Here is a 57,671-nt window from a genome sequence, read left to right on the forward strand (position 1 = left end):
GCCAATGGCCGCGCCAAAGTGACCAGAGGTGGCAGTGGTGCCCTGAAGCTCAGCATTAGAGGGTTAGCGTCTCTCTACACAGGCAGCTTTAACGCATATCAACTGCGGCTGGCCGGATTGTTAGACGGAACAGACGCGGCTCTCGCGGCTGCGACCCAAATCTTTGCCGGGGCTGCTCCCTGGATGCCTGACTTCTTCTAAAAATCGCTGTAAGTTTCGATCGCCAATCGCTCCAGCTTTGCCATACACTAAAAATCTGGCTCAAATTTCGCATCGGCTTTCACGCCTGAATCCAGGCTTGGCTGGCCGCTGACGTTGGGAGTTTGCGCCAGGGTGTATTACAGAACAACGCATCAGAACCGCACCCCCCACAGGATATTTATATCCGGAGGGGCTGTTTTCTCATCTACCAATCTAGTTCAAAGGGTGTTCTATGAATCTGTTTTCGCAAACCAAACCCAAGATCGACCCAGCCAAAGTTCAGGAAATCAAGGCGCTAATCTATCAACGCTTTAACTTATCTCCAGAAGTGCATGTTTCCATTAGCCAGTCAAGCTGCACTGAAGCAAACTGCCCGCCCATTGAAACCGCAATTGTGATTATGAGCCATCCGGCACGGACTTACAAAATCCAAAAGCCGGTCGCCGAAATTGAGTCTGCCGATATTTCACGGCTCTTACTGGCAAAGCTGTAATTGAGTCTTTTGGGGCGATCGCCCCTCTCCTCCTGTAGCGGCAGGATTAATCGCATTCTTTGCTAAAGCGGTTAATTCTGTCTTTTTCCACTGTGATGAACCACGTCCTCTGAACTCGTTGCTGGTGACTGTCGCTCTTGGAGCAGATAACAATGACAATCTGGCTTTTCAATCAGGGAATCCATTAGCGCATTGAGAGCAACTGCCGCCAGCAAGCCGCCGCCCAAAGCTCCCTGTACCGTGATAGAAGGAATGGACGATCGCGCCAATCGTCGCTTGGCCGCAGGGGCATGGCTAAATCCAATGGGTAATCCAATTACCAGTGCCGGGTGCAATGCCTGAGCATCAATCTGGTCACAGATCGAAAGCAAGACAGACGGCGCATAGCCAACCACCAGAATGGCTCCGTCTATCATGGGTAATCCTGGTTGCCGTTGCCAAAATGCCTGTTCTGCTTCGAGTGCAGTAGTAATGTGGGGATTGTCGATTAAAGTAGTTACGGTGCATCCCAGGTGAGCCAGACGAGTCTGGTCTAACGCCGCCGCAATTGCTGGCACATCCACCACCACCGGACACCCTGCTTTGAGAGCAGCACGAGCAGCGGCGATCGCGCTTTGACTAATCTGCACCAGCGGAATCAGCCCCACATCCCCACAGGCCAGCACCAGCTTTGACAACAGATCCACTTCAATTTCAGATCGATCCGACAGATCCGGCAGCAGGTGTTGCAGCGATTCTGAAAAGGCTTCTGGATGGTTAGCCGTCGCGGCATCAAATTGATCCCACACGGTTTCCAGGGTAGATAAACTGTCTTTAGCTTCCAGTTCAAGACATTGCAGTTGGGCGATCGCAGCAGTTCGCTGATCATGGCATTCCGAATCGTGTCCCAGGACCCGCTCCAGGGCAGACGCGGTTTGACGCAACTGGTTCAACTGCTGCATCACAGTGCGATAGTGCTGCTGGAGCTTCGAGAGTAAGGCATCATCGTTTGCCCCAGGATTCGAGCTAAGCAAGTGCTGAATGTGCGACAGTTGAAACCCCTGCTGCCTCAGCGCCACAATGCGATTCAACCGCTGCACGTCTTTTTCGGTGTAAAGGCGATAGTTTCCGGGCGATCGCTCCGGGGGTGGCAACAAACCAATATCGTGATAGTGACGCACCATGCGGGGAGTGACATGTCCGCCAGCGGCATCGGTCAACTCTTTAATGGTGAGGCGTTTTGCCGTCATATCAGACTGGCGCAAGGCAGAGGTTGGGGATAAGTGGGTTGGTTTATACTTCGCTATCTCCATTGTCGCGTTTAAGGCCCCATTAGAGCAGAAACCAGTCTCGTTTAAGAAACGGTGCTGATGAATGTGATAGGAATTCGCCCGCCATCCCTCGATTCCAGGAAATGTCTTAACCGTCAACGTCTCCCAATTTTACAGCAGTTCTCAATCGAGTCAGCCACAGTCTCGCCAAGATGGGTGTTGGGGTGTACGGTTTGGAGTGTGGTGAAGGCAAATGAAAATGGCTGTAAGTGCGGAACAGCCTCATCTAAAGCAGTTCATTGAAACAAACTTGCAGGACGCTGCAACCGACTGATGATCATCCTGTTACTGAATCCTGTTACTGAATTGCGATGGTTTGGTCTCACTGAGAAAATGCAATGGATCGCGTTTCCAGCCCATGAGACGAGTGACTGGCTGGCGGCTGCACTGAACTGAGCAATTCCTGAGTGAGGACTTTTGCCTGATCGCGGATTTCACGAACTGCGGTGGTTTCCCACAATTCTCCCTTGCGAGGAGAGCCAAGAGTATAAAGGTGTTGAGAGACTGTACCCACCGCATCCACAATTGCCCCATTCGATGCAACCCTTAAACCCAATGAGAGTTCGTCCGGGCAAATTAGCTTGGCATCCAACAAGCTAGCAATCAATTGCTGCGATGCCTTACGGTAGTCTCCTGTGGCTCCAGTGCAGTTAATCACAACACTGCCTCGCAATGTGGTTTGTTCGTGACAACATCGCTGACGCATCACCACGTTCACGCCATCACGGTCTTCGTCATAGGCCAAAATGCGTCCGGCATGAACCTTTAGCTGGTTTATTTGCTGTAGGTGGGCGATCGCATCTGCAACACCAGGAGCAATCCGATGGCGATGATTATCCCAATATACGCGAACATGTCGCAGAAAGCGCCGCTGTTCCGTGACGGAGAGCGATTGCCACAGCCGTTGAGTGTGGGGGCGAATTGCATCAATCACGCTTCGCCAATCGTGACCTTGGGCAACAGCAGACTCTACAGCCTGACGAACCTGGCGCATCACATGGCGAACGGTAATAGGTTGCTTCGTTGATGCTACATGGCTGAGGACGCTGCTATCCCAACCGACTGATAGTGGTGGCACTGTCGCATCTATCTGTTTGTGCGCGTGGGGCAACAAGCCGTGACGGGAAACCAGATGAATCGTGCCCTGGTGCTTCTGTTGCCGCAACGCCAGGACGGTATCGATCGCCGTTAAGCTGGAACCCATCAAAATTACTGGCGCGTCTGACGCAACCGCATTGGGTTGAAACGTCCAGGCTGAATCAATGTATCGATCGCTGCTATAAAACGTTGGATCGGCCACCGGCGGCGGCACGGGCGGCAAATTTCCCAGCGCTAAGACAACCCGATCGGCTCGGATGGGGCTGCCATACCGCAGATGAATCGTCATACCACCTGGCACTGGCTGAAGTGCGATCGCCTCATCGCTTATCCGGTGTAGCTGTACCTGGCTAGACGCATAGATTTCTGCTTGATCCAATGTGGCCTGGATATATTGCCCGTAGATTTTGCGGGGAATAAAGGACTGAGCCAAAGTGGGCTGGTTCCATTTCCCTTGAGATTGCAACCAGTGCAAGAAGTGATCGGGCTGATCTGCAAATAAACTCATTTTGCCCGCCGGAACGTTGAGCAAATGGCAATCGAAGGAGGTGCTGTAGGCTGTGCCCTGCCCCAGGTGATGACGGTCAATGAGGGTAATGCTCAGGGGGTGCCGTGCTGTTTTTAACAGATGGATTGCGACCAATGCACCACTTAGCCCACCGCCAAGGATGGCGATCGCTCTGGGTTTTGGTGAGGCGATCGCCCCGTGTTGCCGTGTGGGAATAGCAGAACTTGCCATAGATAACAGCTCACCTGAAATCAAATTTGTTCCGAATCGTAACACATGTGAATTTCAGTTGTATTTCAATTCAATTCAAATTTAAGTGAGCTGCGATACAAAGTTGTAGCGATCGCCCCTGGGTGAGATGATGGATCTACACTGATGACGTGCTGAGAGGGTGCTCTAAAAACCCGATTTGCAGCCCAACACTCGTAGGGGCGTAGCATTCGGGCAATACGTCTGGGTCTACAGCAAGATCTATCTGCCGAATGCTACGCCCCCACCGTCTGCCTTTCGCCCGGTTGTTGTAACTATGGCCTCCGCCAAATCGTCTGAGCCGGATCTAATTGATATGCTTATCCAGACGAATTTTTTGTTTAAGGATCTGGATGCCAATTGGCTTGCCAACTGTTTGCCGCTGAACGAGCTGAAACAGGAAAAGCTCTATTCCAATCGGGCAATTTACACCGCGTTTCGCCCCGAAACATGGCTTGATGTGCTTTATGTGGTGGTGAGCGGCGGCCCCGTCATCATTCGCAGTACACCCCTCGATCGCATCATTGCCATCAACTATCCAGGAAGCTGCTTCGGGATGCGAAATTTGCCCTTCGGCTATGGTCTGGTGGGGCGGGCGTTTCCCAGTCTGGTTGAGGCGTACAAAACCACTGACATCATCAAAATTCCGCTGTCGTCTATTCAAACGCTGTATCAAGAGCCATCGTTTCGCGATCGCTACAATTTATTGTTTGAACTGCGCGAAAAGTTTCAGTATCACCTGCTCAATTGCAGCACTTACCCTCCTCAGGCGGTTGCTGCTGTGTTAAGGGCGATCGTTTATCAAGAGCGATCGTTGGGCAATCAGCCCGATGCTGAGGGGGTTTATGTTTTAGATTTGCCCATTGACCTGATTGCACGGGCAAGCCAGCTCAATCACCGCACAGTGGAGCAGGTGATTAAGGGAATGCAAAAGGTGGGATTGTTGGAGACAGCCAAAGCAGGCGACGATGCGGATGATGTAATTCGGGTGGTGGATGCGGAAGGCTTAAAGGAAGCCTACAGCGCAACACGCGGCAAGGTGTCGTGGTGGCCGCTGCGCTAATTCAAAAATTGTGTTCTAGATAACATGGTCAATCCAACGAAACCTGCTACGTACCTAATACCTACCGAAACAGAGTCAAAAAAGTATCTTTGGGGAGCAAGGGGATGTCGCAGGAAATGGGCGAGGTTCAGCCCGGTGAAGCCTCAATACCGTTTACCATGCTGGATGCTCGGCAACGCCAGCAGCGCTTAAATGAACTGGCGCAGGTATTTCTCAAACTGGGTGCGATCGCCTTTGGTGGGCCTGCCGCCCACATTGCCATGATGGATGATGAAATTATCAAGCGTCGCCAGTGGATGAGCCGAGAAAAACTGCTGGATTTGTTGGGTGTAACCAACCTGATTCCAGGACCCAACTCCACTGAGCTAGCGATTCACATCGGCTACGAGCGGGCGGGCTGGCAAGGGTTGCTTGTTGCTGGCACTTGCTTCATTTTGCCCGCCATGACAATGGTGTGGATTTTGGCGGCTCTGTATGCTCGCTATCAAACCCTGCCGCAGATGGGCTGGCTGCTCTATGGCATTAAACCCGTCATCATTGCTATTGTTGTCCAGGCATTGTGGAAGTTAGGCAAAAAAGCGGTTAGCGATGTTCCCACTGGTATTGCTGGTGTAGCGGTTATTGTTTTCTTCTTTTTACGAATTAATGAAATTTTGCTGCTGCTGTTGGGTGGGTTAGGCGTGATGTTGGTTAAAAACTGGCAGCGCAGCCGTCGCATTGTCCCGGTTTTAATGCCAGCGACCGGGGTGCTGGCGCAAGCTGGAACGGCTTCAGCCGAGGCACAGCAGCCAGTGACCTGGGTCAGCACGTTCCTATTTTTCCTCAAAATTGGCTCTGTTCTGTACGGTAGCGGCTATGTGCTGCTGGCGTTCCTCCAGCGAGATTTGGTGGAACGAATGCAGTGGCTCACATCGGAACAATTGCTGGATGCGGTTGCGATCGGGCAATTTACCCCCGGGCCTGTTTTCACTACTGCCACCTTTATAGGTTATTTACTAGCCGGAAATGCGGGAGCGATCGCGGCAACTGTCGGCATTTTTCTACCCGCCTTCGCCCTGGTACTCCTTATCAACCCCTGGGTACCCAAATTGCGTCAGTCTCCGTGGGCTGGCGGTTTTTTAGACGGTGTGAATGCTGCTTCGGTTGGTTTAATGGCGGTTGTTACCTGGGAATTGGGTGTTACGGCCATTATCGACTGGCCAACCCTGGTGCTTGCAGTGTTAGCCGCGATCGCTGTATTCCGCTTCAAAATCAACTCGGCATGGCTCGTCGCCGCTGGCGGAATTGCTGGGTTTGCCCTTCAGCCATTACTGTAAGAAGGAGTGGAGCGATCGGGGTTAGAACCCAACCCTCAACACTCAAAATCCAAACTCTGCCGTCCCCCTGATTCAGCCGGTTAATGATTACCGTTTACAGTCACGATCACCGCTATCAAAACGCCACCGTCGAATTAATTGACGGCAAATTAATGCCACCCGTTGAAAACCCAAAACGGGCTGAAATGCTGCTGTCGCGGGTGCATGAAACAGGGCTGGGTGATGTCATTGCGCCTCACGATTTTGGCCTTGAGCCTGTGTTGCGAATCCATGATTCGGGCTTTGTTTCCTTTTTGCAAACCGCCTGGGATACCTGGATCATTGAACATGGTGATTATGATGCGCTGCCGCTGAATTGGGCAACCCGCACCATGCGGCACGATCGCATTCCAGAGACGATCGACGGTAAGTTGAGCTACTATTCCTTTGATGCAGGCACGCCGATTACGGCTGGAACCTGGAAAGCCGCTATATCTTCAGCCAATGTGGCTCTTACCGGGCAATCCTTGCTCCAACGGGGCGAACGAGTTGCATTTTCCCTGTGCCGCCCCCCCGGACACCATGCCGCTGCTGATTTTTATGGCGGATACTGCTTCTTAAACAATGCGGCGATCGCCGCTCAAGCGTTGCGAGATGCAGGAGCCGCACGAGTCGCCATTCTGGATGTCGATTATCATCATGGCAACGGCACCCAGGCAATTTTCTACGATCGCGCCGATATTTTGTTCACCTCCATTCATGCCAATCCAAAACAGGAGTATCCCTATTTCCTCGGCTATGACGATGAAACTGGAGCCGGAGAAGGTGAAGGATACAACCGCAATTACCCTATGCCGTGGGGCATTCAGTGGGATGACTACTATCCTGTTTTGACGGATGCGCTCCAATTCATTGGCGACTATGCGCCAGATGCGCTCGTCATTTCGCTGGGGGTCGATACCTTTGAAACCGATCCAATTTCCAAATTTCGGCTGGTGAGTGAGGATTTTCTGCGGATGGGTGAGGCGATCGCCCGTGTTGCCAAACCCACTCTGTTTGTGATGGAAGGCGGCTATGCCGTTGAAGCGCTGGGAATTAATGCGGTAAATGTTTTATTGGGGTTCGAGAACGCTTAGAGGGTGTTTTAGGGTTGGTCAGTCCAGGATTCCGGTCAATGCGGCGCGATTGGTTCAAGCTGGTATCTAACCAAGCTGGCATCGTTGCCAGGTTTCTAGAGAGTTAGCCGCTTAGATATCGTGGGAATTTTATAAACACATGAAGTTGGCATAAAGCTCTCCCCACAATGAAAACCCCGCAGTTCTCTAGAGGTAAGGCGTTTCCATTACAGCTTGTTCTCGTCGTTCCTTTCATCCTCCAGATTGCTGGGGCTGTTGGCCTGGTCGGTTATTTGTCTTTTAAGAATGGACAACGAGCGGTTAATACCCTCGCAGAGCAGCTAATCGATCGCACCAGTGATGTTATCGACGAGCATCTGAAGTCGTATCTTTCTATTCCTCAAACGCTGATCCAAATCAACGCAGCGGCTATTCGCCGGGGGATGCTGGATGTGCGCGATCGCGAGACGCTGGGACAGTACTTTTGGGAACAGATGCAGGCGTATGATCTGACTTACATCGGCATTGGCCTGACCACAGGTGAAGGGATGGGCGTTGCCCGGTACGATGGCAAAACCATCACCGTTGAGGACTGGACAGCAACACTGCCAAACAATGTCACAAACTACATGCTGGATGAGCAGGGTAACCGCATCCAGGTGAATGGTCGCTGGGATTGGGACAACCTCAACGAACCCTGGTATATTGAGCCAGTTGCTGCGGGCAAACCGATTTGGGCAAAGGTTGTGTCTGCATATTTTCCAACAGGGCCATACATCACCGCCTCTGCGAGTCGCCCCATCTATGACTCGCAAAATCGCCTGTTGGGAATGATTGGAGCCGACATTCATCTACTGAAACTCAGCGATTTCCTACGCAGTTTGGCAGTCAGTCAGGCGGGACAGGTGTTTATTATGGAGCGGGACGGCATGTTAATTGCCAGTTCAAGCACCGAGAAGCCCTTTATTCTCCACAACGAAGAAATTCAGCGCTTACAGGCGATCGATAGCCCCGACCCCATTATCCAGGCCATTGCCAGACACATTCAAGCCTCTAATGGGTTTGAGGTGAGCGGAGATACGCACTCTCAGGTTGAGATCCAGGGAGAGCGCTATTTTGTTGACATTGCGCCGTGGCAAGACAAATACGGCCTGGATTGGCTGGTAGTCACTGGTGTGCCAGAAAAAGTATTCATGGCGCAAATTGATGCTAATACGCATACCACCATCGTTCTCTGTTTTGGTGCGTTGGTTGTTGCCTCTGTCATGAGCGTATTTACCTCGCGGTGGATTGCTCATCCGATTCTTCGCCTGGGGCAAGCCAGTGAAGCAATGGCATCTGGCCATCTCGATCAAACGGTAGAAACAAGCAGTATTCAAGAACTCAATACCCTGTCTTACTCCTTCAACCACATGGCAGGACGGCTAAGCGAGTTATTCACTGCCTTAGAACACAGCAAAGAAGAACTGGAAGACCGGGTTGAAGAACGCACAGAAGAACTCAAGACGACATTGGCGGAATTGCAGCGGACTCAATCTCAAGTTATTCAAAGCGAAAAGATGTCGAGCTTGGGACAACTGGTTGCTGGTGTGGCTCATGAAATCAACAATCCAGTCAACTTTATTCATGGCAACCTTACTCATGTGCAGGTTTATGCCAGGGATTTGTTGCGGTTGGTGCAGTTGTATCAACAACACAATCCCCATCCTCCATCCGAAATTCAAACGGCGGCTGATGAAATTGATCTGACGTTTTTGCAGGAAGACTTGCCGACCATCCTGGCTTCGATGGAACTGGGAACCGGGCGCATTCGCCAGATTGTGCTGTCATTACGAAACTTCTCCCGCATGGATGAAGCTGAGTACAAAGCGGTTGATATTCACGAAGGCATAGATAGCACCCTGCTGATTTTGCAACACCGCCTCAAAGCCAGACCCGAACAACCAGAAATTGAAGTTATTCAAGATTACGCTACGCTACCGCTCGTGGAATGCTACGCCGGACAGCTCAACCAGGTGTTTATGAATATCCTGGTCAACTCCATTGATGCGATAGAGGAAAGCAACGCTCAACGAACGTGTCAAGAGCTTAAAAACAATCCAAGTCGAATTACAATCCGCACCTCTCTAATTGACGAAGCGTGGATAGAAGTGGCGATCGCCGATAACGGGAGCGGTATTCCCTCCGAGGTGCAAAAACGAATCTTTGATCCTTTCTTTACCACCAAGCCCCTTGGGAAAGGCACTGGCATGGGGATGTCCATCAGCTACCAAATCGTTACTGAGAAACATAGCGGCAAACTGGAGTGCTTTTCCACTCCTGGTGAAGGAACTGAATTCATTATTCAGATTCCTCTCCAGCAACAAGGTTCAAGGACTGTTTGAGGACTATAGCTGGGTGCTGATTGCATGGTTCTGCGCTGGTCTTTTCAAACCACAGGCTGATTCAGGCACTTGCTTAAGCTGACATGATCGATCGTGAAACGCATGTTGGACTGAGCGACATGAACGCGGCTAGGGGAAAGAAATGATTAAACCTTGGATGATAATAGGCGGCATCACCCTACTGGTTGCACTGGGAACGTTCTTCACCAAACCTCGTGATATTCCTTGGGCGGCACGCCTGGATCGACCGAACTGGCTGTTCTTTGAACCGGCTATTCCGTTTATTTGGACAGTGATTTTTGCCTGTGGTGCCGGGTCAGCCATTCTCGTATGGAATCATGACCCGGGTAGTTCCAAAACCTGGTGGCTAATGGGGCTTTTCTTGCTTGTAGAAATAATTACAGTGGCCTATATTCCTGTCACTTTAAGGACGCATAGCCTCACAGCAGGAACCGTTCTGGGAGGAGCAGGGTTTGTTCTGGGAGTAGCGTTAACGCTACTCGTTTTGCCTATTTCAGGATGGGCAGCCTTGTTGCTTTTACCCTATATCATTTGGAGTCCCATCGGTACCTACACCACCCGACGAATGATTGATTTGAACCCTGAAGCAACCTGAATTCACCTCAATTCATTCGTTTTAGTGAGAGGCTTCCCTGTCGCAGATGACGTTACCCTGCCGGGGGTCGTAGGGTCAGGTCTATCTTTAGGTAATACCTGGCTCCTGAAAAATCTCCTAGCCTGAACGTAAGGTTTACTCAAGTTAAAGGAAAGCTTCATGACGGCCAATCTCTCTTCGGACACCAAAACCAGTGGAAGTCGATCGCTTCTAATTGGCATACTTTTAGTTGTTTTAGGAATCGTTGCGATCGCCCTACCCCGGTTCTCAACTATTTTCGCTGAAACCTGGGTTGCATTTATCCTGATTTCTGCTGGAGCAGCCAAACTGGTTTATGCCTTCCAAACTCGCAGCGAGGGCGGTTTTTTGTGGAAGGTTTTGTTGGGCGTTCTCTACGTTGCAACGGGTTTAATGCTTCTGTTTAACCCCTTTACAGGTGTGGTTACTTTAACGCTGTTACTGGGCAGCTTTTTGCTAACAGAAGGTGTATTTGAGCTAATTCTGGCCTTTCGCTTACGGCCTCGACAAAATTGGACTTGGGCATTGGGTAATGGCATTATTACACTGCTGCTCGGCGCGATGATCTGGTTTCAATGGCCGTTCAATGCACCCTGGTTGATTGGCACACTCTTGGGGGTCAGCGTTTTGTTTACCGGCGTTTCTCGCATCATGTTATCATTGAATCCACGCTCCATTGATAACCCATCTGCCTCTAGCCCGACTGACTCAGCCGCTTCAACCTGATGTAATGGTAATGCCTGATCTCTCTGATAAACCATAATAAAGAGATTTTGACATCACATGCCAACAGCAGACAGCGATCGCTGTCTGCTGTTCGTTTAAAGCACGGGAAACCAAACGCCTATTCAACGTTTTGTCGCTGGCCTACCGCTTAATATCTAATTCCGTGGTTCATCGTTCCTGTTCGGCTGAGTATCCTCCAATCCTGACTCTGCCTTAACGGGATCAGCCTCTTCAGACAGCAAATCTTGTGGATCAGTAGCCGCATCCGCAAGCAAGCTCATTTGAGCTTCAATGGCAGGATCGGTATCTGGTGCAGGATTTTCAGGTTTGTCACGACCAATGGGCATTGCACTCTCTCCTTGAAAATCTAGGTACTCTCAAGCTTAGGTGCAGGTAGGGCACGCTTTGCCCTACCTCTAGACTTAATTGTTGAGGTCTTCCTCACGGACGGACTGAACGGGTTTGTATTCTATCCCCTTTCCTGTATCCCCTGGAAGATGATAAAAGCTCGATTGTCTGAGATAATCTTTGTCTCTTTACATAACATGTTTATCTTTATTTGCTTTATTCGAGCTATTTATTATGAACTCAACAGGTGACTTTCAGTATTTTCAGGGGAGTTCTTTTTCAGATCTGTTTGCTCAAGACGTTACCGATGCCCGATACGCATTCATTCTAAATTACCCTGCCACTGCTACATGGGCGGCCTATCCAAACACCAACCATTACTTTCTGCAAGACGGCAGTAGTGAAGCCACCAAAACATCCTTTGACAAAATCTGTCAGAAGGAACCCTGGAAGAACCTGGCCGTTTTGGGAGACACGCTTCCCGGTATTGTTATCAGCCCGATACACCGTCAACTGCTTCACTACTGGCGCGAACATTTTGGCTTTAGTTATACCAACCTGGAACTCATTGATTGCTCAACCTATCTTAATGACTTGAGCCAGAGCGATCGCATCGATCAACTGATTTCGCTCTTTCCATTTGATCACTTAGTGTTTGAAAAACACGCTGTTAATCCCGATGTTCACTATCGCTTGCTCAGCAAAGTGACGCTAGCAGAATTGGGTGTGCAATGCCCAAACTATAAAAGCTACAACCTACACCACATTAGCCTTGAAGACCTGCCATTGCCCGAACAGTTCCCCTACTTAATTAAAACCTCACATGGCCTGTCCGGAGAGGGAACTTACATTATTAGAAATACGAGCGATCGCAACTATTGCCTCGAAGAACTGAAGAAATATCTCGACATTCATTTATTGGATGAGATTATTGTCTCGGAGTTTGTCCATGATGCGGTGCAAAACTACTGTGTGCAGTTTTACATCAACAAAGCGGGAGATATCACGCTCATCGGCACTACACAGCAGCTCGTTACCCCAGAGGGCAACTATCTTGGTGGCCTGATTCACTACCAGGACACTAGTATGAGAAAATTCTTTGAGATGATTCGCGCCATTGGTTCCTATGCTCACCAGCAAGGGTATTTTGGGGTCATTGGCTTTGATGTTTTAGAAGATCGGGATGGTCAACTGTATGCGATCGATGCCAATTTTCGCGTCAATGGGTCAACCCCACTCTGCTTACAGCGCCATACATTACTAGGATTGGGAAAAGAGGCAGCAAAGTACTCCAGCGACTACCGTATGAATGGAACATTAGACTCTATTCTCACAACCCTGAAGCCAGAACTAGAACAAAAAGATTTCATTGTTCTGTCTGCTCTGGAGAAGGTTAAGTACGGCACTATTTACACTGAAATTTACGGCATCGTGGCTGGAGAAACCATTGAGGACATCCAGCGCATTGAGCAACGCTTACAGGGTAAGGGATTGCAGTTATACCGTTAAGCCGCTTCCGACCATTCCATCGCAACCCGTTGGCGTAATGGTGTTTGAATTTCAGCAGGGGTCTTCCGAAAGTACTCCAACCCACTGGCCTGAGCCGACTCTGGTAACGTTTTGAGATACTCGATGGCCGAGTTTACCGAAAATTTAATCCCCAGACGCTCAGAAAAATTGGGTGGAATAGCCGTCCAAATCGCCGCAGAGACCTGATTATCTTTGCACCAGCGGCGGATAGTCTCGTCTACTTTGATCTGCTCTGGATACATCTGAAGAGAGCTTTGATTGCCTTGTAACTCGACATAACCGATGCGCTCCTCGGTGGTTCCTTCACGCTGCATGAGATCTCGGATGGCATCGGCTAGGTTGGATTGGGCGCTTTGGGCAACCCGAGTCGGGCAAGCCACTCCATTTTCTGGATCAAGGATGATGGTGAGAGGGCGCTCTTTGGTTATTCTTGAGAACTCCAACGGCAGAACCGGGCCGCCTGTTTCCCAGTTTCCAATGTATTGAAGGTTTTGGGGCTTCCAAATTAATGAACCCCATCCCAATATTGCAATCATGTTTGTTGTCATCTGCGTTTTTAATTGTGCTATCACTACTGCGACAGCGATCTACCCCTGTTCATTTCACAAAACTTCCAAGGCAAAGCCGGGAATCCAGAGCTTCCGCTCGGCCTCCTGCAAACAAACAGCACCCCTGCAAAGTCATCTCCCGATAGAACCTGGAAACCCATGCTGGTCAATTCGTTGAGGTTCAGGATATCTGTCAGCAATCAATCACTTGCCTATCATAACCAATCTGATTATCGGGCGAGCTGTGCAATACGGTAGAACTGTGGGTTGACCACACTCAGACCACGATCGCATGATAATGCCTCAGTGACCACCCTTGATAACCACTGGCGACATAAAACGTCAAGCAGGTCATGGTTAGCGCTGAAGCTACCGTTGAATTAGCAACCGTCCAGACTCGGATGCAACAGGCAGACGCGACGAACCTGATAACACTCCTTGAATCACTTCAATGTACTGCTGAGCCGCATCACGCCATGTCCACACAATTTGCTTCTCTCGCAGTGTGGTGTTGCTTAAATCGGTTAGCAGAGCCGATTCTTTACTTCTCAGCTCATTGAGACTCGGACAGGAGCGGAAGAAGTGTCGATAAGCATCTATAGTATTGTCGATGAGATAGCCGTATCGACCGTTACCCAGCATGTAATTCATTCGATCGCAGGCTGTAGTTAGCACGGGACGGGCACAAGCCAGGTATTCGGGCACTTTCAAGCTGCTAACCGTCAAGTTACCGTCGGCAAACAGGGACGTGTTGTAAGGGGCAAGACAAAGATCGGCGGCTCCAATGTAGGTGGCCACCTGCGCCTGAGGTAACCGACCGTGGAAGATGGCGGTGGCTCCTGTATGTTTGGCGATCGCCTCTAGCTGTTGCCGTTGAGAACCATCCCCAACCACATGCAGCACAACGTTCTTGGGCTTTTCACGTCCCAGGGCTTCAATTAACGGCCCCGGTTCCTGAATGTAACGGTTGAGCGAACCCACATATACAAGGGCGATCGCGTCTTGGGCAATGCCTAATTCGTTACGACATTGGGCACGGCTACGAGGAAAGAAAACAGTGGGATTGATGCCATTTGGCACCGAACGCACATCAGCGTTTGGATTCAAATATCCATGACTGGCAAGAAGCGCCTGATTTTGCTTTGTCTCTGCAATCACCGCACTAGCATTGTGCATCCATCGCTTCCGCAAATAGGGTGTGGCTTGGTTTGTCCCCCAATCCAGCGACTTTTTGATAGGATTACCCTTCCAAACGGGTTGAGGCTCTGCTTTCTTCTCAAACTCTGCCATCGTTAACAAAACAGTCGGCACACAATAACGGCTAAACAAGTTGGAAAAAGCACCCAGGTAAGCCCACTCTTTTTCGATCACAACGTCAAAGGCATGGGCGTGTTTTTGAGCAAACTGCTCTAAGTCGGTCAACAAATACTTATAGCCAGAGAGTAAACCAGGATGATAATATCCGTGGCGATACCGACGTTCACGTTCAGAAAATGTTTCAGGATCAAGAATGGTCAAACATTGATGATCTTCTAGCCCTTCTGTATGGATTAACTTTCTGAACACCAACGTGACATCAAAAACCTTCTCCAGATGCGGAACCAAAGGTAACGTGCTGAAAACACGGGGGGAATCAGAGAGATAGTTAAGCCCAGGAAAGGAAATACAAATTCTTGGCTTGGTGGCGCTTGTCTGCATAGGGGTATGTGGTAGACAGCAAATGAACGATTACCTTGTCACACGAGCTTAAGTAGAAGCGAAGAAATAGAAGATGACTCTGTAACGATACTGAAACCTGGTGAAGATTTCACTAGTCTAAAGCACAGTTTTATGAATTTGGTGATCTATCTACGTAATACTACTCGGTCTAAAACTCTATGCTTATCTATAAAGCGGTAGATGTTGGTTACTCAAACGAGAGCAAGTGAGCCTATTTTTCGAGCCAATTTATGTGGACTTTCCCTTACTCAGCCCTCTGTAGAGGACTTCTGCTATGAGCCAGAAACTTGACTCCTGGCAGAAATCATCTGAATCCACGATTCAACCCGCAATTCGTCTAGTCAATCAGTCAGATTCATAGTCAGGCTGACCTGTTTTGCTGGCAAGCCTCAAACCGCTGTGCAACCTCTAGGGCGTGTTTTAAAACTCCTGATTGCTCGGTTACATTGTGCTTTTCGCCCCCTAAATCCCTCAATTTTTGGAGACCTTGAATCGTTCAAAAGTCTATAAAGTTGGGACTTCCGGGATTTAAAACACGCCCTAGCGAATAACGTACTCGTATTCAGCTTTCAGCAGTTTCAAAATCGTTTGAGATTCATAGGTGATGATGCCTTTCATGTGGTGTAGCTTCTCAAAAAACGCGATTAAATCGTCGTGAACGCCAAAGTAGACATCGGCAATGATGTTGTACCGTCCTAGAAAAATAGCGACAAACCGCACTTCTTCCATCCCGGCAAGTTCTTGAGCAACCTGATCAATCCAGCCGTTTTCAATTGTGAACAGCAGCGTCATCACATGGGATTTGCCAATTTTGTCGGGATTGGGCCACGCCGTGATTTGAATAACTTTGGACTGGAGCAACCGCTGAACCCGGTAACGAGCAGTTGCTTCTGGAATGTTCAGGCGTTTGGAAATTTCGGTGAACGCCATTCGACCGTCGATTCGGAGCAGATCGATGATGCTTTGATCGACAGCATCTAACGCAATATCAGCAGTCGAACTAGAATGAGGATTAGTCATATTTTTGCTGAGAGCAATAAAAGCATCATCCGTTTAACGATTTCGCAGTTTGTCAAAGATGAATTGCGATCGTATCAAGAGTAACAGCTTAATTTTGCTTAAATCAATAAGCTCTGGAACGTAATCGGCAATAAAGTGATGGTTGGAGAACCGTTCTTTAAATATCAGGAGACGCGATATGACATGGAGTTGGCCAAATGGCGATCGCTGTGCGGTGGTTCTCAGCTTTGATGTGGATGGAGAATCCGGGATGCTGCAAGCCGATCCCAAAAATGCCGAGCGGCTCTCAGTCATGTCTTGGGCACGGTATGGCCCCAAGGTGGGTGTCCCTCGCATTCTCGATTTGTTGAATGACAAAGGCGTTCATGCTAGTTTCTTTGTGCCGGGATACACCGCAGAACTGTATCCCCAACTGATTGAGCGAATGGCTGCAGAAGGGCATGAGGTGGGGGTGCATGGCTATTTGCACGAAAAGCTTTCAGACCTGAACCCAATTGAGGAAGAAGCGGCACTCGTTCGTACCTGCACCATTTTGCAGCAGTTAACCGGGCGCAAGCCCATCGGCTATCGGGCACCGTGGTGGGAACTGAATCCTGGCTCCCCTGCTCTGCTGGCTCGTCACGGTATGCTATACGACTCATCATTAATGGATGACGATCGCCCCTATGTAATGCCGACGGAGTCTGGCGATTTAGTGGAGGTTCCTATCCATTGGACAAACGACGATTGGGAGCAATTTGCATTCTTAGCCGATCCGGCGACCGGAAGCGGTGTGATTGAAACCTGTGAGAAAGCCTTTCAGCTTTGGAAAGAAGAATTTGATGGACAGTACCATTATGGTGGCATGTTCGTCCTGACAATGCACCCCGAAATTATTGGTCGTCCAGCCCGCATATTAATGTTGGGGCGCTTAATTGACTACATTCGATCGCACGATGGCGTTTGGTTAACCACCTGCGAGGAGGCAGCCCGTCACTGTCTTTCCAGTCAGGCGGTACCTACCCCCCTACAACCAGTTGGACGATAGCCATTCGATTGTCAAAAGGCTGCAAAGCGCTGAATGCTCTCCATTTCTGGTTCAAAGCCCTCATTTGGCTGAGCGCTCACCTCATAGCCTCATCTCAGGGGCTTAGCCTCTGCGGCAAGCCATAAGAGGCCGTTTGAGTGCCAATCAACGTGCTTAAACGCCTCTAAACGTTAAACGTTACAGCCATTTTCATTTTCATTCACCACACCCCAAACTACACCCCACACCCCTCTTGGCAAGACTGTGCTTACTCGATTGAGAACTGCCGTAAGAGTTGAGAGTTGAGAAGACGGAGTTTATTATGCTACTACCACCCATTGTGAAGAACCTGAGCGCGATCGCCTATGTCCTGGGTAGCTACGGGCTTGGCATTCGCCTGTTGTTAGCTCAATCGTGGTGGCTCAATGGGCTTGGAGTCATAGTGTTAACCCATGCTCTCGTCATCTCAACCCTACTGACTCATGAATTCATTCATGGCGCGATTTTCAAAGAGCGATCGACCAATGAATTCTGGGGCAAACTAATGACCCACATCAATGGCGGCTGTTATGCAACCTGGGAAGACTTGGTTCAGCATCACTTCAATCATCACGTCCACCATGCCGACTTCATTGCCCTTGATAGCCAGACGTACTTCAAAACGCTGCCCTCTCCGGTGCGGTGGCTGTTTCTTGCACTAGAGTGGGCGTACGTTCCGGTATTTGAGTTTGTGCTGCGGTTCCGCATTATCCTCGCCCCGTTTCGGCAATCCCAGCGGCATCATCTCAGAGGTCGAACGGCTGCCCTGTTGGTCTATCGAACCGGATTGTTTGTCGGGTTAGGCTGGCTGTCGCTGAAAGCCTTGCTGCTCTATGCGTTGTCGTATGTTTGCTTTGTCAACGTCGTTCGCTTTGCAGATGCGTTTCACCACACTTACGACTATGTGATGGTTGGGCAACCTATGCCGAAGCGCGATCGGGCATACGAATCTGCAAATACGTTCTCCAACCTGGTTTCAACCCGTTACCCCTGGCTCAATCTGCTGTATCTCAATTTTGGCTATCACAATGCTCATCACCACGACATGCGTTGTCCCTGGCATGAACTGCCTGCCCTGCATCAACGGCTGTACGGCAACGATGTGAATCAGCTCATTCCGCTGAACCAATTAGTGTTTAACTACCATCGCTTTCGGCTCGAACGATTGTTTACAGGGCAAGGTGATGCCGTTCCACAAGCAGGCGTTTCCCTGGAAACCTTGATCGGCGGGGTGGGTGTCTCTCTTCTAACTCCTCCCTAACGATCGCTGTGTGTAGGCCAGACGCAGGCTTCTTGTCAGGCTGTAGCATTGGGCAGATAGTTTGAAGGTTGGACGTTCCCAGGATTGGATTGGGAGCAAATTTATACTGTGATTCTGCAAGGCATGTTTTCTGGATGCCGTTGCAAACCATACACCAGGAAAACAATAGCGCAAACCCTGGTCGAAGTTGGCTTGTTTAGTCTGGCTGTCGCACCCTTTTAAGCGGCTTGCTATGGTTCCAGGCTGGCAAATGGGCAAAGTTGAGCTAGTTTAGATGAACATTTAGCATCTATTGGATGGCTTGAACGAACCTGACGAGCCAGGAATACTGAAGCCGCGATGTATTAAATACATCTGCACGTTTGGTCTATCTACTTATAGCACTCAAACCAGGCCGATTAAGCGAATTTTTTAGCGCACTGAATTTACTTAGGCCACTCATCTACTGAGTTTTGGGAACCATACATCCATATAGCATGATTTACATAACACTCACTTTATGAAGCGTCAGTTAGTCAGGGTGCTTTTGGTAGAAGATGATGAAGACGACTACGTAATTACCCGTAGCCTACTTTCTGAGGTTGAAGATATGGATGTCGAGCTAGAGTGGCTGAAAACGTACGAATCGGCTCTAGCCCGTATTATGCAGAACCAGCATGATGTTTGCTTGATTGATTACCAGCTAGGCGAATGTAGTGGGTTAGATTTGCTAGAGGCGGCGATCGCCCATTCCTGTGCAGCTCCCATTATTCTACTCACCGGTCAGGGGAATCACGATGTGGACGTTGCCGCTATGAAGGCAGGTGCGGCCAATTATCTACTCAAAGACCGGATTGATACCACCACCCTGGAACGAACCATTCGCTATGCCCTTGAACGGACACGCACCCTGGAGGAGTTGCGGCAGGCGCTTCAGGAAAAAAGCTTGTTAGTGTCGTCGATCGCCAATTTGTCCATTGGCTTGATTATTACCGATGCCACCGTGCCAGAAAACCCAATCATTTTTGCGAATCCAGGCTTTACCCAGATTACTGGCTATAGCCTGGAGGAAATTAAAGGATTCAACTGTCGGTTATTACAGGGAAAAGATACCGATCCAGTGGTGCTCCATCAGCTACGAGAGGCGATCGCCGCCCAACGTTCCATTACCTGCACCTTGTTGAACTACCGCAAAGACGGTACGCCGTTCTGGAATGAACTGAAAATTAATCCCATTTTTGATGACACAGGCAAACTGATCCACTTCATTGGGCTACAAACCGATGTCACCGAACGTCAGAAAGCCCAGGAAGCGCTGGAGCGGTTGCAGCACCGCAACGAACTCATTCTCAACTCGGCAGGGGAAGGCATCTATGGATTGGATTTGCAGGGCAATGCCACCTTTGTAAACCCAGCGGCGGCACGCATGTTGGGCTGGGAAGTAGACGAACTGGTTGGCAAACCCATTGATGCAATCCTGCACCATGCCGATCCGCATCTTCGACCCTTTCCCCAGGCGGCCTGTTTGATCCATCCGGACTTCCATGATGGCAAAGTGCATCGAGTGGAAGACGAAACCTTTTGGCGCAAAGACGGAACCTGCTTTTGGGTGGAATACATCAGCACACCCATCTGGGAAAACAACAAGTTGGTAGGCACCGTTGTCACCTTTCAAGACATTACAGAACGCCGACTGGGAGAAGAAGCGCTGCGAGAAAGCGAAGAACGATATGCGCTAGCCGTTCAGGGCGCGAACGATGGCATCTGGGATTGGAACCTTAGAACCAACGAAGTCTACTATTCGCCTCGCTGGAAATCGATGTTAGGGTACCAGGACAGCGAGATTGGTACCACGGTAGATGACTGGTTTGAGCGCGTTCATCCCGAAGATCTAGACTGGGTCAAGATGAAAATTACGGCTCACCTCAACGGTTTAACGCCGTACTTTGAGAACGAACACCGGATGCGCCACCAGGATGGAGCCTATCGCTGGATGCTGAGCCGAGGATTGGCGGTACGAGATAGCCGGGGAGACGCAACCCGCATTGCCGGGTCGCAAACGGATATTACAGGCCGCAAACAGGCAGAAGAACGGCTGCTGCACAACGCCTTTTATGATGCGCTTACCGATTTGCCTAACCGGGCACTGTTGGTCGATCGCCTGCAACATGCTATCCATCGCGCCAAGCGCAATCCCAGCTATTTGTTTGCGGTGCTGTTTCTTGACCTCGATCGCTTCAAGGTGATCAACGACAGCCTGGGGCATATGTTGGGCGATCAGCTATTGGTGATTATTGCCCAACGGTTAACGAACTGCATTCGTCCTGGTGACACAGTAGCGCGGTTGGGGGGTGATGAGTTTGTCATTTTGCTGGAAGACATCAAAGAGGTAGCCAGCGCCATCTCGGTGGCAAACCGGATTCAGCAAGAACTGACCCAGCCGTTTAACCTGGGCGGGCACGAGGTATTCACCACAGCCAGTATTGGTATTGCTCTAAGTACCCTGGAATACGATCGCTCTGAAGATTTGCTGCGCGATGCAGATACGGCTATGTATTGGGCAAAGGCGCAGGGTCGAGCGCGTCACGAAATTTTTAGCATCAACATGCACACCCGCGCTGTGGCACTGTTGCAGCTAGAAACTGATTTGCGTCGCGCGGTTTCTACGATTCAGCTAGACCAGTCTTTGACAGAGCCAATGCCGCGCGACGCGCCAGAATTTTTGCTGCACTATCAACCGATTGTTGCCCTCAAGTCGCGGCACATTATTGGGTTTGAAGCCTTGCTGCGCTGGCAGCATCCCCAACGGGGCATGATTTCACCCGCTGAGTTTGTACCTATTTCAGAGGAAACGGGGTTAATTGTTCCGCTGGGAACCTGGGTGCTGCGCGAAGCCTGTCGCCAAATGCGCTACTGGCAAACGCAGTTTACGACCATTCCACCCTTAACCATCAGCGTCAACTTATCGGGTAAACAGTTCACACCACAACTGATTAGCCAGGTCAATCACATCTTGAACGAAACTGGGTTAGATCCCTCCTCGCTCAAGCTGGAAATTACAGAGAGTGTGTTGATGGAAAATGCAGATGCGGCAGTGACGATGCTGTCGCAGCTCAAGGCGATCGGCATTCAACTGGCCGTCGATGACTTTGGTACAGGGTATTCATCCCTCAGCCACCTGCACCGATTTCCCATTGATACCTTAAAGATCGATCGTTCGTTTATCAGCAAGATCGATCGTGATGGTGAGCAGTTGGCGATCGTGCGTACCATCATGACTCTAGCCTGGAACTTGGGCATGGAGGTGGTGGCAGAAGGGGTAGAAACGCCCAAGCAACTCGCTCAGCTTCGGGCATTGCAGTGCGAATACGGGCAGGGCTATCTGTTTTCAAAACCGATCGCTTCCTCGGAGGTGATCAATCTTGTGTTAGCAGAGCCAGAATTGAGAGTAGGACGCTAAACAGGGCAGAATGAAAGGATTCTGCTCTGTGTGTCTCGGTCTAGCTGTCACTTGCATTGTCCATGAGCCTTTACTATGCCGACATTGTTCAACATTTGCCCCTGGGACTGGTGATCTGGGAATTACCCGATCTAAACGACATTGCTACCTTTCGCCTGGTCGAGGTTAACGCGATCGCCCGCCACATTTTTGGTTTGCCGCTTGAGGGAGATTTAAGCACTGTCTTAGTCGATCTGAAGGGCGATCAAGCGCAGCCATTCCCGGCGTTTTTGCAGGCAGAATCGCCCGAACTTTATGCCGATGTGATTCGCTCGGCCACGATGCGAGATTTAGGCGAAATTCGTTATCGTCAGCCGCAGCAGCCGGAACAGGTGTTTGCAGTCAAGGCGTTTCCGTTGCCCAACCAACAGGTCGGTGCCATTTTTGAAGATGTTAGCGATCGCCATCGGTTGGAACATGCGCTGCGCCGAACGGAACAAAAGCTGGTGGTTCACGCCCAAAAAACGCCGTTAGCGGTCATTGAATGGAACCCAACCTTAGAAATCATCGATTGGAACCCTGCCGCCGAGACGCTGTTTGGCTACAGCAAACGAGAAGCCATTGGCTGTCTTGTGACGGATTTAATTGTGCCGCCAGATGTGAAAGTTCAAACGGAACAAGCATGGAGACGATTGCTGATTCGCAAGGTTGGCACCAGTAGAACCAACGAAAATGTGACTCGCTTTGGCGATCGCATCGTTTGCGAGTGGCACACAACTCCCCTGGTCGATGAATATAGCGATGTGATTAGCATTGTTTCATTAGTCCAAAACATCACCGGACGCAAGCAAGCCGAAGCCGAGTTAAAACAATTTGCCGCCCAGCTAGAACAAAGCAACCGGGAACTACAAGACTTTGCCTCGATCGCCTCCCACGACCTCCAGGAGCCGTTGCGAAAAATTCAGGCATTTGGCGATCGCCTCAAACAGAAATACCAGGATGCGCTTTCGGAGGAAGGGCGCGACTACCTGGAACGAATGCAAAATGCTGCCCGACGGATGCAAGAGTTGATCAATGATCTGCTGTCTTTTTCCAGGGTTACAACCAAAGCTCAGCCGTTTGCCCCGGTCGATCTCAATCGCATTGTTCGAGACGTGTTGTCTGATCTGGAAATTCGCATTCAGCAGGTGAATGGGCGGGTTGAGTTGGCTCCACTGCCCAGTATTGAGGCTGACCCAACGCAAATGCGCCAACTGTTTCAAAATGTGATTGGCAATGCGTTGAAATTTTATCGTCCCGATCAGCCACCGATCGTTCAAATCCAGAGTCAAATTCTGCCAATTTCGCATCCTCCAGACTCGTTAGAAGCAACCCAACTGCATTCAGACGATCTTGCTCCGGGTACCGACCCGATCCAGGCCGCTGCGGTCAGCCCCGTTTGCCAAATTACGATCGCCGATAATGGCATTGGGTTTGACGAAAAGTACATCGATCGCATCTTTTCGGTGTTTCAACGCCTGCATGGACGACACGAATATGAAGGAACAGGCGTGGGGCTGGCCATTTGCCGAAAAATTGTAGAACGTCACGGTGGTAGCATCACCGCTCGCAGTGCCCCCGATCAAGGGGCAACATTTATTGTGACATTACCCATCCATCAGGTGCGCTAAGTTAGACTTGCTCCACGTATTGCCGATCGCTTATGTCTGCCTATCGCAAACCCATTACTATCTTGATGGCGGAAGATGATGAAGATGACCGCATCCTTGCCAAAGAAGCATTAGAAGAATGCCGACTGGCAAACAACCTTCACTTTGTTGCCAATGGTGAAGAACTGATGGATTACCTGCACCATCGAGGTCGTTACGCCGATTCCACAACATCACCTCGTCCAGGGTTGATTTTGCTTGACCTGAATATGCCCAAGAAAGACGGACGAGAAGCGTTAAAAGAAATCAAATCCGATGCTGAACTACGGCGCATTCCAATCGTCGTTCTTACCACCTCTAAGGCAGAAGAAGACATTTATCGTAGCTACGATTTGGGAGCCACCTCATACATTGCTAAACCCGTTACCTTTGACTCACTGGTTGAAGTCATGAGAGTTCTGGGAAAGTACTGGTTTGAAATTGTAGAACTTCCGTCTGATAGAGACTGAGCCGCCATTGATAGCTCTTCCAGATCATGAACTGATGGTGCTGACACCATCGTTTTTGAGTCAAAGAGACGGTTGGAACCAATTTCCGTCAACATACTCATCAAATGAATAGATTGGCTGATGTCATTCAGTGGCCCCGTGATTTTCCATCAATTTCCAATGGCAAGAAAACTATCTCGCAATTTAGCCAAACTGGTTCGACGGTTGTGGCTAGCAGGCATGACAGTGGCGCTAATTTTGGCGATCTCGTTTGCCCCAGCGATCGCCCAGGATATCTCTGCTGCGCCCATTGTAATTGACGGACAAGAGCTGTTTGTGGTCGAAAATTCAGAATCGTATTCGGCTGAAGTTCGCGCGGCGATCGTCAATCGTCAGATTCAAGAGGCCATTCTGAGCGAAGACCCAGTCAGAGTCGAAGTCCTGGAGCGCAACAATTTACCCACAATTCTGCTGAACAACCGCCATTTACTGACGGTCACTGAAACAGATGTGCCTCGTGGCCGAACCCAAATGGAGCAAGCCGCCCGCTGGGCACAGCAAATTGAACTATCAGTCACGCAGGCGCAACGGGAGCGCACCAGTAGCTACTTGCAATCCGCTTTTCTGTTAGCAGGTGGAGCGTTGACGATCGCGGCTATTCTGCACTGGACATTAGGACGAGTGTGGCGATATACGCTCAGTCCGGCGATTCGAATGATGGTTCCCGGTTATCAAGAAAGTGACACAGAGGCAGAGCAATCTAAAACGCTGCAAATTCTAGGGCGATCGGTGCTGACCATTGCCCGTGCTGGCCTGTGGTTGGGCGCTATTTTTTACATCACAAACTTGTTTCCGCTGACGCGTCAGTGGAGCTATCGTATCGTTGATCTTTTGGTAGGCAGCTTAGTTTCGCCGCTCTTTAGCCTGGGAGACAGCGAGTATTCGGTGGTAGCACTGCTGATTTTGGCAGCGCTGTTGTTTGCGCTCGTTCTGATTTCGCAGACCGTTGCCGACCTCTTAAAATCACGGGTTCTCAGGTTTACGGGGGTTAACCAGGGTGCTCAGGAGATGGTTGCCATCCTGGTGCGCTACAGCCTCATTTTCTTGGGCAGCATGGTGCTGCTGCAATTGTGGGGACTGGATATTAGCTCGTTGGCGATCGTTGCCAGTGCCCTGGGGGTTGGTATTGGATTTGGGCTGCAAAATATTGCCAAAGACTTTGGTAGCGGTCTTGTTCTGGTGTTTGAGCGACCGATTCAAGTAGGCGACTTTATTGAACTGCAAGATTTCCAGGGCACGGTTGAACGAATTGGCGCTCGTAGCACCCTGATTCGTACGCTAGATTCTATTTCCATCATCGTGCCCAACTCCCGCTTTTTAGATGCGGAGGTGATCAACTGGAGCCACGGTAATCCTGTTTCGCGAATTCGCTTACCGGTTGGTGTTGCCTATGGTTCAGATGTAGAGCTGGTGCGATCGGCGCTGGTAGACGCATCTCGAGAACACCCAAGAGTGTTATCAGCCCCTCCACCGCAAGTCTTCTTCAAAGGGTTTGGCGATAGCGCGCTTAACTTTGAGCTGCTGGTTTGGACGGCAGAACCCAGCAAGCACCTTGCTTTAAAGAGCGATTTATATTTCCGCATTGAAACAGAGTTCCGCCGCCACAAAATCAGCATTCCCTTTCCGCAACGGGATCTGCATGTGGGAAATCTGCCGATTGAACTTTCTCCTCAGCTTCAGCAAATGCTGCAAGCGCTGGTGGAACGGTCAGCCAATGGCAAGCCGTTTCGATCCGATCGGTAGATGGGAGAGGGGCAAAGCCGTTAGCCCGTTTTTGGCATAGAGCCAGTGCTTTACCCCAATGCTTTATCCCCCAACGGCAGACAGTACCGAGTGGTTAGGGTTGTGCCGGGGCGGGTTGAGTTGGGTCTCCGGCGGGTGCTGATTCGGCAGCGGGTGCTGGCTCAGTCGGCTGGTTGGTCGAGGGTAACTGGGGTTCTGGCACGTTGATGTTAATGTCGGGTGCCTGGATTTGTGGCGGTTCTGGTGCGGGCTGCTCTGGCAGTTCAATGTTGACATCTGGTGCTTGAGGAGCTTGGACTGGAGTCTCTTGGCGTTGATTGAGCAAGAAGAAAGCCGCCACTAAACCAAAAATAGCAATAAAAAACACACCGATCAGCATTCCGGTTGAGGCGCTAGCGTTGGCACGTGCAACCTGGTTCTCGCGCCGCAACTCACGCTCGTACATCTGGCGTTCTGCTTCCCGTTCGACAATGTCACGATCGTTTCGATTATGCATTTTTCACCAATAGAACTCTACTTAAAAATTGGCACTTTGTTATTTCAACGGGTTGGCATAGAGGCGATCGCCCTATCAGGCCATTTTTTTGCCGTTGCAATTTGGTTAACTCGAAGGTAACCTTTTACACATGCCAGGTCGCTCAGCCTAGAGAGCGATTAAACCTCTATCCAGGGAGCGGTCTTGCAGAGTATTCGGGTGAGATCAATTCATCCCTTGTAGGTATTGCCGATAGCCCAACTGCTCAAGCTGGGTCTGTTTTGCCAGCACGGACTCTGTCAGGGTATGGCGATACTGCTGCACTTTTTCTAATAAGTCGGGCTGGTGGCTGGCTAAGATTTGAACGGCTAACAGTCCGGCGTTTTTGGCATTGCCGATCGCCACCGTTGCCACTGGAATACCACCGGGCATTTGCACAATGGAATAGAGCGAATCAACTCCCTGCAAGTGACGAGTGGCGACTGGAACCCCAATCACCGGCAGGGGAGTAAGCGCAGCAACCATTCCGGGTAAGTGGGCGGCTCCGCCTGCACCCGCAATAATCACCTTCAAGCCTCGTTGGTGAGCCGTTTTGGCATACTCCACCATGCGTTCGGGGGTGCGATGGGCGGAGACGATCGCCACTTCGCAGACCACCTCAAATTCGTTGCAAATGGCGATCGCAGCCTGCATGGTAGGCAAATCAGAATCGCTGCCCATAATGATGCCAATCAACGGATGAGTCATGGTGGTATGGCTAGCGGTCAGAAATCACACGCTATGAGACGATTGAACTGAACGTTTAACAAGCTCGCGAGTCGCGAATGGCTAACCGCTCTGTGCTTATTATTAATGCAAAGGTGCCTGGTTATAACGGGCTACAGCAGATTCAAGTGGATAAGGATGGGCGACTTGAAGCCATTCAGCCAATGGTTGACGGGACGGCTCCATCCATCCCGTGTCTTGATGTGAATGGCGACTGGCTTTCTCCTGCCGGAACCGATCTGCAAATCAACGGTGCGCTGGGGTTGGCCTTTCCCGATTTGACGCTAAACCATCACACCAGGCTGGTCAGTATTGCTCAATTTTTGGCAGAGCAGGGTGTGGCTGGGTTTTTGCCCACCCTGGTCACCACCTCTGTTGAGCGGATTCAGCAAGCACTGGAGGCGATCGCCCGCTTCAACGCCTCTGCGGCTAGGCGATCGTCGCCCGATATGGCTCAAATTCTGGGCGTTCATCTGGAAGGGCCGTTTCTCAACCCGCAAAAGCGAGGTGCCCATCCCGCCGAGCATCTACTGCCGCTGACCCTCGACCAGGTGAAGCGCGTCCTGGGAGACTATGCTGAGGTCGTCAAAATTGTCACCCTGGCTCCCGAACTGGACGATACCGAGACGGTGATTCCGTGGCTCAAATCGCTGGGAATTACCGTGAGCTTGGGACATTCTCAAGCCACCGCTGCCCAGGCTCAAGCCGCCTTTCACCAGGGTGCTTCTATGGTGACCCATGCGTTCAATGCCATGCCGGGATTGCACCACCGAGAGCCTGGGTTACTGGGAGCGGCACTTGCCCATCCCACGGTGTCCTGCGGCTTGATTGCAGACGGACAGCATGTCTGCCCCACCATGCTGGATATTCTGGTGCGAACGGGTCGTGGCGCGATCGCCCCTCCCTCTGGCGGGCTGTTTTTAGTCAGCGATGCCCTGGCTCCCCTTGGGCTTCCTGACGGTGTGTACCCCTGGGATACTCGCCAGATTGAAGTCAGGAACGGCACAGCCCGACTGGCTGATGGCACGTTGGCCGGAACCACTCTCCCTTTGTTGGTAGGTGCCCAAAACCTGGTGCGTTGGGGCATTTGCACCGCAGACGAAGCGATCGCCCTGGCTACGCTGGCTCCCAGACGGGCGATCGGCTTACCGGAATGGGCGATCGGTCAAATCGTGCCTCTGTTGCGCTGGCATCTCACTGAGGCCACTCAGGCGCTCACCTGGCAACGCTTTGACCCACGGCAAACCAACTGATAGCAACCGCCTGCCGTTCTACCAGTTAAGCAAAGCCAACGGCCAAGACGTTGACCACCGACCCTAGATTTGGCGCAAATTCAATGGTGTAATTGGGGGAGGTTCCCGGTTCTCCAGTTGATGTCATGGCAGAGCGATCGGCTCTGCGGGGGGCAAAGGCTGAATCAGCCGATACCACTAAATTGCTGCCGTTCAGCATCAGGCTTTGGACAAAGACCGAATTGGTTTTGGTACCATTCAACGCGGTTAAGAACGTGGCAGTGGTTACAGTACCGTCTGCTGGATTCAACTGAGCCAGGATGGCTACTCTACCGCCACCGCCACCGCCTGGACTGAAATCGCTGTAGCTTTTGAGCCAACCGTTGCTGGCAAATCGCCGGAAGTCTTCTGAGGGCGATCCTTGCGTTCCGGTGGAGGTGAAGGCGGCATATAGCCGATTGGTATCGCCATCCCAGACCAAATGGGTGCCCCGGCTGTCGTCTGGCGTAATTTCATAGTCGTCGCAATACCAGTTTAAGTTGCCGTTGGTAAAACTGGCGGCCCAGGGATCTTGGTTTCCGGTGCTGCTTCCAGTTGACACCTGGTTGTGGCCAATGTAAAGAGTGGTGTTCCCTACCGTTACCGTGTTGCTGGCCTTGCCCTGAATCTGCGCCTGTGTAGGGTTGTCGTCATTGGCGATCGTTAATAGTGCTGTAGTACGCGACCCCAGTGTGCCGCCATTACCAGGACTGCTAAGGCTCAGGCGTATCACTTCGGCGCTCTCAAACAGTGAATCGGAGGTAACAGGTACCGCAAACGTTTTACTGATTTCTCCAGCGTTGAAGGTCAATGTACCGCTAACAGCGGTATAGTCCTGTCCGGCGGTGGCGGTGTTGTTGCTAGTGGCGTAGTTGACGGTTACCACTCCGGTGCTGCTGCCCGTTCGCGTTACGGTGATGACTGCACTGCCACCTCCTTCGCTAAGGCGATAAGCCGAATGGCTGAAAGAGAGTGCCCCAGTTCCCGGAGTGCCCGGACTGGGTTGGGGTGCGGTGGCATTCACAAAATCGCTGGCATCCAGATTGCTGCTGTTGAAGCCTTTGAGAATGGCAAGAAACTCTCCAGTCGTTTTGTGTTGGAGAACGGTATCGCCAGCGTTTGCGCCTGTTCCTGGCACGATCGCCACCCGATCAACCGTTAACCCTGCCAACTGGATCGCATCTTCGCCATCTGTAAAGTCTGTGATCACATCCGCCAATTTGATCGTCGCACTGCCTGCACCTACGACAAAGCGATCGCGTCCGGTGCCGCCTGTGAGTTTGTCTTTACCGCGATCGCCCACCAGCAGATCGGTTCCGGCTCCGCCCACCAATACATCATTGCCACCCGTTCCCATCAGCTTGTCGGCTCCGGCTCCGCCGTTTAGCTGGTCTGCACCCTTACCGCCAACGAGATGATCTGCTCCGGCATCCCCAAAGAGGCGATCGTTTCCTCCGGCACCAGAGAGCTTGTCGGTTCCACCTCGCCCTCGCATCACATCGTTTCCGGCAGTTCCTTTCAAGATGTTGTTGCGGCTGTCTCCCATGAGCAACTGAGCGGTGCGATCGCTCGACAGGGCACTCACTCGCACTTGCTTTAGCACTGTGTTTAGATCAGGCTGATGACCATCCGCTACCGAATTGAGAAGGCTGAACGTTTCTATCGGGTTGAATTCTAAAAAAGACATAGGGATTGGGTTGCCAAACGAAGGCATGGGTAAAGACGCGATTTGTCGTGTCTCAGGCGATTACAGCGGTTACAAATGTCAAATTGGAAGAGCCATTGCCAAGACCTGCTCTGACCTCTGAACGGCAATGGTCAGTTAGCGTGTTGAAATAGATGGCAATCAATATGGCGGCTGCACCCTCTGCGTCTATTTACCGGTTGCGATCGATAGGCTCGTTGGCTGGGTAGATGGCTCAACTCGCCGGAAATAGCGCAATTTTTAGGATGCTTCTGTTCTAACGTATTGCAGAACACCGCAACCTCAGGGGTTTTTCGGAGCAGTGCGGCGAACATCAGCCTGCTGTTGCGGAAACCACAGCAAGACGTTCGTGCCAATGGCGGTTGCTTTTACCAGAATCACCGTAAGATGATTTCGGCAAGTTTAGTGATAGGTATGCTTGACCCGTGAAATTATTTGTTTTTCATACACCTGAGTTGACCCCGGCTAACGATGTGCCAGACTGTGCGATCGCCATTGATGTGCTGCGTGCTACAACAACGATCGCAGCGGCTCTGGATGCAGGAGCCGAAGCAGTACAGGTCTTCAGCAGCATAGATGAATTGATGCAGGTTAGCGATCGCTGGGAACCCGCTAAGCGGCTTCGGGCTGGAGAGCGGGGCGGGGCAAAAGTGGACGGTTGCGACCTGGGAAATTCTCCACTAGACTGCACGCCAGACCGGGTCGGCGGTCGGCGGCTGTTTATTAGCACCACCAACGGCACCCGTTGCTTAGAACGGGTCAGGTCGGCCTCGGCGGTCATTACAGCCGCATTAGTCAACCGAGCGGCAGTGGTTGATTACCTGCTCAATCAACGTCCCGAAACGGTATGGCTGGTTGGGTCGGGCTGGGAAGGCAGCTTTTCGCTTGAAGATACGGTGTGTGCTGGGGCGATCGCCCATAGCCTGAGCGAGCAGTTTACCCGCGAAAGCGGCCAACATCCCGATGATTTGATTGGCAATGATGAAGTGGTCAGCGCGATCGCCCTGTATACCCAGTGGCGCGATCGGTTATTAGGGTTGATGCACCAGGCCAGCCACGGCAAACGCCTACTGCGACTGGAGGGACAGGACGACCTGAAGTATTGCGCTCAAATTGACTCGCTGAATGTGCTGCCCATTCAACGGGAGCCGGGGGTTCTGGTCAAACACTAGCGGCTTGGGCGGTTAATCTATTCGTTCTGCCATTCTGCTACGCCAAGATAAGCGGACTACAGTCGGTTGAGCGATTCAAATCACAATCAGCTATATAACTCTGGAGGTAGATTAGCTGCTGAAAGTTGAGTGAAACAATAAACTCGGCGTTTCAGAACAGGCAACGGCTGCCATGAGCTTCGACTTCTCGGATCTGTTTTGGATTTTTTTGGTAATCGCTTCCATTCAACCCGTCTGGCAGCGGCAAATGACAGAAATGCGCCGAATTCAGGCGATTCGAGAGTTTGAAAGGCAACGCAGTAGCCGTGCTATTTTGCTGATTCACCGCCAGGAATCGATCAGTTTACTGGGGATTCCGCTGTCGCGTTTCATCAGCATTGAAGATTCTGAGCAGGTGTTGAGAGCGATTCGGCTCACGCCAGCGAATGTGCCGATTGACCTGATTTTACATACGCCTGGTGGTTTGGTGCTGGCTACCGAACAAATTGCCCGAGCGCTGATTCGCCATCCGGCTAAAGTAACCGTGTTTGTGCCACACTACGCTATGAGTGGTGGCACCATGCTGGCGATCGCGGCAGACGAAATCATCATGGACGAAAATGCCGTACTGGGGCCAGTCGATCCGCAGTTGGGCAACTTCCCTGCGGCCAGCATTTTGCGGGTGATTCAAGACAAACCCATCAGTGAAATTGAAGACGAGACGCTGATTATGGCCGATATTGCTCAAAAGGCCATTCAGCAAGTTCAACGGTTTGTCCGAACGCTGCTGGAAGACTCGGTGCCGCAGCAAAAAATTAAACCTGAGTACATTGACTCTATTATTGAGGCGATTACCACAGGCCGGGTAACGCACGACTACCCAATTACAACAGAAGAAGCCAGGGAGATGGGTTTGCCGATTAACATCAGTATGCCTAAAACGATTTATCAATTAATGGATTTGTATCCTCAACCCAAGGGCGGCAGGCCAAGCGTTCAATACATTCCCATGCCCTACGAACCGCGTCCCCGTTTACCTCAACCCAGTCCATCGGGTCGGAACTGACGGCGTTGTAGAGGTAGAAAAAATAGAGATCAGGTTTGATGCTCACCCAGACGGTGAGCATTATGTTTTGGGATCATTGATTCGGTGTCTCAAGTTGAATCAGCCAGCACGCGAATGGTGCCCCTACAATAGGGATATCTGTCCAACACCGATAGTGACATCATGGACTACGCGATCGCGATCGCGACATTGAAACAAGCCGATCCCCTTCTTGGCAAAGTCATTGAGCAAGTGGGGGCGTGCCAGCTTAACCAAACCCAGCATACGGGCGACTTATTTTCCTCGCTTTCGCGTTCCATTATTTATCAGCAGTTATCCACCAAAGCCGCCAACGCGATTCATGGCCGCTTTCTTCAGCTTTATCCGAACCAACCAGTTCCAACAGCGATGGATGTCCTCAAGACACCAGATGAGGTATTGAGAAGTGCCGGAATTTCTCGTTCTAAAGCACTGTATTTGAAGGATCTGGCGCAAAAGATTGTAGACGGGTTGCCAACGTTAGCAGAACTGGAAAAACTGGACGATGAATCTATTATTCAAACGCTAATTCAGGTGAAAGGAATTGGACGGTGGAGCGCTCAAATGTTGCTCATGTTTCGGTTCCATCGTTGGGATGTGTTGCCAGTTGATGATTTAGGGATTCGGGCTGGCATTCGCAAAGTCTATGGGCTGGCCGAACTTCCCAGCAAAAAAGCGGTAGAGCAATTGGGACACCAGTGGAAACCCTATTGTTCGATCGCATCCTGGTATTTATGGCGCAGTTTAGACCTGGACAACTTGAAAAAAGACGGTGAACCAGCGGTTATATCGCAATAGCGGTAGGAACAGGTTCGCAATCCAGACAGGAGGCGAGGTTAAAACACCTCTCGGAGTTTCATTCAATAGGAGCCGCAACAACTCTTGTTCGGTGGAGTCCATTCGTGCGATGCGGTGATTTCTTACAGCAGTTCTCAATCGAGTCAGCCACAGTCTCGCCAAGATGGGAGTGAGGTGTAGAGTTTGGTGTGTGGTGAAGGCAAATGAAAATGGCTGTAACTATCCTTACATCGATTAAAGGAGAGGGATGTGAATCAATCTTGTACTAGAGGCGCATCCTGCAATGCCAGGCAAAACAGAGCAGTACGAAAAGAAAGCGGCTCAGCGTGGCATAATGAATGTCCAACGCGCTGATCTCAGCCTCCGTTGAAAGCATGACTCACCCGCTATAATCCTCCTGCATGTCTATCTCGAAACCCGAAGCAAAACAACTCCTGGAACGGCTGATTTTTGGTGATGTGCCGTCGCCGGAGTGGGCGCAGGATGTTTGGGAGATGAGTCCAACGCTGGGGGAGAGTGCTGCAAAGTTGCTAGAAGTGTACAGCGCACTCATTGAATACTGCTCTGAAGAAGAATTAGAAAACCTGTTGCAGACCTTCTATCAAGACTACGTGCAATAAACACCGCTATAGCCAGCACTCCCGGAGAGGGGCGCTCCTATCGTCATTGCATGGTGATTGCAGATTGTATTAGAGAGAATTGCAGGGTTGCGGCAAATGAATGGTCTAACCATTGGCAGTAGTAACTCTATTTACAGATGCGGTACTTTAGCAGAACCGTACAGTAGAGACACCGACCGCGAATGAAGGTTCTGCTTTACACCACCGAAAGCTGTTTGTTTTGCTTGTCGAAATCTTTGGTCGGTGCTGCTGCGCGGTCATGGCTCAGATCGCCTCCTCCCTTAATTCTGGGGGACTTTGGGGATTGGGGCACGTTCATACCACGATCCAGCCACACCATTTGTTCCTTTCTCTTTCTAGATGAATAGCTATGGTATACACGCCCAAAATTCTTGCTTTTGCTGGTAGCCTTCGTACTGATTCTTACAACAAAAAGTTAGTCAAGATTGCGGCAGATGGTGCCAGGGCAGCGGGAGCAGAGGTTACCTATGTTGACTTCCGCGATTTGCCAATGCCGCTATACGATGAGGATTTGGAAGCCAAAGAAGGCATCCCCCCCAACGCGCGTGAGTTTAAGAACTTGATGTTGTCCCATCAAGGACTGCTAATTGCCTCTCCTGAATACAACAGTTCGCTGTCGGCAGTTTTGAAAAATGCGATCGATTGGGCTTCTCGTTCTGATCCAGGGGAACCAATGCTTGCCGCATTCACCGATAAGATAGCCGCGATTATGAGTGCCTCACCAGGAGGACTGGGTGGGTTACGAGGACTCATTTACCTGCGATCGCTTTTGGGTAACATTCGAGTCATGGTTGTTCCGGATCAGGTGGCTATCTCAAACGCACATGAAGCGTTTCATGAAAACGGCAGCCTGAGGGATGCAGCCAAGTACGACTCGGTGCTATCGCTAGGCAAAAAGGTTGCAACCATGCTGCACAAACTCTCGTAACCTGTCTTACAGTAAAGGACTCAAACATCGCTGCTTGAGTCCTTTGAAATGATACAAGTGACTGAGATGACTGAAACGGATTAACGAATCAATGAACTTGGGTCAGCTTGTTGGTAAAATTCATGGTCTGTGAAACCAATGGTCACTGAAACCAAAAAACGGGGTTTTGGGTTCAAACCTTAGTAACGACGAGAGAAACTGTCGTTGCGACGGCCACCGCCACCGCCACCGCCAAACGAACCTCTATCTTCACGAGGCTTGGCTTTGTTAACTTTCAGGTCGCGACCCATCCATTCTGCTCCGTCTAGAGCTTCAATGGCAGCCGTTTCTTCGGCTTCTGCACCCATTTCAACGAAACCAAAGCCGCGCATACGACCTGTTTCGCGATCGGTGGGCAGTTGAACTCGCTTAACTGAACCGTACTCTGCAAACACTGCTGTTAGATCAGCTTCTGTAACCTCATAAGACAGGTTACCTACATAAATCGACATAGATTATCTCCAAAACCAAGGGTGTGTAGAGAGTCAGATTTCGGAGAGAAGCCTGCCAATACAAAACGTGAAAAACTCGTCAAGACTAGAAACAAACGCTGCAACCGAATTACTTACTTCTCAACCATTACGTTAGCACTTTAATTCTCGGTTTTCGCTACAAAACCACATTAGAAAGTAAAGTTTTATGACGCAGCCGTTCATCTTCAATTGAACCGTTAATTGAGGAGGAGTAAAATCATCATTCTTGATCGCCGCAAAGGCGCTACAGGACTGGCGATCGCCCTCACAATTGTTTCACCCCTGCCGAGATAACCGATTCAATGAAATGTCGATCCGGCATCATTGCCGCTGCATAAACGCAGTTTGTGAGGGATTCATCAAATTTCAATTAATGATAAATTGGCTACCAAATCACCATTGCTGACATTATCCCACTTCATCATTCAATGAACCTTATCACTAACTAGCAATGTAATGATGTCAGACTGTCTCAACGACCTAACTAAGCGACCTAAACGCCCCGACAGAAATCACCGTAAATAGCCTGTGAGGCTGGCGATCGCAGCGGTTAGCTCACTGGCTTCAAATGGTTGATTCAATAAGACGTGAAACCCCTGCGAGAAGGCTTTAGCCCGGTCTTCTACTGTCGAAATGAGGGCGATCGTAGACACTGGCTTGCCTGCATTCGACTTCAACCGTTGAACGGCACGGGTTAACTGATTCCAATCCTGCTTTAATGGATCAAACTCGACAATGACAATATCGACTGGAAGGTGATCTAGCTTTTCTCTGGTGGCTTCTACAGGCAGGATGGTCAGCGTTGCGCCTCGATACTCTGCCAGCTCTTGATACAGTCGTTTGCTGGTGGGTGAGGGGTTTGCTACAACCAGAATTGACAGGCGATCGAACCTGAATAAACCAGATTGAAAGCTGGGCAATTGAGCTTGTCCCCAACTGCACATTAGTTCGGTTAACGGGCGCAGCGTTTGCCCTCGAGGGGTTAACGAATACTCAACGCGTGGGGGGGTCTCTCGATGCGCCTGACGGTAAACCAGGCCATCTGCTTCCAGTTCGCGCAGCCGCTCGGTTAACACTTTTTGGGTCATTCCTGGAATCAACTGCATGAGTTCGCTGAAGCGCTTGGCATCTCGTCTTAACCACCACAACACAACGCATTTCCACTTGCCGCCAATGACTTCAAGCGTCACTTCGACCGGGCAGCCATATTGTTTGTTTGAACTCATGGTTTTGTAAGTATCTATTTGGTAACTATTAGTTGCCCGTAATATGGTGGGTTTTTGTTACATCCGCCAGCAAACAACAGAAATTGAGATGATGAACATTATCAGGCTTCTGTCATCAATAATGGTCGTAGGAACAATCACCAGTGTAGCGATGCCTCCCCAGAGGTTGGCAGTGGCGCAATCATTACCGCCCATTTTTGCTAATACCCCGGTAGAGCTGGTTCCATCTCAATCGTTTGTCCGCTTTCCGGTCAACACTTTCTTAGAGAATCTTGTGGTGGCTGGCGATGGGACACTGTACATTACCAGTCACGAAGACGGAAAGATTATTCGCCTGAACCCAAACGACAGCGGTACTCCTTCTATTTATGCTACGGTGGACGGAAAAGCATCAGGGCTGGCGCTGGCTCCAAACGGCAAGCTTTTAGTGACCGGATGGAACAGTGCTGGAGTGCCAGTTGTGTTCCAGATATCGGATGAGGGTGATGTAGAAACGCTGGTCACGCTGCCCGATGCCGTCTTTCTCAATGGGATCACTCCGTTGACGGGCGATCGCTACTTGATTGCTGATTCCTATCGCGGAGCGATTTGGGAATTGGATCTGGCGCAACAAACCGCTCGGATCTGGCTCGAACATCCCTTACTAACTCGGCAAGATGTCGCCAACCCAACGCCTGCGGTTAACGGTTTAAAGCGGTTTGGAGACACATTGTACGTCTCCAATACAGCACAAAACTTGCTGTTAAAGATTCCCCTCACGGCTCAAGGTGACCCTGGAGAGCCTGACATTTTCCTGCGGCAGGTAAACCTGGATGATTTTGCGTTTGATCAAAATGGTGATTTGTACGCGGCCACTCATATCTATAACAGTGTTGTCCAGATTACGCCGGACGGAACCGTGACCACGATCGCCCAGGCCGAGCAGGGGGTAACGGGCAGTACCGCGATCGCCTTTGGCCGTACAGGGCGCGATCGTACCCAAATCTATGTGGTTACCAATGGCGGTATGTTTTTGCCGCCTCCCACTGGAGTGGCTCCGGCTGAAGTGGTGCGGCTAGACGTTGGCACGGAAGGACTACCGCTGAACTAGCGAATTAACTCAACCAAAGGAATCTGAAATGAATATCGGAATCATCGGCGCGGGCAACATGGGCAGCGGCATGGGCAAATTCTGGGTCAAAAACGGGCACAACTTGATGTTTAGCTACTCCCGCAGCTCAGACAAGCTCAAATCTGTGGCCGCAGCAGTGGGCGAAACGGCTGCTGTAGGTACCCCGGCTGAAGCCGTTCAGTTTGGGGATGTAGTGGTGTTGGCCGTGTCCTGGTCAGCCGTGGAGGATGCACTTCAAGCGGCAGGGTCACTGGATGGCAAGGTGGTGTTGAGTTGTGTGAATGCCCTCTTGCCTGATATGAGCGGTTTAGCGGTTGGAACGTCGACTTCTGCTGCCGAAGAGATTGCCCGATTGGCTCCGGGTGCCAGGTTGGTTGAAGCAATGCCTGTTTTTGCAGAAGTGCTGCATTCACCTTCTCCACGTTTTGAAGGGGTGCAGCCCACTGTTTTCTATTGCGGAGATGATGAAGAGGCAAAGGCGATCGTGGCCGACTTGCTGCGAGAACTAGACGTGGAACCCATCGACGCTGGCCCTCTCAAAAATGCTCGATATGTAGAGCCATCTGGAATGTTGCTGGTTCAGCTTGCTTATGCTCAGGGCATGGGAGCTGTTGCCATGAAACTGCTTCAACGATAATGATTCAGGCTTCATGTGGGCACGTGCCGACGTGCCGTTACTTCGATCTCAATTCGCATCCGGGGATCGAAAAGACCTGCCACTATCATGGTTGCAGCAGGTCTGATCTCACCTAAATACTGCCGAAGCACTGCCCAACAGGGTTCGAAATCGTCCCGGTTGGGCAGAATATAGCGAACCCGAACAACGTCCTTCAGCGTACACTCTGCTTCCGCCAGGGCTGCTTCAATATTTTTAAAGCACTGTTCTGCCTGTTCAACTACATCATCTGCAATAGTCATTGTGCTGTAATTGAAGCCAGTCGTGCCGGAAATAAAGACCCAATCGCCATCCACGATCGCTCTGGAGTAGCCAATCTCTCGTTCAAAGGATGAGCCAGACGAAATAAGGCGACGACTCATGATTTCATTCCTCCGAGGCGGAGCTTGTGTTAGCAGAACGGCCTACTTGACGCTTTTGCAACATCAGCAAAATACTGGTATGAACATCACGGCTAATGGGATAGAACAAAGCAAATCCCAGTGCCCCAAACAAGGGCAAGGCTGGAAGTGAGCCAATCTCTAACCGGATAGCGAACCGGACTGATTCGGGCTGGATAGGGCTGAACTGGCCTCCAGTTACAGAAATTGCAGTCGTTTGTCGTTGGTATTTACTCACAGAGTGGGCTAAATCTGAGACACTAGTGAGAGTGCCATTATTCTCCTGTACTGGAGTGTGCTGGAGTGGACACGACCCCTAATTTAACGTATCCCAATCATGGCAGGTTTACTCGACGGCAAAGCATTAGCCGCACAGCTACAGGCCGATTTAACCGAACAGATTCAGGATTTAACTGCGACCTATGGGCGGCCTCCAGGTTTAGCCGTTTTGATGGTGGGCGATAACCCGGCCAGCGCTGCTTATGTACGCAACAAAGAGCGATCTTGCGCTAGAGTTGGGATTGCCTCCTACGGTAAACACTTTCCGGCAGAAACCGCCCAATCTGAGCTAGAGCAAACCATTGATGCTTTAAATCAGGATGAGCGGGTCGATGGGATTTTGGTGCAGTTACCGCTGCCGGGTCATTTAGACTCAGTGGCACTGTTAAATCAAATTCACCCCGATAAAGACGCGGATGGGCTACACCCGGTCAATCTGGGTCGGTTAGTGCGGGGTGACCCAGGGCTGCGGAGTTGTACGCCCGCTGGTGTAATGCGGCTGTTACAGACCTACAAAATTGACCTCCAGGGTAAGCAGGCTGTGGTGGTAGGGCGAAGTATTTTGGTGGGGAAACCCCTAGCGTTGATGCTGTTGGCCGAAAATGCCACAGTAACGGTCGCTCATTCCCGGTCGCACGATCTGGGCGCGATCGCTCGAACCGCCGATGTCTTGGTGGCGGCAGTGGGTCAGCCCAATCTAATTACGCCTGACATGGTCAAACCGGGAGCGGCTGTCATTGATGTAGGGATGAATCGCATTACAGATGACAGCGGCAACAGCCGTCTGGTTGGGGACGTTGACTTTCCGGCGGTGCAAGCCGTTGCTGGCTGGATCACGCCCGTGCCGGGGGGAGTTGGCCCCATGACAGTTGCCATGCTGCTCCACAATACGGTATTGAGTTATTGTCAACGCCAGCAGTCATAAAGCTGTGCAGTCATTGTGCAGTCGTAAAGGCGTGCTGGCTGGACACTGGCCGCAGCATTTAAACAGGAGACAGATTCATTTCAAGAATAGGGGAAACAGGTCGAACAGCTCAGGGGCGATCGCCTGCTTTATTACCGCCAGGAAAATAAACGGCCAACTGGCTCTAAGATGATCAACTGGAGATGGGTAACGCAGTGGTGGTGAGGAAATGACAAGCTCTAGCAATCGAGGCACAGGTGTGGCAGACGAAACAGATACGCAGTTTGATTTGGCAGACTATTTAGCAACGCAGCAAGCGCAGGTAGAAGCTGCCCTGAATCAATCTATTACTGTTGTCTATCCAGACAAAATTTATGAGGCAATGCGCTATTCCTTGATGGCGGGTGGCAAGCGGCTCCGCCCCATTCTGTGTTTAGCGACCTGCGAGCTGCTGGGGGGCACCACCGAAATGGCAATGCCTACGGCCTGCGCTCTGGAGATGATCCACACCATGTCGCTGATCCACGACGACCTACCCGCGATGGATAACGATGACTACCGACGAGGTAAACCAACCAACCACAAGGTGTATGGCGAAGATATTGCGATCCTGGCGGGTGACGGTTTGCTGGCCTACGCGTTTGAGTTTGTCGCTGCCCAAACGCAACAGGTTAGCGCTGAGCGAGTCTTGCAGGTGATTGCTCGGCTGGGACATGCAGTGGGCGCAGCCGGACTGGTGGGTGGGCAGGTGGTGGATTTAGAGTCGGAAGGGAAGCCAGATGTTTCGCTAGAGACGTTGAACTTCATCCATCGTCACAAAACTGGGGCGTTGTTAGAAGCGTCTGTGGTGTGTGGTGCAATTTTGGCAGGTGCCGACGACTCTAATTTGGTGCGGCTATCGAGGTATGCTCAGGATATTGGGCTGGCGTTTCAAATTGTGGACGACGTGCTAGATATTACGGCAACTCAAGAAGAACTAGGCAAAACAGCGGGCAAAGATCTTCAGGCTCAAAAAGCAACCTATCCAAGCTTTTGGGGAATTGAAGAATCGCGACGACAAGCTCAAGCGCTGGTTACTGCTGCTAAAGCGCAGGTGGAGCCGTTTGGCGATCGCGCTAAGCCGCTGCAAGCGATCGCTGATTACATTACTGCCCGCACCCACTAGGATGGAGTACTCCCATGCATAATATAAGCGACATCCTGGATAACCATATCCTGCTAATTGCCGTCTTTGCCTGCATTCTGGCTCAGGTCTTAAAGCTGTTGTTTGAGTTTGCCCGACACGGCAAAGTTAACTTTCGAACGCTGGTCGAAACGGGTGGAATGCCTAGCGCTCACTCGGCTCTGGTGACTTCGCTTGCGGTTGGGGTGGGGCAAACGGCTGGGTGGTCTAGCGGTGAGTTTGCGATCGCTTTTATCTTTGCCATCATTGTGATGTACGATGCCGCTGGAGTGCGGCAAGCGGCGGGTAAACAGGCTCGGATTCTGAACCAGATCGTTGACGAACTGTTTAGCAAAGAAACTGAATTTAACGATGAGCGGTTGAAAGAACTGCTCGGCCATACACCTGTGCAAGTGATTGCCGGATCGATTCTAGGAGCGGTGGTGTCCTGGTTGGCGGCTCCTGCTTATTGAGCGCAGAGCAATTAAAGAGCGCCTGATCTAGCAAGCCTTAACCAGAACACCTTGCCTACGGCTCATTAGCTGTACTGGCTTCATTCTGACTGGGTTGCTCCTGGCTGGCGGTGCTACCGGAGATGGCAACAGCGGGCGTTAATAGAACCACCCGACGGCTATCCACCATGGCTGCTGTAAAGCCGCGATCGCCCAGAGATTGCAGCAATGCCGCTGCTACCGTTGCATCGGTGGTATGCAACGCCAGCAGATAGGGGTTGCGGTTGTAAGCCGCTAACCCAATATCGCGGGCGAGAAGTTGCCGCATCTCTACAGCCAGGGTAGGACGGTTGAAGTAATTGACCAGCACCGCATAGCCCGCCCCCAATGCTTGCGGCCTATAGGCTGCTGTTTGGGCTGGTGAGGCAGATGCTGCCGTTGTGGCTGCGTTGGATGCTGTTGATTCTCCGCCAATAGAAGCAGCAGCGGGTGGACGAGCCACAAAGGCACTCATGCCACCCAGTTCATTGAGATACTGCGACCAAGAGTTGGCGTTTGCAGCACTGGTGAATCCGCCGACTCGAACGACAGCATTGTCTAAATACTGACAAACCGTGGTTGTGGCGTTCGGTGGTAGGGTTTGGCGCAACTGCGCTTGCACCTCTGGGGTTGCCTCAGATACTAACAGCAGATATTCACCTGCGGCTGGAGGAGTGCAGGCAGGAGTGGACTGCGCGATCGCACTGCCAACGGCCAGCACGCTCATCGTTGCCGACAGAACCGAACCCATCAGCACAGAACAGCGTTGGAGCGAAGTTTGATACATAATCTACAGCCCTCAAGCAATGATTTGAGTTGAAGGATACGACACACCCCTAATGCTGCATAGCTTACCAACGAATCAGTTCACCACGGGTCGGATGGGTTCGGAGCAGGCTAAGACACCGCCGCCAGTGAGGCCAGCGGATCGGGAATCGATGCGGAGGGAGCCTGGAATTCTCCAGTCATCACAAACTCTAATCGTAGCCTCAACCAGGTGATGAACTGAGCATTGGTTGAAACAATAGCGGCGGCTGGTTGAGGACACTGCGCTTTAACGGCTGCCAGTTCAGGTGCGTTCAAAAAGGCAGGCTGGTGGATCAACCAAAAGTCAATTTCTTTTTCCTGTTCGCGATAATTGCGTGTGCGCTCACGCAATACTTCTTCAATTGGCTCTTCTTCTGTCAAAAACCGCTGGCTTGCCAAAACGTAGTAATAAGTTTGCATTGTTCAAACGTTGAATCTAAATGGGGACGCAAAAACTATTTTGCAAGCAGTGCGAGCTGGCGGGATGACAAACCTCAAGACCTGCGGCTGGTTGCCTGACCGATCGTCCGGGTGCAGCTTCAGCGTAGTCGTAAACGACGCCCCTGCCAGTACCGTAGACTGAGCATAGCCGACGCTGATGCATGGAAGAATCAGCGTTTCAGGAGTTTTGTCAGTCAATTCAGACCATCAGAGACCTGTAGTTACCATCCGTACAACTCGTAGCCCAATAAAAGGATACCTGATGCTCCATTGGTTTTCGCGGCTTGCGGAGGGTTTCCGCTCTTGGCGAGTTAGATTCCACAATGGCACTATATTCAATGGCTTGGTTTTGGCAATTTCTCCAGGAGACGTTGTGGTTCAATCAACCGATGGCAATGGCGGCCATTCCCGCATGGATGTGCGTTACTGTCAGGACATCGTTTCAATATTGATGGGGTAGTGGGTTAGGGTTGTGGTCGCAGAGCGGTCATCCTAACTAAACCTCACAGACGAATGGTTTGTTCAACCGTCTGTTAGTTCAGTATTGGTCGTATTGCGATCGCACAATCCAAACGGGGAAAGGGCAAGCTCCCATTGCATGTGAGACACTACGCCAGGGCAATGATTGTCGCGGCTGCAACCACAGGGACGGCACCATTCCTGTAACTGGGCAGCTTAATGGCAGCTTAATGGCAGCATGACTATGATTTGTTCGTTCGTATTCAGCGGATTCAGGAATGGAAACCCGATTTAAACCAACGCCTGCTGAGGGCAATACCCGTTTCAGACTTGCGTTTGGGGCAAGAGTCTGGTGGCGCATATTGCCTGGTGTGGTCGCGTGTTTGGTCGTGATTGGGTTACTGCAAATTGGAGTAGGCGAACCGCTGGAACATTTAGCATACAACGCGCTATTCAACTGGCGAGGGTCTATTCCCTGGGGACGGCAGGTGGTCGTCATTGAAATTGATGACGATAGTTTAAGCGAATTGGGGCAGATGCCCTGGTCGCGGCAGCGCTATGCCACGTTAATTGATAGGCTGCAACCAGCAGAACCGACGGCTATTGTGTTTGATTTACTGCTGGCTGAGTCGAGTACCGAAGACGAACTGCTGGCAGCAGCAATGGCTCGCCAGGGACGGGTGGTGTTAGCTGAAACCTGGGATGAATCAGGTCGATCGATTAAACCCAGCGCGGTGTTGGCCGATGCGGCGATCGCCGTAGGGCATACTTATCGCAAAGCCGATTCAGACGGAATTATGCGTGTGGTGGAGCCGCAAAAGCGAGGGGTGACTGCCCTGGGAGTGATTGCCGCGCAACTGTACTCAAGCGCCGGGGAGCCTGTGGCCTTTCCCGACCTGGAACAGCCGCTCTGGATCAATTGGTTCGCCCCGGCGCGTGAAGCCATACGGTATCCGTTTCTGTCGGTGCTACAGGGGCAGGTTTCACCTCAAGCATTTCGCAACAAGATTGTCGTCATTGGAACCACGCTAACGGGGGGAGACTCGCTTAGCACTCCGTTCAACCGTAATTCGCCTGGCAGTGGTGTGTACCTGCAAGCCACTTTGATCAACAATCTGCTTCAGCAAAACCTGCTCAAGCGACCGCCCGAACGGTGGTGGGTTTTATTATTTTTGGCTGTTCCAGTCTTGGGGTTTGCGTTTAGCTACTGGACCTTTGAATTACAGATGGTGGCATGGCTGAGTCTGTGCTTGGGGTGGGCTTGTCTCAGTTTGGGGTTATTACATCTGAACTATTGGGTGCCTACCGCCGTGCCAATGCTGCTGTTTGGGTTAGCGGCAAGTTTGGTAGCCCTGGCCGAGCAGCTTCGCACCAACATCTTGCTGCGGCAGAGCGAAGAGCGGTATGCACTGGCGGTACATGGGGCAAACGAAGGTTTATGGGACTGGGATTTACGAGCCAATCGTACGTATTTTTCCTCCCGCTGGCAGGCAATGTTGGGCTGTCCAGAGGGCATGATTGGCGATCGCCCCCAGGAGTGGTTTAGCCGCGTCCATCCGGAGGATCTGCCGTCTCTAAAAACAACCCTTGATGAGTACATTCAAGGGCTAACCTCGCATTTTGAGCATGAACACCGCATGGCTCACCAGGACGGCACCTATCGCTGGATGTTAAGCCGGGGGTTGGCGGTACGCAATCGATACGGCGTAGCAGAACGCATGGTTGGTTCTCAAACGGACATCACCAAGCGCAAACGAGCCGAAGAGCAACTGCGGCGCAACGCCTTTTTTGATGGCCTGACGGGTTTACCCAATCGAGCTGGATTTTTGGATCATTTGCAGCAATCCATGACCCGCATCCAGAAATATCCGATGACCGCATTTGCAGTCTTCTGGCTTGATCTGGATCAGTTCAAGGTCGTGAACAACAGCCTGGGGAGCGAGTTGGGCGATCGCTTGCTGGTGGCGATCGCCCAACGCCTTAGCTCGTTTTTGATGGGGGATGACATCATTGCCAGAGTGGGTGGGGACGAATTCACCATTTTGTTGAATCAAGTTCAGGAAACGGGCGATGCCCTGCGAATGGCAGAACGGGTGCAGCAAGTGTTGTCTCTGCCGTTCAACCTGGATGGGCGCGAAGTCTTCATTACCGTGAGCATTGGTATTGCCTTAAGCTCAACGCGCTACACCCAACCAGACCACCTGCTGCGCGATGCCGATACAGCAATGCATCGGGCAAAAATGCTGGGTAGAGCCAGGTGCCAGGTGTTTGACCGAGCCATGCACACCCGGATGCTGATTCGTTTGCAGTTAGAAAACGATTTACGCCGTGCGATCGCTCTGGGTGAGCAAGATCTGGATGGTGCGGTTGATCTGAGCGGCATCTACCAGGAACTACAGCTTTATTACCAACCGATTATCCACCTTAGAACCCGACAAGTGGCCGGGTTTGAAGCGCTCGTTCGTTGGGAGCATCCAGAGCGGGGGTTTCTTATGCCCAGCAAATTTATTGCCATGGCGGAAGAAACGGGGCTGATCGTGCAGATGGGATGGTGGATTTTGCGACAGGCGTGTCGGCAAATGCAGCAATGGCGATCGCAATTCCCCAGTCAGGCGGAGATGGCTATTAGCGTCAACCTGTCTAGCAAGCAGTTTTCACAGGCGGGTTTAACTGAACAAGTCCGGCAAATTTTGCATGAAACCGAACTGGATGCGGCCTATCTCAAGCTAGAGATGACAGAAAGTACCATCATGGACAAAGCCGCATCGGTTGTTAACATGCTGTGGCAAATTCGAGGTTCAGGTATTCAGTTGGCGATCGATGATTTTGGTACGGGGTATTCCTCCCTGAGCTATCTGCGACGCTTTCCCATCAATACCCTAAAGATCGATCGGTCGTTCGTCAGCAAAATGGGCATCGACAGTGACGATAGCGCGGAAATTGTACGCACCATCTTGCTGTTAGCCCATAACCTGGGTCTGGATGTTACAGCCGAAGGGGTAGAAACCCAGGAACAGGCAGAACAGTTGCTTGCTATGAAATGTGAATACGGGCAGGGGTATTTCTTTTCAAAGCCTCTGGATACCGAAGCCGCCACCCAATTTTTAGCCAAGGCGAGCCTGGAAGTGCGTTGAAGCGAATGCAGTGCCTCTGGATGCGATCGCCTGCCACGTTAACAATTCTTATAAATCACTGACGGCACTCTTCAGAAATCCACAGCTTTTCCACAGGCAAGCCCGTGGTTTTCCACAGATATTTCGAGGTTTTCCACAGGTGTGAATTAATCCGCCTTAGTCTAACGTTGTTTAGCCTTTTTAGCTCAACCTGTTTATTGGCTCCGTGTCCGCTGGACCTAGCTGGAATGGGTTTAACTTCTGACCTTAAGGATTATTGCTGCGGTTCAATGCGGTAAAACAACTCGGTAGAATTGAGCTTGACCGTAGAGGATGGCGCATGAATTATCTCTGGTTCAAAGCATTTCATATTATTGGCATTGTTGCCTGGTTTGCTGGCTTGTTTTATTTACCTCGCCTGTTTGTTTATCACGTTGAAGCAAACGAACAGCCAGAACCTGCTCGTAGCATTTTGCAGCAGCAGTATCAAATCATGGAGAAGCGGCTTTATCGCATCATCATGACGCCAGCTCTGGTGGTTACGGTTACAATGGCGATCGCCATGCTCGTCATCAATCCTGACTTGCTCCACGATCGCTGGCTTCATATCAAACTAGGGCTGGTTGGGCTGCTGCTCGTTTACGATCACTACTGTCTCCGCTTAATGAAACAGATGTCGGCAGGTAAATTTACGTTGACCGGTCAGCAGTTGCGCTGGTTCAACGAAGTATCTACGATTCTGTTGGTGTTAATTGTGATGTTGGCGGTTTTCAAAAACAATTTCCCAACCAGTGGCGCAGCCTGGACAGTTTTTGCCATGGTGGTTGCTATGGCGGCGGCAATTCAGCTCTATGCCAAGAAGCGACGACTGGATCAAGAACGCAAGATGGCTGAAGCGGCATCCTTGAATGGAGCCGCGTCGGAACCGCAAGCTGGCTAAACCTGTTTAATCAATCAGAATTTATTTATCCTCGCAGAGACGCTTGCATCAGCGTCTTTTTTTTTGAACGGTTTTCTTGCGCTGATGCATTCTCTGCCCCACGTCAGGCGTTACAGAAGCGATCGCGGCTCCTACTTATTCCTTGTGCTGGACTGGCTGTTTAATGATTGCCGCTGCCCAGCAGAAACAGCCCCAGCATTGTGGCACTGTTCCACAGGCTATGAAGCAGCATGGGGGCAAGCAAACTGCGCGATCGCACATACACAAACCCTAAAACCGATCCCAACACGGCCAGTGGAATCACTTCCGATAGACTAAGGTGAGCAACGGCAAACAGTAAACTGCTGAGGGCGATCGCCCCCCAGGCAGGAACATAGCGCGTCAATGACGGTAGCAAAAAGCCGCGAAACAGCAGTTCTTCGAACACCGGAGCCGCAACAGCAGCGGTAAAGAAGAACATAGACAGTGCTACCGTATCTCCCTCTTCCAGGACGATCTGCAACAGTGGATTACTGCCCCCCTGACCCCGCCAAATTTGCTGATTCAGCAGCGATACGCCAATCATGAGGGGTAGCGCGACAAAGTAGCCTCCCACCCCCCAGACGAACCAGTTTCGCTGGCCGTTCAACCGAAACCACCCTTCAGGCAACGGCAAAAAGCGCCGGATAGACAGGTAAAGAACCAATACAGCCGAGCCAGCCATGAGTGCGTAATAAACCAGCGCATACACGGCTCTGGCTCGGTTGCTAAAGGACGAAAGGCTTAAGCCAACTACCTCTCTTAACAGGAACGGCAATACCAGTTGCCCAATAAAGAAAAAGCCGACAATTAGCACCTGCCAGACGATTTCCCAGTCCCAAGGAGTCTCCCAGCGATCGCTCTCAGGAAGAGCTAGCACAGCCTGTTTGCCCTGTATCGCTCGCTGGCTAATTAGAAAGACGAGCAGTCCCACGCCAATCAAGCAGCCAATCAACGGGGCTGTACCCACCAGAGCCAGTTTAACCAGGGTATCTTGAGCGGTGGTTTGCACTGCTGTTTGCAAGCTGGCCAGTGCATCTGGACGCTGTTGCAACTCATACAAACGAGTTAATGCCTGGTAACGAAACCACCCATTCAAATTCTGCTGCAGTTGACGTTCGGCATCGGGCAACAGTTGCGGCGGCTCGCTCCACAGTCCCAACAGCGTTCTGGCCGTTCTGGACACGGTAGACGGTTGCGTTTCAACCGCAGGAGTGGCTTGTTTGGTGTCCAGTGCCGTTTGCGTTCCAGCCGGGTTTTCAGCGATCGCCGTCCAGGTTTGCACTGCCTCTGTTACCTGGTTTTGCTGCGTCTGCAAAATCCCGATGCGTAAACCCAACTCGTTAAACAACGTTTGCTGGCTTTGCAGGGTAGCCTCTAGCTGCTGCTGCTGAGGGGTAACAATGGGCGGAGTAGACGAGGCCGCCGATGGTTCCGGTAGCGTTGGTTGAGATTCTAACTCCTGTAATCGGGCTTGCAGCTTTTCTAAATTGGCTTGCGCCGTCTGCCGCACTTCTTGATACTCGTTTAGCGCGGTTTCAAGCGGATTCTCTCCAAGCAGGGCTTCCCTCGCCTGAGCCAGATTCGTGTCTGTTCCCTCTTCAACTTGAATTTCGCTAGCGCTGAGCAGTAGATCTGTTTGGTAAAGTTGGAGGCGATCGGTGATCTGTGCCTCGCTTAAACTACTGAATAGCGAGCCTCCTACGAGGAGAACGACAACGAGCGTAATTGCTGCCAGAATTAATCGTTTTGGAGTCATTCTTTACTTAACCATTTCCTGACTGGCATTATCGCACTGTTCATCGGTCAGAATTGTTTAGAGCCGTACCCCGAACAGGGTAGAATGCTTCTGATTTTGTGTACTCAGTCTCACGGAGGGTAAAGCCCTGGCTACTCGCGTTATTCTCGTCCGGCATGGCGAGAGCACCTACAACGTCCAGCGTCGGGTTCAGGGTCACTGCGACGAGTCAAATTTGACTGAAGCAGGTCGTGCCGGTGCCCAACAGGTTGGAATGGCACTCCGAGGTTTGCCATTCGCGGCAGCCTACAGCAGTCCTTTGATGCGGGCTAGAACAACCGCAGAGTTGATCTTGGCTGGCTTAGACGCTAACCCATCGCTCGATCTGAACTTGAGTGACGATCTGAAGGAAATCAATTTATTGCCCTGGGAAGGGTTGAGTTTTCAAGACGTTGAACAGCAATTTCCAGAAGCCTACCTTTGCTGGCGCGATCGCCCCCACGAGTTGTGCTTTCAGGTGCCAACCGCCAACGGCATGGCCGATTTTTATCCTGTACCTGCTCTGTTCGAGCAGGCAAAGCGATTTTGGCAGTCGGTGTTACCCGACCATCTAGGCGACACTATTTTGGTAGTGGCTCACAGCGGCATCAACCGCTGTTTAATTAGCAGTGCAATTGGGCTGGGGCCAGAGGGCTATACAGCGTTCCACCAGGCCAACTGCGGCATCAACGTCCTTAACTTTTCGGGTGGGTTGGGCGACCCCGTACAGTTGGAATCGACCAACTTAACGGCTCACTTGGGCGACCCATTACCCAAAATGCGAGCCAATCAGCGTGGGCCGCGTCTGCTTTTGGTGCGCCACGGCGAAACCGATTGGAACCGTCAGAAACGCTTCCAGGGTCAGATTGATGTGCCGCTTAATCCACAGGGGCAAGTGCAGGCCGCTCAAGCGGCGGCTTTTTTGCAGAATATTCCGCTCGATCGCGCGGTTAGCAGCCCCATGCTGCGCCCAAAGGAAACGGCTGAACGCATTTTGCAAGATCATCCCCACCTCACGCTGGAGTTAGACAGCAACCTGCGTGAAATTAGCCACGGTCGTTGGGAAGGCCAGTTGGAAGAGGACATTGAAGCCGCCTATCCCGGTTTGCTAGAGCAGTGGCAAAAAGCGCCTGAAACCGTACAAATGCCGGAAGGCGAAAACTTGCAGCAGGTCTGGGATCGGACGATCGCTGCCTGGGATGCCATTGTTGCCTCTACGCCCGTCAATGACCTGGCTCAGATTCCAACGGTTTTAGTGGTTGCCCATGATGCGGTCAACAAAGCCATTCTTTGCTATCTGGCTGGGTTAGGCCCAGAACACTTCTGGACCTTTAAGCAGGGTAACGGAGCCGTGAGTGTGATTGATTACCATCGTGGGGGCGATCAGCCGCCGATGCTGCAAGCGGTTAACATCACCAGCCATTTGGGGGGAGTCCTCGATAAAACAGCGGCAGGAGCGTTATAGAGTTGGGAGGGATGGATTTAACTTCAGCCAACTGTCGTCTCCCCCTCCATTCCTCGTTTTTCAGACCTCTCAGCTATGACGAGTGAACTGCTAAGACAAGTTCGATTGCTTGATCCGGTTGCGGATACGGATCGCGTTGCCGATGTGCTAATTACAGACGGCACAATTGCGGCAGTTGAGCCACATATCGGTGATGTTCCAGCCGCAGCCGAAATTGTCGATCGCCCTGGTTTGGTGTTAGGAACCGGATTGATTGATCTCTACAGCCATTCTGGAGAGCCAGGGTTTGAATCGCGGGAAACGCTCCAGTCCCTGCGGCAAGCGGCGATCGCCGGTGGGTTTACTCGGTTAACGGTGCTGCCCGATACCCAACCTGCGATCGACCATCCTGGAGGAGTCGAGTTTTTACGCTCCAGTCTCCAATCGTCCTCAACCGCTCTGCCCCAGGTTCAACTTTGGGGAGCGTTGACGCTGGGGGCAGCAGGCAAACAGTTGGCGGAGCTGGCTGATCTAGCAGCGGCAGGCGTGGTTGGGTTTGCCGAGAGCCAGTCGTTACAGAATTGGGCTCTGCTGCGGCGATCGCTGGAATATGCCCAGCCGTTGGGCAAGCCAATTGCGCTGTGGTGTTGGGATGCCGAACTGAGCGGTGGCGGTGTGGTTCGTGATGGAGTCGAGGCCATGCGGTTGGGGCTACCCGGCAACCCCAGCTTTGCAGAAACCGCTCCCCTGGCAGCGTTGCTGGAATGTGTGGCGGCGATCGGGACTCCGGTTCACCTGATGCGCGTTTCAACCGCTCGCAGCGTAGAGCAAATTGCCGCCGCCAAAGCCAGCGGTTTACCGATTACAGCCAGTACAACCTGGATGCATTTACTGCTGAACATCAATGCGGTGCAAAGCTATGATCCCAGCTTGCGGCTGGAGCCACCGTTGGGAAACCCAACCGACCAGGCAGCACTGATTGATGCAGTGGAGCAGGGCATTATTGACGCGATCGCCATTGACCACACCCCCTACACCTACGAGGAAAAAACGGTTGCCTTTGCAGAAGCGCCACCCGGAGCGATCGGGCTGGAACTAGCGTTGCCGCTACTGTGGCAACGGTTGGTTGAGTCTGGCAACTGGTCAGCGTTGACGTTGTGGCGTGCCCTTAGCGTTCACCCGGCTAGATGTCTGGGGCAGCCGTTAGAAGCGATCGCACCCAACCAGAGGGCTGAACTTACCCTGTTCGATCCGCAACAGACCTGGAAAGTGACCTCAAGCAGCTTGAAGTCAACCTCGACCAACACACCCTGGCTGGGTCAGGAGCTGATTGGTCGAGTGATAAAAGTGTGGACTCCTTGAGCACGCCTATTGCGCCGCTGGGGCTGCCTCTTCTGCTGAACCCTGGCGATAGGGTGGGGTGGGGCCAAGCTCACCCATGCGATTGGGCGGCCAAAACCGAACCACCGCACGGCCAATAATATTCTCCCGAGGCACATAGCCCCAGAAGTGGCTGTCGTAACTGTTGTTGCGGTTGTCGCCCAACACTAAATAAGAATCGGGAGGAACCGTTTCAGGCCCCCATTGATAATCGGGTTCTGCCGCAATATAGTTTTCTCGGATGGCTTCACCATTGACATAAACGCGACCACCCCTGACCTCAATTGTGTCGCCCGGTAAGCCAATCACCCGCTTGATAAACGCGTCTCTTAAGCTAGGGTTTTCTTGCCTTAGCCGCTCGTTTGGCCAAAAGACAACAATGTCTCCCCGTTGCGGCGAGTTGAAGTGGTAGCTAATTTTTTCAACAATTAAGCGATCGTTCACTTCTAGCGTTGGCAACATCGACTCAGAGGGAATGTAGCGAGCCTCTGCAACAAAATGACGAATACCCAGCGCTAAAACGATGCTTAGTCCAATGGTCTTGAGACCCTCTACCACCGGATTTTCTGAATTTTTCACAGTATTCTTACCTGATGAACGAGACGCCGACATTTTAGACACTCCTGTATCTGGTTGTCCTCCTGGATGAGATGTGTCAGAAACGAGCGGTTGCGTGCTGTCAGACCCAGGTTGAGCATTGTGATCAGATTGGATAGACATGTTATAGCTTGTACGTTCAGCTCCATTCTAAAGAATTTGCTTGAGTGATGTTTGTACGCTACCGCCGATCAATCAAGGTATCAGAGTTGTATCACAAGTTAGAGCGAGTTTGTCTAGGAAAATCTAGCAAATCTTCACTCTGATTGGCGATATTCGCAGAAGATCATCTACACAGAGCGAATTCTTAATTAATTTATAGTCAAGGTTCCAGTCAAAGGGAGGCCATTCTTTGCTACCTTCGACTAAAGTGCATCGGTCTGGATTGCCAATTTATACATTATCCAGATAAATGATCCAGACTTGCCCACTCACTTCACCCCTTTAACTGATGGCTGCCAACTCCCTGTTGCTTCGTCGCGCTGAGATTCTGTTGCCCAACGGAGAATTTCTCAGGGGCGATGTTCAGATTCGCGATCGCTCCATTGTCCAGGTTGCGCCCGACATCTCCGCTTCAACCGTGGATTCAGGCACTAGAGAAATTGACGCAGATGGACTGACTTTGTTGCCAGGAGTCATTGATCCACAGGTGCATTTTCGTGATCCTGGCCTGGAACATAAAGAAGATTTGTATACCGCCAGCCGTGCTTGCGCTAGAGGTGGCGTAACGTCGTTTCTGGAAATGCCGAATACAAAGCCGCTGACGACAACCCAGACGGTACTGAACGACAAATTAGCGTTAGCGGCCAGTAAGTGTTTGGTCAACTATGGTTTCTTTATTGGCGCGACGGCTGAAAATTTGCCCGACCTGGTGACAGCCAACCCCACCCCCGGCATCAAAATTTTTATGGGGTCGATGCATGGCGCGTTGCTGGTTGATCAGAAAGCGGCATTGGAGAGTATTTTTGCGAACGGCTCGCGGTTAATTGCGGTTCATGCCGAAGACCAGGATCGAATTCGGCAACGGCGAGAACAGTTTGCGGGTCATTCTGATCCGGCGATTCATTCTCAAATTCAAGACAATCAGGCGGCGCTAGAAGCAACCCAACTGGCGATCGGCCTGTCCAAGAAATATCACCGTAGGCTCCACATCTTGCATCTGTCTACGGCAGACGAAGCGGAACTGCTGCGCCACGACAAACCCGCCTGGGTGACCGCAGAAGTTACACCTCAACATTTGCTGCTCAATACCAGCGCCTACGAAACGATCGGCACCCTGGCTCAAATGAATCCGCCGTTGCGATCGCCCCACGACAATGACGTGCTCTGGCAAGCGTTGCTCGATGGCGTGATTGACTTTATCGCCACCGACCATGCTCCCCACACGCTGGCCGAAAAAGCGCAGCCCTATCCCAACTCGCCATCGGGAATGCCGGGAGTGGAAACCTCATTGGCGCTGATGTTGACTCAGGCCGTGCAGGGACGGTGTACCGTTGCTCAAGTGTCCCGGTGGATGTCAACGGCCGTTGCCCAAGCCTACGGAATTCCGAACAAGGGGGCGATCGCCCCTGGCTACGATGCCGATCTGGTTCTGGTGGATCTCAACACCTATCGTCCGGTGGTGCGAGAAGAACTGCAAACCAAGTGTGGCTGGAGTCCGTTTGAAGGCTGGAACCTCACCGGATGGGCAGCCGTTACTATCGTTGGTGGGCAGGTCGTCTATGACCACGGCAAATTTAACACTGAGGTGCGAGGGCAGGCTCTCACGTTCAATCAGTAGGTTGATTAAATGATGGGTAAAGGCTGCACGCTATCAAAGCGGACAGTAACATCGGGCAGCGGCTTGAGCCGGGGGCCTTCTTCTAAACCAAACCGAATTTCTCGATTGGTCAGCAGATAGTAGCTACCGATTTTTTCATAAAAGTCTCGCACGTCGTCTTGTTCCAGCACCTCTCCCGTTTGCACATCCTTAAAGGTCACTTGAAACCGGGTTGGCAGATAGCCCTCAGGCGTGCGAATAGACCCCAACGTATCCACCTTCACGGCGACATCGCCTAAAACGCGATTGACCTGCTTAATTTCCTGGTCTTTCACTTTGTAATGAGAGTCGCTATCATCTCCAAGCTGCTGAATTTCGGTAGCGCCTGTTTCATCCTCACCTACTCGCTCAAATTGATGCTGTTGATGCCGTTCGGCAAACGGGACTCGCTTTAGATGGGTGATGCTCATTTGAAGTTGAGAATCAACGAGTTGAGCCACATCGCGGTTTTCAATGTTGATCACGTCTGTTGTCAAGTCAGGCTTAACGTGCACCAGACCGTGATAAAGCTGCCCTTCATAGCGAACAGATACTTCTGCCTGATACCCCGGAAAGTCGATATTCCAGGTATACCGATGCTCGTATGCGTCTCGAAACAGATCAAGCGCCGACTCTGCGGCGGGTCCCGTGATCGCAGGCGGGGAATTGTCCATCCGATCGCCCAATGCCTCAGCCGCGATCGCACTGCTGCTCACTCCCCAACTGCTCAGCAGCAACAGTAGGCTGAGGCTCCAGTTGAGGAGGGTTCGACCCATTGAGTTCAATTGCATATCAAGACGTTATAAAGACTACACAGGGGTTGTCGCCGGAATCTTCTTCTCAAGCATTAGTTTAGAGCGCTTCACAGGTTCTGGCACGGCGATAGGATAGTTGCCCGTAAAGCAAGCAGAGCAGAATCCTTCTGGATCTTCTCCGGTGGCTTTCAACATCCCTTCCCAACTGAGATAGGCCAGTGAATCGACCCCAATTTGAGCCGAAATATCTGCAACGGACTTGGTTGCCGCAATTAACTGGTTCTGGCTGTCGGTGTCAATGCCGTAGAAACAAGGATGCGTTACCGGAGGAGACGAAATCCGCATATGAACTTCGATCGCCCCTGCATCGCGCAATGCTTTGACGATTTTCTTGCTGGTTGTGCCGCGCACAATAGAATCATCCACAATCAAAATACGCTTGCCTTGCAGCACATCTTTGAGCGGGTTGAGCTTCATCCGAATGCCCGCTTCTCGCATACTTTGAGTCGGCTGAATGAAGGTTCGCCCCACATAGCGGTTTTTAATCAATCCTTCTGCATAGGGAATCTCAGACGCTTGAGAGAACCCGATCGCCGCTGGAATACCAGAATCGGGTACGCCCAAAATTAAATCGACCTCGGCGGGTGCTTCCATTGCTAATTGATGCCCCAACCGCAACCGATAGCTGTACAGGCTCTCTTCATGCATAACGCTATCGGGACGGGCAAAGTAAATCATCTCAAAGATGCACAGCTTGCGCTGCGCTTGAGGTGCCCATTTCACCGAGGATAAGCCTTGCTCATCAATCCAGACGAGTTCACCTGGTTCAACATCCCGTAAGTAATCGGCTCCAATGATGTCCAGGCCGCAGGTTTCAGAGGCAAATACGTAGCGGATTGGCGCATCCGAGTCGTCATCACTCAACGTTCCAATTACCAGCGGTCGAATGCCATTGGGATCGCGAACACCCATCACACCTGTGGGAGTGGCGATCGCCAAACTAAATGCCCCCTTACAGCGATGGAAGGCGCTAACTGCCCCCTCGATCCAGTCTTTGCCAGCGTTGACCTCTTCAGCAAGGGCGATCGCAATCAGTTCAGAGTCGGTGGTGGTCAGTAAGTTGACGTTGGTTTGAATAATTTCCTCGCGCAAGGCAGACGCATTGACGAGGTTGCCGTTGTGGGTCAGCGCCAATGGGCCAAGCCGGGTTTCAACCACCGCAGGCTGAGCATTCACCACCCGGCTAGACCCAGTGGTGGAATACCGCGTATGCCCAACGGCGTGGTCTCCAATCAAATCAGCCAAAATTTGCTCACTAAAGACTTGAGAAACCAGCCCCATGTCTTTGTGCAAGCAAACCTGGTCACCTTTAAACGTTGCAATGCCAGCAGATTCTTGACCTCGATGCTGCAAGGCATACAGCCCAAAGTATGTGAGTTTAGCAACGTCTTCTCCGGGGGCAAATATGCCAAATACTCCACAGGCTTCTTCCGGTTTGTCGGGACGATCGGAAGTAGGATCAACATCATGCTCAGAAAGCAGTTCGGCAGAATGCGAGCAGTCGGAAGATTGAGGCATCATGGGAGAATTTGGCTCCTATTGGGGACGATTGAAGTAGTGCAGAACACACGGATCCGGATGACGTAGCCAGTTCATGAGAAAGCAAGTTGCTTTTAATTATTTCTTAACATTCCCACTCCCTAACAGTAGCGCAACGTCAGGTTTACTACCAGTAACTTGAAAGCCTGATGACGGCAGAGCCGTTAAACCGCTAAACGGCGATCGATCGCATGAAGCCACCGCTCCCTTACCTCTGTCATCCTAGCGTTGATTAACGTCAGGTTATCAGCAGTCGAGATTCGGAGATCACTGCCTTTGCGGCCAACTGTGCCCAGTCGCTGCCATTGCGTTCCCAGGTGTTGATTGAGATAGGATTCCCAGGGTTCAATGGAATCTGGAGGTACTGACACGACAATTCTGGCTCCCCCTTCGCCAAACAGCATTCGATCCCAACGAACGGAGGTATTCGAGTCAATATCCAGGGTAATGTTGGCACCGTAGTCATGAGTGGTGCCGCACTCGGCAAGGGCGATCGCCAGTCCCCCCTCGGCGCAATCGTGAGCCGAGCGAATCCATCCCTGCTGAATGCCATCTCGGCACACCATTTGCACCATTTGTTCTAGTTCAAAATCGACGATGGGCGGTATTCCCGCCACGGTGCTGTGGATGCTAGCCAGATACTCTGACCCACCCAGCGTTAAGCGGCGATCGTGTTGTGCCATTGTTTGAGATGCCATTTCGGGCGTAAAACCCAGCAGATAAATCACATCTCCTTCAGCCAGCCAGCTTTGACCCCGGCTTTGCGTCACATCTGCCACGGCTCCTACCATGCCAACGACAGGCGTGGGGTAAATTGCCTGGGGAGTTCCGGCAGCATCTAACGTCTCGTTATACAGCGACACATTGCCCCCTGTAACGGGCGTTTCAAATTCGCGGCAGGCTTCTGCTAAGCCGCGACAGGCTTCTGCCAACTGCCAGTAGCCGATGGGTTTTTCTGGGCTGCCAAAGTTGAGGTTGTCGGTTACGGCGAGCGGCTCTGCCCCAACGCAGCTCAAGTTGCGGGCGGCTTCTGCCACGGCTGCTTTGGCTCCTTCGTAGGGATGGAGATAGACATAGCG

51 protein-coding genes (2 of these 51 cut by a window edge) are annotated in these 57,671 nt (G+C 51.4%); 31 read left to right on the forward strand and 20 right to left on the reverse strand.

Annotation, left to right across the window (positions count from 1 at the left end; genetic code table 11):
• Both eis and IQ268_RS05490 read left to right on the forward strand, forming a co-directional pair.
• Positions 1 to 201, forward strand: the final stretch of a protein-coding gene (gene eis, locus IQ268_RS05485; RefSeq protein WP_193876362.1) for an enhanced intracellular survival protein Eis. Its footprint begins 972 nt before the window's first position; only the last 201 of its 1,173 coding nucleotides appear in the window; its start codon lies off the left edge, out of view; the stop codon is at positions 199 to 201.
• Positions 202 to 433: 232 nt separating this feature from the next.
• Positions 434 to 694: a hypothetical protein gene (locus tag IQ268_RS05490; RefSeq protein WP_193876364.1), complete on the forward strand. Its 261-nt coding sequence runs from the start codon at positions 434 to 436 to the stop codon at positions 692 to 694.
• Between the two features lie 71 nt (positions 695 to 765).
• On the opposite strand, the gene IQ268_RS05495 is transcribed toward IQ268_RS05490, so the two are convergent.
• Both IQ268_RS05495 and IQ268_RS05500 read right to left on the reverse strand, forming a co-directional pair.
• Entirely contained in the window at positions 766 to 1,923 is a 1,158-nt protein-coding gene (locus IQ268_RS05495; RefSeq protein ID WP_193876592.1) for a precorrin-8X methylmutase, read from the reverse strand.
• Between the two features lie 403 nt (positions 1,924 to 2,326).
• On the reverse strand, positions 2,327 to 3,841 hold the full coding sequence (locus tag IQ268_RS05500) for an FAD/NAD(P)-binding protein (protein ID WP_193876366.1): 1,515 nt from the start codon (positions 3,839 to 3,841) through the stop codon (positions 2,327 to 2,329).
• A 295-nt stretch (positions 3,842 to 4,136) separates the two neighbouring features.
• Here IQ268_RS05500 and IQ268_RS05505 point away from each other — a divergent pair, with 295 nt between their 5' ends.
• The 6 genes from IQ268_RS05505 (at position 4,137) to IQ268_RS05530 (ending at position 11,076) form a co-directional block, all read left to right on the forward strand.
• Positions 4,137 to 4,922 carry a Crp/Fnr family transcriptional regulator gene (locus IQ268_RS05505; RefSeq protein WP_193876368.1) on the forward strand — a complete coding sequence of 262 codons (786 nt, stop codon included), beginning with the start codon at positions 4,137 to 4,139 and terminating at the stop codon, positions 4,920 to 4,922.
• Positions 4,923 to 5,026: 104 nt separating this feature from the next.
• A complete protein-coding gene (locus IQ268_RS05510) occupies positions 5,027 to 6,238 on the forward strand; it encodes a chromate transporter (protein ID WP_193876370.1) in 1,212 nt (403 codons plus the stop codon).
• An 83-nt stretch (positions 6,239 to 6,321) separates the two neighbouring features.
• Positions 6,322 to 7,353 (forward strand): histone deacetylase family protein, encoded by a 1,032-nt coding sequence (locus IQ268_RS05515; protein ID WP_193876372.1) that lies wholly within the window; start codon positions 6,322 to 6,324, stop codon positions 7,351 to 7,353.
• 167 nt (positions 7,354 to 7,520) lie between these two features.
• On the forward strand, positions 7,521 to 9,716 hold the full coding sequence (locus IQ268_RS05520) for an ATP-binding protein (protein WP_193876374.1): 2,196 nt from the start codon (positions 7,521 to 7,523) through the stop codon (positions 9,714 to 9,716).
• Positions 9,717 to 9,858: 142 nt separating this feature from the next.
• Positions 9,859 to 10,332 (forward strand): TspO/MBR family protein, encoded by a 474-nt coding sequence (locus tag IQ268_RS05525; protein ID WP_193876376.1) that lies wholly within the window; start codon positions 9,859 to 9,861, stop codon positions 10,330 to 10,332.
• Positions 10,333 to 10,491: 159 nt separating this feature from the next.
• A complete protein-coding gene (locus IQ268_RS05530; protein WP_193876378.1) occupies positions 10,492 to 11,076 on the forward strand; it encodes an HdeD family acid-resistance protein in 585 nt (194 codons plus the stop codon).
• Positions 11,077 to 11,231: 155 nt separating this feature from the next.
• Here IQ268_RS05530 and IQ268_RS05535 read toward each other — a convergent pair whose 3' ends face one another.
• Positions 11,232 to 11,423, reverse strand: coding sequence for a hypothetical protein (locus tag IQ268_RS05535; RefSeq protein ID WP_193876380.1), 192 nt, complete (start codon positions 11,421 to 11,423; stop codon positions 11,232 to 11,234).
• A gap of 235 nt (positions 11,424 to 11,658) precedes the next feature.
• Between IQ268_RS05535 and IQ268_RS05540 the strand changes: the two genes are divergently transcribed.
• Complete coding sequence (locus tag IQ268_RS05540) at positions 11,659 to 12,933, forward strand: ATP-grasp domain-containing protein (RefSeq protein ID WP_193876382.1); 1,275 nt, start codon at positions 11,659 to 11,661, stop codon at positions 12,931 to 12,933.
• Here IQ268_RS05540 and IQ268_RS05545 read toward each other — a convergent pair.
• The 3 genes from IQ268_RS05545 to IQ268_RS05555 form a co-directional block, all read right to left on the reverse strand.
• Entirely contained in the window at positions 12,930 to 13,502 is a 573-nt protein-coding gene (locus tag IQ268_RS05545) for a hypothetical protein (protein ID WP_193876384.1), read from the reverse strand. The genes IQ268_RS05540 and IQ268_RS05545 overlap by 4 nt on opposite strands.
• 369 nt (positions 13,503 to 13,871) lie before the next feature.
• Entirely contained in the window at positions 13,872 to 15,068 is a 1,197-nt protein-coding gene (locus tag IQ268_RS05550) for a glycosyltransferase (protein WP_193876386.1), read from the reverse strand.
• Positions 15,069 to 15,761: 693 nt separating this feature from the next.
• Positions 15,762 to 16,241: an Lrp/AsnC family transcriptional regulator gene (locus IQ268_RS05555; RefSeq protein WP_193876388.1), complete on the reverse strand. Its 480-nt coding sequence runs from the start codon at positions 16,239 to 16,241 to the stop codon at positions 15,762 to 15,764.
• A gap of 178 nt (positions 16,242 to 16,419) precedes the next feature.
• On the opposite strand from IQ268_RS05555, the gene IQ268_RS05560 reads away from it, so the two are divergent.
• The 6 genes from IQ268_RS05560 (at position 16,420) to IQ268_RS05585 (ending at position 25,905) form a co-directional block, all read left to right on the forward strand.
• The gene (locus IQ268_RS05560) at positions 16,420 to 17,268 is read left to right on the forward strand and encodes a polysaccharide deacetylase (RefSeq protein WP_193876390.1); all 849 of its coding nucleotides are present in this window, start codon (positions 16,420 to 16,422) and stop codon (positions 17,266 to 17,268) included.
• 301 nt (positions 17,269 to 17,569) lie between these two features.
• Positions 17,570 to 18,547 (forward strand): fatty acid desaturase, encoded by a 978-nt coding sequence (locus IQ268_RS05565; RefSeq protein ID WP_193876392.1) that lies wholly within the window; start codon positions 17,570 to 17,572, stop codon positions 18,545 to 18,547.
• 499 nt (positions 18,548 to 19,046) lie between these two features.
• Positions 19,047 to 21,986, forward strand: coding sequence for an EAL domain-containing protein (locus IQ268_RS05570; protein WP_193876394.1), 2,940 nt, complete (start codon positions 19,047 to 19,049; stop codon positions 21,984 to 21,986).
• A gap of 62 nt (positions 21,987 to 22,048) precedes the next feature.
• On the forward strand, positions 22,049 to 23,635 hold the full coding sequence (locus IQ268_RS05575; protein WP_193876396.1) for an ATP-binding protein: 1,587 nt from the start codon (positions 22,049 to 22,051) through the stop codon (positions 23,633 to 23,635).
• A gap of 65 nt (positions 23,636 to 23,700) precedes the next feature.
• A complete protein-coding gene (locus IQ268_RS05580) occupies positions 23,701 to 24,123 on the forward strand; it encodes a response regulator (protein WP_193876593.1) in 423 nt (140 codons plus the stop codon).
• A 159-nt stretch (positions 24,124 to 24,282) separates the two neighbouring features.
• Positions 24,283 to 25,905: a mechanosensitive ion channel family protein gene (locus tag IQ268_RS05585; RefSeq protein WP_193876398.1), complete on the forward strand. Its 1,623-nt coding sequence runs from the start codon at positions 24,283 to 24,285 to the stop codon at positions 25,903 to 25,905.
• 94 nt (positions 25,906 to 25,999) lie between these two features.
• Here the strand turns inward: IQ268_RS05585 and IQ268_RS05590 are convergent, their stop codons facing one another.
• Together IQ268_RS05590 and purE are read right to left on the reverse strand one after the other, a co-directional pair.
• Positions 26,000 to 26,401, reverse strand: coding sequence for a hypothetical protein (locus IQ268_RS05590; RefSeq protein WP_193876400.1), 402 nt, complete (start codon positions 26,399 to 26,401; stop codon positions 26,000 to 26,002).
• Positions 26,402 to 26,605: 204 nt separating this feature from the next.
• A complete protein-coding gene (purE, locus tag IQ268_RS05595) occupies positions 26,606 to 27,127 on the reverse strand; it encodes a 5-(carboxyamino)imidazole ribonucleotide mutase (protein WP_193876402.1) in 522 nt (173 codons plus the stop codon).
• Positions 27,128 to 27,204: 77 nt separating this feature from the next.
• On the opposite strand from purE, the gene nagA reads away from it, so the two are divergent.
• The gene (gene nagA, locus IQ268_RS05600) at positions 27,205 to 28,398 is read left to right on the forward strand and encodes an N-acetylglucosamine-6-phosphate deacetylase (RefSeq protein WP_193876404.1); all 1,194 of its coding nucleotides are present in this window, start codon (positions 27,205 to 27,207) and stop codon (positions 28,396 to 28,398) included.
• A gap of 25 nt (positions 28,399 to 28,423) precedes the next feature.
• Here nagA and IQ268_RS05605 read toward each other — a convergent pair whose 3' ends face one another.
• Positions 28,424 to 30,103 (reverse strand): Calx-beta domain-containing protein, encoded by a 1,680-nt coding sequence (locus IQ268_RS05605; protein ID WP_193876406.1) that lies wholly within the window; start codon positions 30,101 to 30,103, stop codon positions 28,424 to 28,426.
• 443 nt (positions 30,104 to 30,546) lie between these two features.
• On the opposite strand from IQ268_RS05605, the gene IQ268_RS05610 reads away from it, so the two are divergent.
• From IQ268_RS05610 to IQ268_RS05630, 5 genes are all read left to right on the forward strand, one after another.
• Positions 30,547 to 31,293, forward strand: coding sequence for a 2-phosphosulfolactate phosphatase family protein (locus IQ268_RS05610; RefSeq protein ID WP_193876407.1), 747 nt, complete (start codon positions 30,547 to 30,549; stop codon positions 31,291 to 31,293).
• 172 nt (positions 31,294 to 31,465) lie between these two features.
• A complete protein-coding gene (locus tag IQ268_RS05615; RefSeq protein WP_193876409.1) occupies positions 31,466 to 32,338 on the forward strand; it encodes a hypothetical protein in 873 nt (290 codons plus the stop codon).
• Between the two features lie 162 nt (positions 32,339 to 32,500).
• Positions 32,501 to 33,154 (forward strand): DNA-3-methyladenine glycosylase, encoded by a 654-nt coding sequence (locus IQ268_RS05620; protein ID WP_193876411.1) that lies wholly within the window; start codon positions 32,501 to 32,503, stop codon positions 33,152 to 33,154.
• Between the two features lie 401 nt (positions 33,155 to 33,555).
• On the forward strand, positions 33,556 to 33,774 hold the full coding sequence (locus IQ268_RS05625) for a hypothetical protein (protein WP_193876413.1): 219 nt from the start codon (positions 33,556 to 33,558) through the stop codon (positions 33,772 to 33,774).
• Between the two features lie 370 nt (positions 33,775 to 34,144).
• On the forward strand, positions 34,145 to 34,723 hold the full coding sequence (locus IQ268_RS05630; RefSeq protein WP_193876415.1) for an NADPH-dependent FMN reductase: 579 nt from the start codon (positions 34,145 to 34,147) through the stop codon (positions 34,721 to 34,723).
• Between the two features lie 179 nt (positions 34,724 to 34,902).
• Here IQ268_RS05630 and IQ268_RS05635 read toward each other — a convergent pair whose 3' ends face one another.
• Positions 34,903 to 35,214, reverse strand: coding sequence for an RNA-binding protein (locus IQ268_RS05635; RefSeq protein WP_193876416.1), 312 nt, complete (start codon positions 35,212 to 35,214; stop codon positions 34,903 to 34,905).
• 533 nt (positions 35,215 to 35,747) lie between these two features.
• On the reverse strand, positions 35,748 to 36,461 hold the full coding sequence (locus IQ268_RS33225; RefSeq protein WP_193876418.1) for a helix-turn-helix domain-containing protein: 714 nt from the start codon (positions 36,459 to 36,461) through the stop codon (positions 35,748 to 35,750).
• A gap of 166 nt (positions 36,462 to 36,627) precedes the next feature.
• Between IQ268_RS33225 and IQ268_RS05645 the strand changes: the two genes are divergently transcribed.
• Together IQ268_RS05645 and IQ268_RS05650 are read left to right on the forward strand one after the other, a co-directional pair.
• Positions 36,628 to 37,551, forward strand: coding sequence for an SMP-30/gluconolactonase/LRE family protein (locus IQ268_RS05645; RefSeq protein ID WP_370584649.1), 924 nt, complete (start codon positions 36,628 to 36,630; stop codon positions 37,549 to 37,551).
• Between the two features lie 28 nt (positions 37,552 to 37,579).
• On the forward strand, positions 37,580 to 38,209 hold the full coding sequence (locus IQ268_RS05650; protein ID WP_193876420.1) for an NADPH-dependent F420 reductase: 630 nt from the start codon (positions 37,580 to 37,582) through the stop codon (positions 38,207 to 38,209).
• An 11-nt stretch (positions 38,210 to 38,220) separates the two neighbouring features.
• Here the strand turns inward: IQ268_RS05650 and IQ268_RS05655 are convergent, their stop codons facing one another.
• Positions 38,221 to 38,610, reverse strand: coding sequence for a RidA family protein (locus IQ268_RS05655; protein WP_228035123.1), 390 nt, complete (start codon positions 38,608 to 38,610; stop codon positions 38,221 to 38,223).
• 4 nt (positions 38,611 to 38,614) lie between these two features.
• Positions 38,615 to 38,866 (reverse strand): hypothetical protein, encoded by a 252-nt coding sequence (locus IQ268_RS05660; protein WP_193876422.1) that lies wholly within the window; start codon positions 38,864 to 38,866, stop codon positions 38,615 to 38,617.
• A 99-nt stretch (positions 38,867 to 38,965) separates the two neighbouring features.
• Here IQ268_RS05660 and folD point away from each other — a divergent pair, with 99 nt between their 5' ends.
• The 3 genes from folD (at position 38,966) to IQ268_RS05675 (ending at position 41,446) form a co-directional block, all read left to right on the forward strand.
• The gene (folD, locus tag IQ268_RS05665) at positions 38,966 to 39,832 is read left to right on the forward strand and encodes a bifunctional methylenetetrahydrofolate dehydrogenase/methenyltetrahydrofolate cyclohydrolase FolD (RefSeq protein WP_193876424.1); all 867 of its coding nucleotides are present in this window, start codon (positions 38,966 to 38,968) and stop codon (positions 39,830 to 39,832) included.
• A 208-nt stretch (positions 39,833 to 40,040) separates the two neighbouring features.
• On the forward strand, positions 40,041 to 40,976 hold the full coding sequence (crtE, locus tag IQ268_RS05670) for a geranylgeranyl diphosphate synthase CrtE (RefSeq protein WP_193876426.1): 936 nt from the start codon (positions 40,041 to 40,043) through the stop codon (positions 40,974 to 40,976).
• A gap of 14 nt (positions 40,977 to 40,990) precedes the next feature.
• Positions 40,991 to 41,446 (forward strand): divergent PAP2 family protein, encoded by a 456-nt coding sequence (locus IQ268_RS05675; protein ID WP_193876428.1) that lies wholly within the window; start codon positions 40,991 to 40,993, stop codon positions 41,444 to 41,446.
• Between the two features lie 55 nt (positions 41,447 to 41,501).
• Here the strand turns inward: IQ268_RS05675 and IQ268_RS05680 are convergent, their stop codons facing one another.
• A complete protein-coding gene (locus IQ268_RS05680) occupies positions 41,502 to 42,251 on the reverse strand; it encodes a hypothetical protein (protein ID WP_193876430.1) in 750 nt (249 codons plus the stop codon).
• Positions 42,252 to 42,361: 110 nt separating this feature from the next.
• Positions 42,362 to 42,691 (reverse strand): MgPME-cyclase complex family protein, encoded by a 330-nt coding sequence (locus IQ268_RS05685; RefSeq protein ID WP_193876432.1) that lies wholly within the window; start codon positions 42,689 to 42,691, stop codon positions 42,362 to 42,364.
• Positions 42,692 to 43,449: 758 nt separating this feature from the next.
• Between IQ268_RS05685 and IQ268_RS05690 the strand changes: the two genes are divergently transcribed.
• Both IQ268_RS05690 and hemJ read left to right on the forward strand, forming a co-directional pair.
• Entirely contained in the window at positions 43,450 to 46,305 is a 2,856-nt protein-coding gene (locus IQ268_RS05690) for an EAL domain-containing protein (RefSeq protein WP_193876434.1), read from the forward strand.
• 319 nt (positions 46,306 to 46,624) lie between these two features.
• The gene (hemJ, locus tag IQ268_RS05695; RefSeq protein WP_193876436.1) at positions 46,625 to 47,224 is read left to right on the forward strand and encodes a protoporphyrinogen oxidase HemJ; all 600 of its coding nucleotides are present in this window, start codon (positions 46,625 to 46,627) and stop codon (positions 47,222 to 47,224) included.
• 160 nt (positions 47,225 to 47,384) lie between these two features.
• On the opposite strand, the gene IQ268_RS05700 is transcribed toward hemJ, so the two are convergent.
• The gene (locus IQ268_RS05700) at positions 47,385 to 49,001 is read right to left on the reverse strand and encodes a CPBP family intramembrane glutamic endopeptidase (protein WP_193876438.1); all 1,617 of its coding nucleotides are present in this window, start codon (positions 48,999 to 49,001) and stop codon (positions 47,385 to 47,387) included.
• 127 nt (positions 49,002 to 49,128) lie between these two features.
• On the opposite strand from IQ268_RS05700, the gene IQ268_RS05705 reads away from it, so the two are divergent.
• Both IQ268_RS05705 and IQ268_RS05710 read left to right on the forward strand, forming a co-directional pair.
• Positions 49,129 to 50,484, forward strand: a complete 1,356-nt coding sequence (locus tag IQ268_RS05705) for a histidine phosphatase family protein (protein WP_193876599.1) — start codon at positions 49,129 to 49,131, stop codon at positions 50,482 to 50,484.
• Between the two features lie 75 nt (positions 50,485 to 50,559).
• On the forward strand, positions 50,560 to 51,825 hold the full coding sequence (locus tag IQ268_RS05710) for a dihydroorotase (protein WP_193876440.1): 1,266 nt from the start codon (positions 50,560 to 50,562) through the stop codon (positions 51,823 to 51,825).
• A gap of 6 nt (positions 51,826 to 51,831) precedes the next feature.
• Here the strand turns inward: IQ268_RS05710 and lepB are convergent, their stop codons facing one another.
• Positions 51,832 to 52,455 carry a signal peptidase I gene (gene lepB, locus IQ268_RS05715; RefSeq protein ID WP_193876442.1) on the reverse strand — a complete coding sequence of 208 codons (624 nt, stop codon included), beginning with the start codon at positions 52,453 to 52,455 and terminating at the stop codon, positions 51,832 to 51,834.
• Between the two features lie 436 nt (positions 52,456 to 52,891).
• Here lepB and IQ268_RS05720 point away from each other — a divergent pair, with 436 nt between their 5' ends.
• Positions 52,892 to 54,220, forward strand: a complete 1,329-nt coding sequence (locus IQ268_RS05720; RefSeq protein ID WP_228035124.1) for a dihydroorotase — start codon at positions 52,892 to 52,894, stop codon at positions 54,218 to 54,220.
• Positions 54,221 to 54,225: 5 nt separating this feature from the next.
• Here the strand turns inward: IQ268_RS05720 and IQ268_RS05725 are convergent, their stop codons facing one another.
• From IQ268_RS05725 to purL, 3 genes are all read right to left on the reverse strand, one after another.
• Positions 54,226 to 55,029: a DUF3386 family protein gene (locus IQ268_RS05725; RefSeq protein ID WP_228035125.1), complete on the reverse strand. Its 804-nt coding sequence runs from the start codon at positions 55,027 to 55,029 to the stop codon at positions 54,226 to 54,228.
• Positions 55,030 to 55,047: 18 nt separating this feature from the next.
• Positions 55,048 to 56,574 carry an amidophosphoribosyltransferase gene (gene purF, locus IQ268_RS05730; RefSeq protein WP_193876444.1) on the reverse strand — a complete coding sequence of 509 codons (1,527 nt, stop codon included), beginning with the start codon at positions 56,572 to 56,574 and terminating at the stop codon, positions 55,048 to 55,050.
• Between the two features lie 182 nt (positions 56,575 to 56,756).
• A protein-coding gene (gene purL, locus IQ268_RS05735) for a phosphoribosylformylglycinamidine synthase subunit PurL (protein ID WP_193876446.1) crosses the window boundary here: on the reverse strand, positions 56,757 to 57,671 show its final stretch. The gene runs 1,461 nt beyond the window's last position; 915 of the gene's 2,376 nt are visible here — the last part of the coding sequence; the start codon falls outside the window, past its right edge; it ends in the stop codon at positions 56,757 to 56,759.

The organism is Oculatella sp. LEGE 06141 (genome assembly GCF_015207605.1).
In the GTDB taxonomy this organism is placed as follows: domain Bacteria; phylum Cyanobacteriota; class Cyanobacteriia; order Elainellales; family Elainellaceae; genus Oculatella.

Excerpts from the sequence above, each read along its gene's own strand:
- crtE (WP_193876426.1), top strand. The coding sequence starts at position 40,041 with ATGACAAGCTCTAGCAATCGAGGCACAGGTGTGGCAGACGAAACAGAT.
- IQ268_RS05620 (WP_193876411.1), top strand. The coding sequence starts at position 32,501 with ATGGACTACGCGATCGCGATCGCGACATTGAAACAAGCCGATCCCCTT.
- IQ268_RS05500 (WP_193876366.1), bottom strand. The coding sequence starts at position 3,841 with ATGGCAAGTTCTGCTATTCCCACACGGCAACACGGGGCGATCGCCTCA.
- IQ268_RS05545 (WP_193876384.1), bottom strand. The coding sequence starts at position 13,502 with ATGACAACAAACATGATTGCAATATTGGGATGGGGTTCATTAATTTGG.
- IQ268_RS05680 (WP_193876430.1), bottom strand. The coding sequence starts at position 42,251 with ATGTATCAAACTTCGCTCCAACGCTGTTCTGTGCTGATGGGTTCGGTT.
- IQ268_RS05655 (WP_228035123.1), bottom strand. The coding sequence starts at position 38,610 with ATGAGTCGTCGCCTTATTTCGTCTGGCTCATCCTTTGAACGAGAGATT.
- IQ268_RS05630 (WP_193876415.1), top strand. The coding sequence starts at position 34,145 with ATGGTATACACGCCCAAAATTCTTGCTTTTGCTGGTAGCCTTCGTACT.
- IQ268_RS05520 (WP_193876374.1), top strand. The coding sequence starts at position 7,521 with ATGAAAACCCCGCAGTTCTCTAGAGGTAAGGCGTTTCCATTACAGCTT.
- IQ268_RS05585 (WP_193876398.1), top strand. The coding sequence starts at position 24,283 with ATGGCAAGAAAACTATCTCGCAATTTAGCCAAACTGGTTCGACGGTTG.
- IQ268_RS05710 (WP_193876440.1), top strand. The coding sequence starts at position 50,560 with ATGACGAGTGAACTGCTAAGACAAGTTCGATTGCTTGATCCGGTTGCG.
- IQ268_RS05505 (WP_193876368.1), top strand. The coding sequence starts at position 4,137 with ATGGCCTCCGCCAAATCGTCTGAGCCGGATCTAATTGATATGCTTATC.
- IQ268_RS05590 (WP_193876400.1), bottom strand. The coding sequence starts at position 26,401 with ATGCATAATCGAAACGATCGTGACATTGTCGAACGGGAAGCAGAACGC.
- IQ268_RS05575 (WP_193876396.1), top strand. The coding sequence starts at position 22,049 with ATGAGCCTTTACTATGCCGACATTGTTCAACATTTGCCCCTGGGACTG.
- IQ268_RS05675 (WP_193876428.1), top strand. The coding sequence starts at position 40,991 with ATGCATAATATAAGCGACATCCTGGATAACCATATCCTGCTAATTGCC.
- IQ268_RS05510 (WP_193876370.1), top strand. The coding sequence starts at position 5,027 with ATGTCGCAGGAAATGGGCGAGGTTCAGCCCGGTGAAGCCTCAATACCG.
- IQ268_RS05515 (WP_193876372.1), top strand. The coding sequence starts at position 6,322 with ATGATTACCGTTTACAGTCACGATCACCGCTATCAAAACGCCACCGTC.
- IQ268_RS05540 (WP_193876382.1), top strand. The coding sequence starts at position 11,659 with ATGAACTCAACAGGTGACTTTCAGTATTTTCAGGGGAGTTCTTTTTCA.
- nagA (WP_193876404.1), top strand. The coding sequence starts at position 27,205 with ATGGCTAACCGCTCTGTGCTTATTATTAATGCAAAGGTGCCTGGTTAT.
- IQ268_RS05690 (WP_193876434.1), top strand. The coding sequence starts at position 43,450 with ATGGAAACCCGATTTAAACCAACGCCTGCTGAGGGCAATACCCGTTTC.
- IQ268_RS05650 (WP_193876420.1), top strand. The coding sequence starts at position 37,580 with ATGAATATCGGAATCATCGGCGCGGGCAACATGGGCAGCGGCATGGGC.
- IQ268_RS05605 (WP_193876406.1), bottom strand. The coding sequence starts at position 30,103 with ATGTCTTTTTTAGAATTCAACCCGATAGAAACGTTCAGCCTTCTCAAT.
- purE (WP_193876402.1), bottom strand. The coding sequence starts at position 27,127 with ATGACTCATCCGTTGATTGGCATCATTATGGGCAGCGATTCTGATTTG.
- IQ268_RS05570 (WP_193876394.1), top strand. The coding sequence starts at position 19,047 with ATGAAGCGTCAGTTAGTCAGGGTGCTTTTGGTAGAAGATGATGAAGAC.
- IQ268_RS05580 (WP_193876593.1), top strand. The coding sequence starts at position 23,701 with ATGGCGGAAGATGATGAAGATGACCGCATCCTTGCCAAAGAAGCATTA.
- IQ268_RS05535 (WP_193876380.1), bottom strand. The coding sequence starts at position 11,423 with ATGCCCATTGGTCGTGACAAACCTGAAAATCCTGCACCAGATACCGAT.
- IQ268_RS05685 (WP_193876432.1), bottom strand. The coding sequence starts at position 42,691 with ATGCAAACTTATTACTACGTTTTGGCAAGCCAGCGGTTTTTGACAGAA.
- lepB (WP_193876442.1), bottom strand. The coding sequence starts at position 52,455 with ATGTCGGCGTCTCGTTCATCAGGTAAGAATACTGTGAAAAATTCAGAA.
- IQ268_RS33225 (WP_193876418.1), bottom strand. The coding sequence starts at position 36,461 with ATGAGTTCAAACAAACAATATGGCTGCCCGGTCGAAGTGACGCTTGAA.
- IQ268_RS05555 (WP_193876388.1), bottom strand. The coding sequence starts at position 16,241 with ATGACTAATCCTCATTCTAGTTCGACTGCTGATATTGCGTTAGATGCT.
- IQ268_RS05625 (WP_193876413.1), top strand. The coding sequence starts at position 33,556 with ATGTCTATCTCGAAACCCGAAGCAAAACAACTCCTGGAACGGCTGATT.
- IQ268_RS05720 (WP_228035124.1), top strand. The coding sequence starts at position 52,892 with ATGGCTGCCAACTCCCTGTTGCTTCGTCGCGCTGAGATTCTGTTGCCC.
- IQ268_RS05560 (WP_193876390.1), top strand. The coding sequence starts at position 16,420 with ATGACATGGAGTTGGCCAAATGGCGATCGCTGTGCGGTGGTTCTCAGC.
- IQ268_RS05700 (WP_193876438.1), bottom strand. The coding sequence starts at position 49,001 with ATGACTCCAAAACGATTAATTCTGGCAGCAATTACGCTCGTTGTCGTT.
- purF (WP_193876444.1), bottom strand. The coding sequence starts at position 56,574 with ATGATGCCTCAATCTTCCGACTGCTCGCATTCTGCCGAACTGCTTTCT.
- folD (WP_193876424.1), top strand. The coding sequence starts at position 38,966 with ATGGCAGGTTTACTCGACGGCAAAGCATTAGCCGCACAGCTACAGGCC.
- hemJ (WP_193876436.1), top strand. The coding sequence starts at position 46,625 with ATGAATTATCTCTGGTTCAAAGCATTTCATATTATTGGCATTGTTGCC.
- IQ268_RS05725 (WP_228035125.1), bottom strand. The coding sequence starts at position 55,029 with ATGCAATTGAACTCAATGGGTCGAACCCTCCTCAACTGGAGCCTCAGC.
- IQ268_RS05615 (WP_193876409.1), top strand. The coding sequence starts at position 31,466 with ATGAGCTTCGACTTCTCGGATCTGTTTTGGATTTTTTTGGTAATCGCT.
- IQ268_RS05495 (WP_193876592.1), bottom strand. The coding sequence starts at position 1,923 with ATGACGGCAAAACGCCTCACCATTAAAGAGTTGACCGATGCCGCTGGC.
- IQ268_RS05635 (WP_193876416.1), bottom strand. The coding sequence starts at position 35,214 with ATGTCGATTTATGTAGGTAACCTGTCTTATGAGGTTACAGAAGCTGAT.
- IQ268_RS05525 (WP_193876376.1), top strand. The coding sequence starts at position 9,859 with ATGATTAAACCTTGGATGATAATAGGCGGCATCACCCTACTGGTTGCA.
- IQ268_RS05565 (WP_193876392.1), top strand. The coding sequence starts at position 17,570 with ATGCTACTACCACCCATTGTGAAGAACCTGAGCGCGATCGCCTATGTC.
- IQ268_RS05490 (WP_193876364.1), top strand. The coding sequence starts at position 434 with ATGAATCTGTTTTCGCAAACCAAACCCAAGATCGACCCAGCCAAAGTT.
- IQ268_RS05530 (WP_193876378.1), top strand. The coding sequence starts at position 10,492 with ATGACGGCCAATCTCTCTTCGGACACCAAAACCAGTGGAAGTCGATCG.